This is a genomic window from Erwinia sp. JUb26, from assembly GCF_003751505.1.
Taxonomy (GTDB): domain Bacteria; phylum Pseudomonadota; class Gammaproteobacteria; order Enterobacterales; family Enterobacteriaceae; genus Erwinia.
Genome location: NZ_RJVB01000001.1, coordinates 403,701 through 460,967, shown reverse-complemented (window position 1 = coordinate 460,967; position 57,267 = coordinate 403,701). Strand labels below are relative to the sequence as shown.

The 57,267-nt window shown below is 58.1% G+C and carries 54 protein-coding genes (2 of these 54 running past the window's edge); 25 read left to right on the top strand and 29 right to left on the bottom strand.

Going from position 1 to position 57,267, the window contains the following annotated elements:
• The 3 genes from EC836_RS02130 to EC836_RS02120 form a co-directional block, all read left to right on the top strand.
• A protein-coding gene (locus EC836_RS02130) for a tyrosine-type recombinase/integrase (protein WP_123329684.1) crosses the window boundary here: on the top strand, positions 1–1,002 show its 3' portion. The gene continues 60 nt to the left of window position 1, outside the view; the window shows 1,002 of its 1,062 coding nt (coding positions 61–1,062); its start codon lies beyond the left edge, outside the window; it ends in the stop codon at positions 1,000–1,002.
• A 159-nt stretch (positions 1,003–1,161) separates the two neighbouring features.
• Positions 1,162–2,091 (top strand): tRNA 2-thiocytidine(32) synthetase TtcA, encoded by a 930-nt coding sequence (gene ttcA, locus EC836_RS02125; protein WP_123329682.1) that lies wholly within the window; start codon positions 1,162–1,164, stop codon positions 2,089–2,091.
• Between the two features lie 23 nt (positions 2,092–2,114).
• Entirely contained in the window at positions 2,115–2,810 is a 696-nt protein-coding gene (locus EC836_RS02120; RefSeq protein WP_123329680.1) for a YafY family protein, read from the top strand.
• 12 nt (positions 2,811–2,822) lie between these two features.
• On the opposite strand, the gene EC836_RS24795 is transcribed toward EC836_RS02120, so the two are convergent.
• From EC836_RS24795 to EC836_RS25060, 3 genes are all read right to left on the bottom strand, one after another.
• Positions 2,823–2,969 carry a hypothetical protein gene (locus EC836_RS24795; RefSeq protein WP_199734990.1) on the bottom strand — a complete coding sequence of 49 codons (147 nt, stop codon included), beginning with the start codon at positions 2,967–2,969 and terminating at the stop codon, positions 2,823–2,825.
• 273 nt (positions 2,970–3,242) lie between these two features.
• Positions 3,243–4,226, bottom strand: coding sequence for a zinc transporter ZntB (zntB, locus tag EC836_RS02115; RefSeq protein ID WP_123330718.1), 984 nt, complete (start codon positions 4,224–4,226; stop codon positions 3,243–3,245).
• 112 nt (positions 4,227–4,338) lie between these two features.
• Positions 4,339–4,464, bottom strand: a complete 126-nt coding sequence (locus tag EC836_RS25060; RefSeq protein WP_255416825.1) for a hypothetical protein — start codon at positions 4,462–4,464, stop codon at positions 4,339–4,341.
• Positions 4,465–4,490: 26 nt separating this feature from the next.
• Between EC836_RS25060 and EC836_RS02110 the strand changes: the two genes are divergently transcribed.
• The gene (locus EC836_RS02110) at positions 4,491–5,885 is read left to right on the top strand and encodes an amidase (RefSeq protein ID WP_123329678.1); all 1,395 of its coding nucleotides are present in this window, start codon (positions 4,491–4,493) and stop codon (positions 5,883–5,885) included.
• Between the two features lie 111 nt (positions 5,886–5,996).
• A complete protein-coding gene (locus tag EC836_RS02105) occupies positions 5,997–6,944 on the top strand; it encodes a helix-turn-helix domain-containing protein (protein WP_123330716.1) in 948 nt (315 codons plus the stop codon).
• On the opposite strand, the gene EC836_RS02100 is transcribed toward EC836_RS02105, so the two are convergent.
• The 6 genes from EC836_RS02100 to EC836_RS02075 form a co-directional block, all read right to left on the bottom strand.
• On the bottom strand, positions 6,945–7,532 hold the full coding sequence (locus EC836_RS02100) for an ANTAR domain-containing response regulator (protein WP_123329676.1): 588 nt from the start codon (positions 7,530–7,532) through the stop codon (positions 6,945–6,947).
• A 149-nt stretch (positions 7,533–7,681) separates the two neighbouring features.
• Positions 7,682–8,386, bottom strand: a complete 705-nt coding sequence (locus EC836_RS02095; RefSeq protein ID WP_123329673.1) for an ABC transporter ATP-binding protein — start codon at positions 8,384–8,386, stop codon at positions 7,682–7,684.
• Complete coding sequence (locus EC836_RS02090; protein ID WP_123329671.1) at positions 8,379–9,104, bottom strand: ATP-binding cassette domain-containing protein; 726 nt, start codon at positions 9,102–9,104, stop codon at positions 8,379–8,381. The genes EC836_RS02095 and EC836_RS02090 overlap by 8 nt, the downstream gene beginning before the upstream one ends.
• Positions 9,101–10,132 (bottom strand): branched-chain amino acid ABC transporter permease, encoded by a 1,032-nt coding sequence (locus tag EC836_RS02085; RefSeq protein ID WP_123329669.1) that lies wholly within the window; start codon positions 10,130–10,132, stop codon positions 9,101–9,103. Before EC836_RS02085 ends, EC836_RS02090 begins: the two co-directional genes overlap by 4 nt.
• On the bottom strand, positions 10,132–11,001 hold the full coding sequence (locus tag EC836_RS02080) for a branched-chain amino acid ABC transporter permease (RefSeq protein WP_123329667.1): 870 nt from the start codon (positions 10,999–11,001) through the stop codon (positions 10,132–10,134). Before EC836_RS02080 ends, EC836_RS02085 begins: the two co-directional genes overlap by 1 nt.
• An 11-nt stretch (positions 11,002–11,012) precedes the next feature.
• Entirely contained in the window at positions 11,013–12,254 is a 1,242-nt protein-coding gene (locus EC836_RS02075; protein WP_123329665.1) for an ABC transporter substrate-binding protein, read from the bottom strand.
• Positions 12,255–12,978: 724 nt separating this feature from the next.
• On the opposite strand from EC836_RS02075, the gene bglF reads away from it, so the two are divergent.
• From bglF to EC836_RS02060, 3 genes are all read left to right on the top strand, one after another.
• Positions 12,979–14,856 (top strand): PTS beta-glucoside transporter subunit IIABC, encoded by a 1,878-nt coding sequence (gene bglF, locus EC836_RS02070; protein ID WP_123329663.1) that lies wholly within the window; start codon positions 12,979–12,981, stop codon positions 14,854–14,856.
• 21 nt (positions 14,857–14,877) lie between these two features.
• Positions 14,878–16,272 carry a glycoside hydrolase family 1 protein gene (locus EC836_RS02065; protein ID WP_123329661.1) on the top strand — a complete coding sequence of 465 codons (1,395 nt, stop codon included), beginning with the start codon at positions 14,878–14,880 and terminating at the stop codon, positions 16,270–16,272.
• A gap of 179 nt (positions 16,273–16,451) precedes the next feature.
• Positions 16,452–17,759 carry a carbohydrate porin gene (locus tag EC836_RS02060; RefSeq protein ID WP_233599113.1) on the top strand — a complete coding sequence of 436 codons (1,308 nt, stop codon included), beginning with the start codon at positions 16,452–16,454 and terminating at the stop codon, positions 17,757–17,759.
• A 178-nt stretch (positions 17,760–17,937) separates the two neighbouring features.
• Here EC836_RS02060 and licT read toward each other — a convergent pair whose 3' ends face one another.
• A complete protein-coding gene (gene licT, locus EC836_RS02055) occupies positions 17,938–18,804 on the bottom strand; it encodes a BglG family transcription antiterminator LicT (protein WP_123329656.1) in 867 nt (288 codons plus the stop codon).
• Positions 18,805–19,143: 339 nt separating this feature from the next.
• Between licT and EC836_RS02050 the strand changes: the two genes are divergently transcribed.
• Complete coding sequence (locus EC836_RS02050; protein WP_123329654.1) at positions 19,144–19,401, top strand: DUF1902 domain-containing protein; 258 nt, start codon at positions 19,144–19,146, stop codon at positions 19,399–19,401.
• A gap of 3 nt (positions 19,402–19,404) precedes the next feature.
• Positions 19,405–19,632 carry a type II toxin-antitoxin system HicA family toxin gene (locus EC836_RS02045; protein WP_123329652.1) on the top strand — a complete coding sequence of 76 codons (228 nt, stop codon included), beginning with the start codon at positions 19,405–19,407 and terminating at the stop codon, positions 19,630–19,632.
• Between the two features lie 268 nt (positions 19,633–19,900).
• On the opposite strand, the gene EC836_RS02040 is transcribed toward EC836_RS02045, so the two are convergent.
• Complete coding sequence (locus EC836_RS02040) at positions 19,901–21,520, bottom strand: ABC transporter substrate-binding protein (RefSeq protein ID WP_123329648.1); 1,620 nt, start codon at positions 21,518–21,520, stop codon at positions 19,901–19,903.
• 207 nt (positions 21,521–21,727) lie between these two features.
• Between EC836_RS02040 and mpaA the strand changes: the two genes are divergently transcribed.
• On the top strand, positions 21,728–22,435 hold the full coding sequence (mpaA, locus tag EC836_RS02035) for a murein tripeptide amidase MpaA (protein WP_123329646.1): 708 nt from the start codon (positions 21,728–21,730) through the stop codon (positions 22,433–22,435).
• Here the strand turns inward: mpaA and ycjG are convergent.
• Entirely contained in the window at positions 22,415–23,398 is a 984-nt protein-coding gene (ycjG, locus tag EC836_RS02030) for an L-Ala-D/L-Glu epimerase (RefSeq protein ID WP_123329644.1), read from the bottom strand. The genes mpaA and ycjG overlap by 21 nt on opposite strands.
• Positions 23,399–23,515: 117 nt before the next feature.
• On the opposite strand from ycjG, the gene tpx reads away from it, so the two are divergent.
• Complete coding sequence (gene tpx / locus EC836_RS02025; RefSeq protein WP_105594706.1) at positions 23,516–24,019, top strand: thiol peroxidase; 504 nt, start codon at positions 23,516–23,518, stop codon at positions 24,017–24,019.
• A gap of 46 nt (positions 24,020–24,065) precedes the next feature.
• Here tpx and tyrR read toward each other — a convergent pair whose 3' ends face one another.
• From tyrR to pspA, 7 genes are all read right to left on the bottom strand, one after another.
• A complete protein-coding gene (gene tyrR / locus EC836_RS02020) occupies positions 24,066–25,631 on the bottom strand; it encodes a transcriptional regulator TyrR (RefSeq protein WP_123329642.1) in 1,566 nt (521 codons plus the stop codon).
• A gap of 113 nt (positions 25,632–25,744) precedes the next feature.
• Entirely contained in the window at positions 25,745–26,800 is a 1,056-nt protein-coding gene (locus EC836_RS02015) for a TIGR01620 family protein (RefSeq protein WP_123329640.1), read from the bottom strand.
• A complete protein-coding gene (locus EC836_RS02010; protein WP_123329638.1) occupies positions 26,797–28,194 on the bottom strand; it encodes a YcjX family protein in 1,398 nt (465 codons plus the stop codon). The genes EC836_RS02015 and EC836_RS02010 overlap by 4 nt, the downstream gene beginning before the upstream one ends.
• A 52-nt stretch (positions 28,195–28,246) precedes the next feature.
• A complete protein-coding gene (gene pspD, locus EC836_RS02005; protein ID WP_123329636.1) occupies positions 28,247–28,477 on the bottom strand; it encodes a phage shock protein PspD in 231 nt (76 codons plus the stop codon).
• Between the two features lie 27 nt (positions 28,478–28,504).
• Positions 28,505–28,855: an envelope stress response membrane protein PspC gene (pspC, locus tag EC836_RS02000; protein ID WP_123329633.1), complete on the bottom strand. Its 351-nt coding sequence runs from the start codon at positions 28,853–28,855 to the stop codon at positions 28,505–28,507.
• The gene (gene pspB / locus EC836_RS01995) at positions 28,852–29,079 is read right to left on the bottom strand and encodes an envelope stress response membrane protein PspB (RefSeq protein WP_123329631.1); all 228 of its coding nucleotides are present in this window, start codon (positions 29,077–29,079) and stop codon (positions 28,852–28,854) included. Before pspB ends, pspC begins: the two co-directional genes overlap by 4 nt.
• Before the next feature lie 35 nt (positions 29,080–29,114).
• Entirely contained in the window at positions 29,115–29,780 is a 666-nt protein-coding gene (gene pspA / locus EC836_RS01990; RefSeq protein WP_123329629.1) for a phage shock protein PspA, read from the bottom strand.
• 188 nt (positions 29,781–29,968) lie between these two features.
• Between pspA and pspF the strand changes: the two genes are divergently transcribed.
• The 7 genes from pspF to EC836_RS01955 all read left to right on the top strand — a co-directional run bounded on the left by pspF (position 29,969) and on the right by EC836_RS01955 (position 37,904).
• The gene (pspF, locus tag EC836_RS01985; RefSeq protein WP_370346327.1) at positions 29,969–30,958 is read left to right on the top strand and encodes a phage shock protein operon transcriptional activator; all 990 of its coding nucleotides are present in this window, start codon (positions 29,969–29,971) and stop codon (positions 30,956–30,958) included.
• Positions 30,959–31,263: 305 nt separating this feature from the next.
• Positions 31,264–32,892, top strand: coding sequence for an ABC transporter substrate-binding protein SapA (gene sapA, locus EC836_RS01980; protein WP_123329627.1), 1,629 nt, complete (start codon positions 31,264–31,266; stop codon positions 32,890–32,892).
• Positions 32,889–33,854: a putrescine export ABC transporter permease SapB gene (gene sapB / locus EC836_RS01975; RefSeq protein WP_123329625.1), complete on the top strand. Its 966-nt coding sequence runs from the start codon at positions 32,889–32,891 to the stop codon at positions 33,852–33,854. Before sapA ends, sapB begins: the two co-directional genes overlap by 4 nt.
• Positions 33,841–34,731: a putrescine export ABC transporter permease SapC gene (gene sapC, locus EC836_RS01970; protein WP_123329623.1), complete on the top strand. Its 891-nt coding sequence runs from the start codon at positions 33,841–33,843 to the stop codon at positions 34,729–34,731. The genes sapB and sapC overlap by 14 nt, the downstream gene beginning before the upstream one ends.
• Positions 34,731–35,723 (top strand): putrescine export ABC transporter ATP-binding protein SapD, encoded by a 993-nt coding sequence (gene sapD / locus EC836_RS01965; RefSeq protein WP_123329621.1) that lies wholly within the window; start codon positions 34,731–34,733, stop codon positions 35,721–35,723. Before sapC ends, sapD begins: the two co-directional genes overlap by 1 nt.
• Positions 35,723–36,529: a putrescine export ABC transporter ATP-binding protein SapF gene (sapF, locus tag EC836_RS01960; RefSeq protein WP_123329619.1), complete on the top strand. Its 807-nt coding sequence runs from the start codon at positions 35,723–35,725 to the stop codon at positions 36,527–36,529. The genes sapD and sapF overlap by 1 nt, the downstream gene beginning before the upstream one ends.
• A 229-nt stretch (positions 36,530–36,758) precedes the next feature.
• On the top strand, positions 36,759–37,904 hold the full coding sequence (locus EC836_RS01955; RefSeq protein WP_123329617.1) for an oxidoreductase: 1,146 nt from the start codon (positions 36,759–36,761) through the stop codon (positions 37,902–37,904).
• Positions 37,905–38,052: 148 nt separating this feature from the next.
• On the opposite strand, the gene EC836_RS01950 is transcribed toward EC836_RS01955, so the two are convergent.
• Both EC836_RS01950 and EC836_RS01945 read right to left on the bottom strand, forming a co-directional pair.
• Entirely contained in the window at positions 38,053–38,949 is an 897-nt protein-coding gene (locus EC836_RS01950) for a LysR family transcriptional regulator (RefSeq protein WP_123329615.1), read from the bottom strand.
• A 105-nt stretch (positions 38,950–39,054) separates the two neighbouring features.
• A complete protein-coding gene (locus EC836_RS01945; protein WP_123329613.1) occupies positions 39,055–40,644 on the bottom strand; it encodes a PTS transporter subunit EIIC in 1,590 nt (529 codons plus the stop codon).
• A 241-nt stretch (positions 40,645–40,885) separates the two neighbouring features.
• Between EC836_RS01945 and EC836_RS01940 the strand changes: the two genes are divergently transcribed.
• From EC836_RS01940 to pdeR, 4 genes are all read left to right on the top strand, one after another.
• Positions 40,886–43,192 (top strand): FdhF/YdeP family oxidoreductase, encoded by a 2,307-nt coding sequence (locus EC836_RS01940; RefSeq protein WP_123329611.1) that lies wholly within the window; start codon positions 40,886–40,888, stop codon positions 43,190–43,192.
• A gap of 109 nt (positions 43,193–43,301) precedes the next feature.
• Entirely contained in the window at positions 43,302–45,251 is a 1,950-nt protein-coding gene (locus EC836_RS01935; protein ID WP_123329609.1) for an exoribonuclease II, read from the top strand.
• 171 nt (positions 45,252–45,422) lie between these two features.
• The gene (locus tag EC836_RS01930) at positions 45,423–47,504 is read left to right on the top strand and encodes a carbon starvation CstA family protein (RefSeq protein WP_123329607.1); all 2,082 of its coding nucleotides are present in this window, start codon (positions 45,423–45,425) and stop codon (positions 47,502–47,504) included.
• Positions 47,505–47,757: 253 nt separating this feature from the next.
• Positions 47,758–49,743 (top strand): cyclic di-GMP phosphodiesterase, encoded by a 1,986-nt coding sequence (gene pdeR, locus EC836_RS01925; RefSeq protein ID WP_123329605.1) that lies wholly within the window; start codon positions 47,758–47,760, stop codon positions 49,741–49,743.
• Positions 49,744–49,762: 19 nt separating this feature from the next.
• On the opposite strand, the gene EC836_RS01920 is transcribed toward pdeR, so the two are convergent.
• The gene (locus tag EC836_RS01920) at positions 49,763–50,632 is read right to left on the bottom strand and encodes a crotonase/enoyl-CoA hydratase family protein (RefSeq protein ID WP_123329603.1); all 870 of its coding nucleotides are present in this window, start codon (positions 50,630–50,632) and stop codon (positions 49,763–49,765) included.
• Between the two features lie 175 nt (positions 50,633–50,807).
• Entirely contained in the window at positions 50,808–51,506 is a 699-nt protein-coding gene (gene araD, locus EC836_RS01915) for an L-ribulose-5-phosphate 4-epimerase (protein WP_123329601.1), read from the bottom strand.
• Positions 51,507–51,822: 316 nt separating this feature from the next.
• Here araD and osmB point away from each other — a divergent pair, with 316 nt between their 5' ends.
• A complete protein-coding gene (gene osmB / locus EC836_RS01910; protein ID WP_123329599.1) occupies positions 51,823–52,038 on the top strand; it encodes an osmotically-inducible lipoprotein OsmB in 216 nt (71 codons plus the stop codon).
• A gap of 153 nt (positions 52,039–52,191) precedes the next feature.
• Here osmB and yciH read toward each other — a convergent pair whose 3' ends face one another.
• The 5 genes from yciH to pgpB form a co-directional block, all read right to left on the bottom strand.
• Positions 52,192–52,518, bottom strand: a complete 327-nt coding sequence (gene yciH, locus EC836_RS01905; RefSeq protein ID WP_123329597.1) for a stress response translation initiation inhibitor YciH — start codon at positions 52,516–52,518, stop codon at positions 52,192–52,194.
• Positions 52,518–53,234 (bottom strand): orotidine-5'-phosphate decarboxylase, encoded by a 717-nt coding sequence (gene pyrF / locus EC836_RS01900; RefSeq protein WP_123329595.1) that lies wholly within the window; start codon positions 53,232–53,234, stop codon positions 52,518–52,520. Before pyrF ends, yciH begins: the two co-directional genes overlap by 1 nt.
• A 307-nt stretch (positions 53,235–53,541) precedes the next feature.
• Entirely contained in the window at positions 53,542–54,711 is a 1,170-nt protein-coding gene (gene lapB, locus EC836_RS01895; protein ID WP_123329593.1) for a lipopolysaccharide assembly protein LapB, read from the bottom strand.
• A 6-nt stretch (positions 54,712–54,717) separates the two neighbouring features.
• A complete protein-coding gene (locus EC836_RS01890; protein ID WP_123329591.1) occupies positions 54,718–55,026 on the bottom strand; it encodes a LapA family protein in 309 nt (102 codons plus the stop codon).
• 165 nt (positions 55,027–55,191) lie between these two features.
• Positions 55,192–55,959 (bottom strand): phosphatidylglycerophosphatase B, encoded by a 768-nt coding sequence (gene pgpB, locus EC836_RS01885; protein WP_123329589.1) that lies wholly within the window; start codon positions 55,957–55,959, stop codon positions 55,192–55,194.
• 229 nt (positions 55,960–56,188) lie between these two features.
• Here pgpB and ribA point away from each other — a divergent pair, with 229 nt between their 5' ends.
• The gene (ribA, locus tag EC836_RS01880; protein WP_123329587.1) at positions 56,189–56,782 is read left to right on the top strand and encodes a GTP cyclohydrolase II; all 594 of its coding nucleotides are present in this window, start codon (positions 56,189–56,191) and stop codon (positions 56,780–56,782) included.
• A 74-nt stretch (positions 56,783–56,856) separates the two neighbouring features.
• Here the strand turns inward: ribA and acnA are convergent, their stop codons facing one another.
• Positions 56,857–57,267 carry the final stretch of an aconitate hydratase AcnA gene (gene acnA, locus EC836_RS01875; protein ID WP_123329585.1) on the bottom strand. Its footprint extends 2,274 nt past the window's final position, so the window shows 411 of its 2,685 coding nt (coding positions 2,275–2,685); its start codon lies off the right edge, out of view; the stop codon is at positions 56,857–56,859.

Sequence of the window (57,267 nt, the reverse complement as noted above, 5' to 3'; positions counted from 1 at the left end):
AACGACGGTTACTACAGCTACCGGGACCCACGGACGGGTAAGGAGTACGGTCTGGGCAGAGATAAACGTTACGCCGTCACGCAGGCCATTGATGCGAATATGTCGATAGTGTCCGGGCCGATGGTTAGCCTGGTTGACAGGCTTAACGATACAGCAACAGTAACTATGGCGGACTGGTGCGCAAGATATATGGAGATTTTGACACGTAGAGGGGTGAGCCAGAGCTCTCTGAAGCAGTATGCAGGTCGCGTTGAGGCCATCCGCAAAGCCTTCAGCTCAGATGCAGTCACATCAATAACCACAAAAAATGTTGCTGAATTTCTGGAATCTTATATTTTATCAGGCAAAATAACGCGCTCAAAATTGATCAGGTCTACATTCTCTGACCTTTTCAGGGAGGCCATCGCTGAAGGGTTGGTGACAATAAACCCGGTGGATGCGACCCGTAATGCCCGCGTAGTAGTCAAAAGAAGTCGGCTGTCCGCTGACGACTTCGATACAATTTTACTCAAAGCTGGTGATGGTCAACCATGGATTGCATTAAGCGTTAAACTGGCGCTGGTAACGGCTCAGCGCGTCAGCGACATTGTGAAAATGAGATGGGATGACATCCAGGATGGAAGATTAAGAGTTGAGCAGCAAAAGACCGGAATGAAACTGGCGATCCCTTTGTCGGCTTCCATTCATGGGATCACGCTTTCATCTGTCATTGAAGAGTGTAGAAAATTACACCCAAGCTCCGCAACGCTGATCACAACGCGAATGGGCGCTCAACTGACAACCAGAAGTCTTTCCGATGCATTCGCAGCGCACAGGAACGCAACCGGGTTAACGTGGGAAGGGAATCCGCCGTCTTTTCACGAAATCAGGAGCCTCGCAGCCAGGCTGTATCAGCGTGACAAAGGTGAAAAGTATGCTCAAAACATGCTCGGTCACAAATCAGCCGAGATGACAGAGCGGTATACTGACGCACGAGGCAGCCAGTGGCTGGAAGTTGAATAGTGATGTAGTTTTGAATGATTTTGAACTGTTTTTTATAAACATATGATTTTACGAAATAAATTAAGACTGTGTGGAATCCGTACCATAGCACGCCAGTCAGTTTTCATGCCGGGCCTGCCGATGTTCTCGCCCACTTCTGCAATACGAGATAGCCAATAAATGCAACCGAATCCGGAAACCAGTAAGAAAGAGCAGTACAACCTCAACAAGCTGCAGAAGCGTCTGCGCCGTAACGTCGGCCAGGCGATTGCTGACTATAATATGATCGAAGAGGGTGACCGGATCATGGTGTGCCTCTCCGGCGGCAAAGACAGCTACACCATGCTGGAAATCCTGCGCAACCTGCAGCAGAGCGCGCCGGTCTCTTTCTCGCTGGTGGCGGTGAATCTCGATCAGAAGCAGCCGGGTTTCCCGGGGCATATTCTGCCGGAATATCTGGAAACGCAGGGCGTGGAATATAAGATTGTCGAAGAAGACACCTACGCCATCGTGAAGGACAAAATTCCGGAAGGCAAAACCACCTGCTCGCTCTGCTCGCGTCTACGTCGCGGCATTCTTTACCGGACGGCAACCGAGCTGGGCTGCACCAAGATCGCGCTGGGCCATCACCGCGACGATATCCTGCAAACCCTGTTCCTGAACATGTTCTACGGCGGGAAAATGAAAGGCATGCCGCCGAAGCTGATGAGCGACGACGGTAAGCATATTGTCATCCGCCCGCTGGCCTATTGCCGCGAGAAGGACATTGAGCGCTTCGCCATCGCCCGCGAATATCCGATTATTCCGTGCAACCTGTGCGGTTCACAGCCCAACCTGCAGCGTCAGGTGATTGCCGATATGCTGCGCGACTGGGATAAACGCTATCCGGGCCGCATTGAAACCATGTTCAGCGCCATGCAGAACGTGGTGCCATCGCATCTTGCCGACATCGAACTGTTCGACTTTAAAGGCATCGCCCACGGTGGCGAAGTGGTTGACGGTGGCGATCTGGCCTTCGATCGCGAAACGCTGCCGCTGCAGCCCGCGGGCTGGCAGCCGGAAGACGAAGACGACGCGCCCGTTCGTCTTGATGTGGTTCAGGTAGGCTAAGCTCAACGTTTCACGGAGGACGTGTGTCGCGAACGCAACGCCTGCTGGATCTGCTGCAGCTACTGCGCAATCACCGCTTCCCCATTTCCGGCACTCAGCTCGCCGGTACGCTCGGCATCAGCCTGCGCACGCTCTACCGCGATATTGCCACGCTGCAGCAGCAGGGTGCGGATATTGCCGGTGAGCCGGGTATGGGCTACGTGCTGAAACCCGGCTTCACCCTGCCCCCACTGATGTTCAGCGAAGAAGAGATTGAGGCGCTGGTGCTCGGTTCGCGCTGGGTGGCCAGCCGCACCGATACCGGCCTGAGCCAGTCGGCAAAAAGCGCGCTAAGCAAAATTGCCGCCGTGCTTCCCCCCGAACTGCGCCACAGTCTGGACAGCAACGGCCTGATGGCCGCGCCGTCCGCCAACCCGCTAATTGAAAGCGTGGATTTTGTCGCCATCCGCCGGGCCATCCGCCAGGAACTGACGGCGACCCTCGTCTATCGCGACGGCGAGGATCGCTCATCACGCCGCGTTATCTGGCCGTTTCTGCTGGGCTATTTTGACAACCTGCATATTCTCGGCGCGTGGTGTGAACTGCGCGGCGATTTCCGTCACTTCCGCACCGACCGCATTGTTTCGCTGGAATTAACCACTACCCGCTATCCCCGCCGTCGCGCCGCGCTGATCAAACAGTGGCGCGAACAGCAGTTCCCGGACAGACCGCCGCAGTAGAGTAGTCCGGACTCAGTGATGCGCGGGCGGATCGATAATCGGATCGGGGTCAACCGGCGGCGGATCGGGCAGTGGCTGCGGCGTGGGGATCGGGCCGGGAACGGGTACGGGATCGCTCAGGGGTTCAGAGCCGCGAATGGCATGAGGATAGTCAGTCATTATGCTGTCCCTTCTTGTTAAGGCATGAGCTTTAAGCGTAGGACATCTGACCGGGCTGGCAAACGGGCAAAAAAAAGCCGGCTCGGAGCCGGCGTCGTACGAATTAAATGTGCTATGCATTAATTCTAAAAATGAAGTAAGACAATTATGGAGCGCAACGCCCATCGCTTGACGTTGCATTCACCTGCGAGAGAGATTCTGCCCTTAACTTCACCACCCGTTATTGACGTTGATCAGTTTTAGGCGCCTTTATCCCACAATAATTTGCTCTCTTCACAGCCATTTACGTCGTCGTAACCACCACGCAACGCCCAGCACCAGGCCTGCTAACAGCAGACAGAAAAGGCCAAAGCCGAAGCGCCAGCTGCCTCCCGGAATACCGCCAAGGTTAACGCCGAACAGCCCGGTCAGGAAGGTGGTCGGCAGGAAAACCACCGCCATCAGCGACATAGTATAGGTGCGGCGGTTCATGGCTTCCGCCATCACCGAACTGATTTCATCGGACAGCACGCCGGTCCGCGCCACGCTGGCATCCAGATCGTCCAGCCCGCGCCCCAGGCGGTCGGCGATATCCTGCATCCGCCGACGGTCGTCATCGCTCATCCACGGCAGCCGCTCGCTGGCCAGCCGCGAAAACACGTCCCGCTGCGGGGCCATATAGCGGCGCATAATAATTAACTGTTTGCGGATCAGCGCCAGCTCGCCGCGCGGCGGCACCTGCTGGTCCACCACGGCGTCCTCCAGCTCGATGATTTTATCGTGCAGATCCTCGATAAATTCGCTGGTATGGTCGGTCAGCGAATCGCACACGTCCACCAGCCAGCTGCCACAGTTTTGCGGGCCGTTGCCGTTTTGCAGATCGGTCAGCACTTCATCAATGGCAAACACCTTGCGCCGCCGGGTCGAGACGATCAACCGGTCGTTGATGAACACGCGGATTACCACCAGCTGATCGGGCCGCGATTCACTGTTCAGATTCACGCTGCGCAGGGTGATCATTGTGCCGTCGCCCAGACGGCTGACGCGCGGCCGCATGCTGTCGCCGCCCAGTGCATCACGCACGTTGTCCGGCAGCAGCGGCGTCGTGGTCAGCCACTCGGCACTTTCGGGATGGGTGTAGTTCAGGTGCAGCCAGCACGGATGGTCGCACGTAAGCACTTCGCTGTCGGCAATCGGGATCATTCCACCGTGGCCATCCAGCTGACACGAGATAATCGCATCCGATACCTGTAAGGATTTGCCTGCAATCACGTCCACTTTCTGCCCCGCTTTCAACATAATCAATACGATACAGTCTAGCGTGCGGGCACGCAGTTGCAAAATATTGCACGCAGAGACAATGGTTAGAATTCATGACAGCGGCAATGACTTAGGCCATCCGCATTGACGTTGCGGCGATGGCACTTCTGGCACACCCTCTGTCCGCCGCAGCATAGCCCGCTTTGTCGCCCTGAATTACGTTGGTGATCGGTATATTGTCTGCTTTCGCAGGCATCCTTCCCTTCAGGAGATTAGGCCACGATGAACGACCTGCATTATAAAAGTTTGCTGGAAACAGGCCGGCTGATTCAGTCGAAAGAGATCGCTTCCGTTGCGGTCACCACCGCACTGCTGGATCGCATCGCCTCGCTGGATGCCGATTTGCACAGCTATTTTTACGTGATGCGCGACAGCGCCCTGCAGCAGGCGGCCGAGGCCGACCGGGAGATCGCGCAGGGGATCATCCGCGGCCCGCTGCACGGCGTGCCGATCGCGCTGAAGGATTTGATCTGGACGAAAGATGCGCCCACCAGTCACGGTATGCTGATCCACCAGGCACATTACCCGACGGAAGACTCCACCGTGGTAAAGCGCTTCCGCGAAGCCGGGGCGGTGATCCTCGGCAAGCTGAAGCAAACCGAAAGCGCCTTTGCCGATCATCACCCCGAGGTGGTGCGCCCGGTTAACCCGTGGGGTGCCGCGCTGTGGACCGGCGTCTCTTCCAGCGGGTCCGGCGTCGCTACCGCCGCCGGGCTGTGCTATGGCGCCATCGGCACCGACACCGGCGGTTCGATCCGCTTCCCCTCCAATGCCAACGGCCTGACCGGCATTAAGCCGACCTGGGGACGCGTGACGCGCCACGGCGCTTTCGAACTGGCGGCCTCGCTCGACCACATCGGCCCGATGGCGCGGTCCGCCGCCGACGCTGCGGCCATGCTGCAGGCGATCGCCGGTCGTGATGAGCAGGACCCCACCTCCAGCATTGAGCCGGTGGCGGACTATCTGGCGCTGATGACGCGCGGCATTGGCAAAATGCGCATCGGGCTGGATAAGAACTGGGCGCTGGAGAAGGTGGATGAGGACACGCACCGGATGCTGCAGGGGGTTATCGCTACGCTAAGCGATCTGGGCGCAACCTTCGTGGATATCACCATGCCGGACACCGAACAGGCGGCCGAGGAGTGGAGCCCGCTCTGCGCGGTGGAAACGGCCTTCGCGCATCGGCAGACGTATCCCTCGCAGAAAGAACAATACGGGCCGGGTCTGGCCGGACTGCTGGATCTCGGCCACAGCGTCACGGCGCTGGAATACCAGCGCCTGCTGCTGAACCGCGCCGCCCTGCGCGGCACGATTTCTGCCCTCTTCGGCCAGGTTGACCTGATCCTCGCACCGGCCACCGCCTATGCCGGATTAACCTGGGACACCATGACCCGCTTTGGTACCGACAAGGCACTGTTTAATGGCGTGCTGCGCTATACCAGTGCATTCGATTCCAGCGGGCATCCGACCATTACGCTGCCGGGTGGCAAAACGGCCGCCGGTGCGCCGGTCGGCTTCCAGCTGGTTGCCGCGCATTTTGATGAAGTCAGCATGATTCAGGCCGCCTGGGCCTATCAACAGGTCACCGACTGGCATCAGCAGCATCCCGCGCTGTAATCCCCACCGTTACCGCCCCTCGGTCAGGGGCGGTGCTCCGGCAGGAATGGTCTGGAGTTTGCATACTTTCTGATGATTTCACCTTTTACGCCACGTCCGGGGGATCTGACGATGAGAGAAAATTTCACCACGGAGCATCTGGAGAACCGCCACCGCTTCGATGCCTGGCGCGATGCCGTCTGTTCCCGCCTGATCAAGGCAGAGGCAAAGCAGGTGCAGGCCGGCATGTTTTCCGGGCGCTTCAGCTACGGCATGCTGGGGCAGTTCGATATCGCCAATCATGTTTCGCAGGCGTCGATGATGTGGCAGAGAACGCCCGACTGCATTCGCCGCCACCCTAACCCCGACTTTTATCTCGGCTACATCTGTGAGGGCAGCGGCAGGCTGCGGCAGAATAACAATGAAACGCAGGTCAGCGCCGGGGATATGGTGATCTACGACGCCGGTTCGCCGTTCCATTTCGCGATGGAAAACGTGTCGATGAATATTATCCATCTGCCGCGCCATCTGATTGAAAAAGAAGCTCCGGCGATTGCGGCGATGTCCGGGACCTCGCTGGACCTTTCCCGACCGGGCATGGTCGCGCTGCGGCATATGATTGATGAGGCCTTCCGTTTTAATGCGGCTGAAGAAGGCAGTTGCCTGACCGAGCAGTTCGCCAACACGCTGTTTACCGTGATCTCCGTGGGCCTGAATCTGCAAAAAAGTGACGAAGGATTAAAGCCGACTCTCTACTCACGCGTGCTGAACTACCTGCGCCAGCACTTGCAGGATCACGATCTGTCGGTCGCGCAGATCGCCAACGCCCATCATGTCTCTCCGCGCACCCTCAGCCGGGTATTTGCCGCCAACGGCACCACGCCGATGAACTGCGTCTGGCACGAACGCCTGCTGGCCTGCCATAAAGCGCTGGCGGAAGGCAAGGCGCGTAATATCACACAGGTAGCGCTCGATCACGGCTTCAGCGATATGTCCCATTTCAGCCTCGCCTTTCGCAAGGCCTTCGGCTATACGCCGAGCAGCCTGCTGCACCCGGCCAGCGGCCAGCCCGGCAGCTGATTATTTTTGCAGGCTGTTAAGCACCCGCTCTGCGGTGAATTCCAGACTGCTGCGTGTGTTCATCGCCTCTTTGCGCATAAAACCATAGGCCCCCGACTCATCCAGCCCAAAGGTTTGCATCAGCACCCCCTTCGCCTGCGCCAGCCGGTCCTGCCGTATTCTAACCTGCTGCTGCTGATGCAGCCGCTCGCTCAGCTGCTTCTGCTCGCGCGCCGCGCGCAGCACGGCGACGATCTGAATAATCAGCGAGAACGGATCGGCGTCACGCGCTGAAAGCGCTTCCGGTTCCAGCGCCAGCAGCAGCGAAAACAGCAGCCCGTCGTGGCAGTCGGCCAGGGCAATTGTCGGGGTCTGTACGCTTTTATAATGGCGGAACAACGGCGTGAGCAGCGCAGGCTGGTGGCGATCGACAGCAATAATCGCCAGGTCGGCATCGGGAGGAAGGGTCGCGGGGAGCGGCCAGTCGTGCCGCACGTGGCAGCCAAGCTGGGTCAGCGAGGTACAAAAGGCCCGCATCCCCTGGCTATAAGGATGGAAAAGATGCAGCCGAACGCCGGAAAGTGCGGCGAGTAAGGATTGCTCAATCATGAATCACCCTGTCATGTCCTGGATAGTGATGACTTCACAATAAGCAACCCGACGGGCCCGCGCTGTGTTTGCCCTGCCTGACGCTGTGTCGTTTAGGACAGGTGCCTGCTGCCGGTCAGCCAAAAGGATGGCGACCGGCAGCAGCCGGTTCAGGCATTAAAACCGAGATACTGTTCCGCCACGCGGGCGCTCGGCGTGGTTGCCGGGTCGATCTGGCGGACGATTTGCCCCTTTTCAATCACGTGAATACGGTCGGACAGCGCGTAAAGAAACTCGATGTCCTGTTCAACCAGGATAATGGAGATATCCATTTCATGGCGCAGCCGCTGGAGCGTGTCGATGATCTCTTCGCAGATATTCGGCTGGATCCCTTCTGTTGGCTCATCCAGCAGTACCAGCTGCGGCCTGCCGCACAGGCAGCGGGCCAGCGCCAGCAGCTGCTGCTCCCCTCCCGACAGCGCGCCGCCCGGCTGTGCCAGCAGCCGCTTCAGGCGCGGGAAAATATCCAGCATCTGCCCGATGATCTCCCCGGCCTGCGAGAAGTGCTTAACGCATCCCATACGCAGGTTTTCCTCTACCGTCAGCTGCGGGAAGATTTGCCGCCCCTGCGGAACGAAGCCGATGCCCGCCGCCGCCCGCTGGTGGGGATGATAGCCGGTAATATCGATGCCGTTCAGCGCGATAGTGCCCTGCCACGCGGGCAGTTCCCCCATGATGGTGCGCAGCAGCGTAGTTTTCCCCATGCCGTTGCGGCCCAACACGCCGGTGAAGGATTTGGCACCGATAAACAACTCGGAGAGATGCAGCACCGGAATTTTATTGTAGCCGGAGACCGTTTGTTTCATTTCAAGCATGTTTAATCTCCAGATTGCCAAGGTAGGCTTCTTTGACGCGCGGATCCTGAGTAACCTGGCTGAAGGTCCCCTCCGCCAGCACCTCACCCTGGTTAAACACCGTCACCTGCTGAGCGATCATGCCGATAAAATCCATATCATGCTCCACCACTACCACCGTGCTCTGCTGGTTTATGCGCTGAATTAACGCGGCGGTTTTACGCACTTCATGATGGGTCATTCCGGCGGCGGGCTCATCCAGCAGTACAAGCTGCGGGCGCGAAATCAGGATCATCCCCAGCTCCACCCACTGCCGCTGACCGTGGGCCATTTCGGAGAGAATGTCATTTTGCCGATCGCTAAGGCCGATATCCTCCAGCACCCTATCGACTTCGCCCGCGACCGCCGCTTTGTCCATTTTGTTGGCGGCGGCCAGCCACAGGTTTTCCGCCACGCTCAGCCCTTCAAACACGCTGGGGACCTGCGTTTTAATGCCGATACCCAGCCGGGCGATTTCCCACGGTCGCTTACCCGAGATCACCCGATCGCGATAGCGGCACTCCCCGCGCGTGGGGGTCACCTGGCCGCTGAGCATTTTAAAAAAGGTGCTCTTTCCCGCCCCGTTAGGGCCGATCAGGCAGCGCAGTTCGCCCTCATTCAGGGTAAAGTCCACGGCTTTCACCGCATGAACACCGCCAAAACTGACGCCCATTTGATGCGTCTGAAGTAACACGGTCATGGTTTCACCTCTTTCACCTGTACAGAGGAAGCCGGCGCGGCAGGCCGACGCTTGCGCCGCCAGATCCGCTGCAGGCCGGGCAGAATGCCGCCGGGAATTAACAGCACGAACAAGGCGAGGATCACGCCAAGGACCAGATTGACATCAACCGTTTGCTGCGCGCCCAGCCGGGTTACCATCCACTGCAGCAGCATGCAGCTGATCACCGGGCCGAGTAGCGTTCCGCGACCGCCGACGATCACCCAGATAATGATCTGCGCTGACTGGCTGATGCTGAATACGCCGGGGCTGACAAACGCCCCCCAGTTGACGTACAGACAGCCTGCCAGCCCGGCCACCGCCGCGCCGATGGCAAAGGTCACCAGCTTGTGTGCCGGGACGTTATAGCCCAGCAGGCCCGCCCGCTGTTCATTTTCGCGGATCGCCACCACCGTTTTGCCAAAGCGGCTGAGCAGAACGAACTTCAGCAGCGCGTAACACAGCGCCAGGCAGCCTGCGGTGACGATAAACAGCGCTTCCGGGGACAGAATAGCGTCCGGCTGGAACGGCGCGTTGAGCGTCGGCACCGAGGGAATGCCGTTAAAACCGCCCAGCAGCGCCTCGCCGATATGGTATTCGCTGCCGGACGTGGAGTTGACCCAGTTGAACAGCACCAGACTCACCGCCAGGGTAATGGCCCCCAGATACACGTCGCTGACGCCGCCGTAGAAAATCACGTAGCCCAGCAGCAGGGAGAACAGCGTGGGCAACAGCACCGCCATCACCACCGCCCAGGTGGAATCCCCCCAGTTGATCGCGCAGACCGCATAGGTGTAGGCTCCGATGCCGAAGAACGCCGCCTGGCCGAAGCACAGGATGCCCCCGTATCCCCAGATAAAGGCCAGGCTCAGCGACAGCAGGCCCATGACCAGAAACACGGTGAGCGACAGCAGCGTGTAGAGCTCAATCACTCCCGACAGCCAGAACGCAGCCAGCACCACGACCAGTGCGGTCGCCACGATCTGTAGCTTTTCAGTCAGCATTTTCATTACAACGATCTCCTGAAGAAACGGCCGGTGATGCCCTGCGGCAGCAGGCGCAGCAGCACGATGGCGCTGAGCAACAGCGCCACGGCACCAAACACCGGCGTGGAGAGGTAGGTGACCAGCTGCGAGATGGTGCCAAACAGCGTGGAAGAGGAGAGCGTTCCGGCAATAATCGCACTGCCGCCGCCAATCACGGTGATAAAGGCCTTGGCGATAAAGCTGACGCCGATCGTCGGGATCACCCCGGTGATTGGGGCCAGCAGCGCGCCGCCCAGGCCGGACAGCGCCGCACCCAGCCCAAACGTCAGGCTGTATATTTTGCCCGGATTGCTGCCCAGCGCGGCGGCCATTCGCGCGTTCTGCATCGTGGCACGGGCGCAAAGCCCGAGCGTGGTAAACCGCAGCAGCAGCCACAGGGCACCGACCAGGCATAGCGCGAAGAGAATGATAAACAGCGAATAGCCGCTGGTGGTGTAGCTGCCCACGCTGACCGCAGGCAGCGGCGCGCTGATCCCCAGCGTTGTGTTGCCAAACGCCATCGTCGCCGCACCAATCAGCGCCAGGCTAAGCCCCCAGGTCGCCAGCATGGTATCGATCATCCGGCCATAAAGATGGCGAATGATAATCCGCTCGATGACGATGCCAAAGATCCCCACCGTCACGGGCGCGACCACCAGCATCGACAGCCAGATGGGAACGCCAAGGTGGTTAGTCGCCAGAATCGCGCTGTAGCCACCCAGCATCATAAATTCACCGTGGGCCATGTTGACGATTTTCATCATACCAAACACCACCGCCAGCCCCAGGCTCATCACCACCAGTACGGCAATGGCATTGAGAACCTCAATGCCATAGATAATCAACAGATCCATAGCCGTTCCCCTTACAACTCAATTTGGTACTGCTTGTTATCACGCGGATTTTTCTTCAGATCGCAGACCATGGCGGTATCGACCGGTGCCTGGTGGGTGAAGGTTTCCAGAATCTTCATCTGGTGATTTTCTACCTCTGCGATATGCACATCCAGCGTGCAGTGATGGGTTGCCGGGTCGACGATCAGCTGGCCGCTCGGCGAGGTGAGTGAGATACCGGATTCCAGCGCTCCAATCACCTTCATGCGGTCGATATCCCCGGCCTTTCTCACCCCTTCCGCCCAGATCAGCATGCCCTGATAAGCGCCCATCGCCAGATCGCTGATGTAGGGCACGCTGCTGCCGAAGCGGGCCTGGAATTTTTCCACGAAGGCTTTGTTTTCCGGCGTCGGAATTTCCTGCATATAGTTGGCGCAGACCAGAATGCCGTTACTTTCCTCCGGCGACAGGATGATGTGTTCGTTGCCGCCGCCAAACACCGTGGAGGCAATCGGGATCTTGCCGCTCATGCCCGAGGCGTGCCACTGGCGATAGAAGGAGATATGCGCCCCGCCGACCAGCGCGGACCACACCATATCCGGCTTCGCGCTCTGGATTTTTGAAATAGCGGCACCGAAATCCGTCACGTCCAGCGGGAAGAACTCCACGGCGACGGTTTCCCCGTCGTTATCCTTGACGAATTTCTTCACCCAGGCCGAGACGATCTGCCCGTAGTTGTAATCCGCCGCGAGGATGTAGACTTTTTTGCCCCACTTTTTCATCGCGTAGGGCACCAGCTTCTCCACGGTTTGCGCGGGCGTCGAGGCGGAAGAGAAGTAGTTGCGGTCGCAGACGCCGCCCTCATACTGCGCGGGATAGAAGTAGAGAGAGCGGAAACGGTCCAGTACCGGACGGATCACCTCGCGGGAAGCCGAGGTAATGCCGCCGTGAACCACCGCAACTTTATCTTTTAATGCCGCCTGCTGGGCATACTGCGCATAAAGCTGCATGTTGGACTGTGCATCATAGTTAATTACCTGCACCGGTCGACCGACCAGGCCACCAGCCGCGTTAATTTCTTCGGCGGCAAGATTAATGGCATCCGACATCGGCTTGCCGTAAATATCAAGGCCGCCGGACAGGTCCAGAATACTGGCGACTTTAATCGCCTCTTTGCCGTCAGCGGCCAGGCTGAATTTTGGCGCAATTCCCGCCGCCATGCCCAATACGGATAATGCAGATCCCTGAATAAATGAACGACGACTAATAGCCATAGCACCCTCGAAGTGAAGTAACAGCGTGAAGTAAGAAGATTGACGGGTTCGGACTGAAGCAATCAGAGATACGCAGACGGCGCTGTCTGCACGGTGTTGAAAGGCGGGCCACGTCTTTGGGGCCGATCGTATCAAGCAATTATCTTGCCATCTTTTTACGAATCATGACAAACACCGTTATTTGAGCGGGGAAACACAACTCGGAAATATATTATTTAATCGTAAATTTATAACCCCGCACCAATAAAAAGCAGCCAGCACCACGCCGGTGCAATAATATTATTTATCATCATTACACCGGCTGTCCGTGATAACAAAGCGTCTGTCCTTGACAACAAAGCAATTATTATCTTCCCCCGAAAAATCTCACGAGAAAATATCGCCAGCGATGCTAACTTTCATCAACGACCGATATTACTCAATACAGTAAACAACCCGTTTTATTTATCTATGGTCACCGTCATGCACACTGACCCGCAGGAACGCGCCAGGCGTTGAAAAAGGTGAGCCCGCTCACGAAATCCAGTTTTTAGCGTTATCCCCCCTTGTCAGCCTGACGTAACTGAGGAACTATTTGCGTCAACAAATCAGGATTGCTACTGAATCTCAGGCAAAACCTAAACAGCTTTTCATGGACCGTGGTCCGTCTGAAGCTGTTTAGGTTTTTTTTTGGCCTGAATTCAGTAACGGCCCGTTGACAAGATGTCAGAACCAGGAGCATACGATGAAGTACCAGGCGTTATCAGAAGAGATCCTGCAAGGGGTGGGCGGCAAGGCAAATATCAGTGCGGTGATACACTGCGCCACCCGCCTGCGTTTTAAGCTGAAAGACAGCAGCAAAGCCGATACCGCCGGGCTGAAGAACAATCCGGGCGTGATTATGGTCGTGGAAAGCGGCGGTCAGTATCAGGTGGTGATCGGCAATCACGTGAGTGATGTTTATCAGGCGCTGCTGTCCGTGGCAGGCCTCAGCGACGGCAGCGACACCCACGGCGACGGCGAGAAAGGATCGCTGTTTGCCCGCCTGACTGACGTTATCTCCGGCATTTTCACCCCGTTCATCGGCGTGATGGCTGCCTCCGGTATCCTGAAGGGTTTACTTTCCCTGGCGCTGGCACTGAACCTGGCCAGCGAAGAGTCAGGCCTGTACAAAATCCTGTTTGCCGCCAGCGACGCGCTGTTCTACTTCCTGCCGGTGGTACTGGGCTACTGCGCGGGTAAGAAATTCGGCGGCAACGCCTTCACCACCATGGTAATCGGTGCGGCGCTGGTGCATCCAGTGATGCTGGCGGCGTTTAACGCCGAACAGGGTGGTGCCGCGCCGCTGCACGTCTTCGGCGTGCCGGTGATTCTGATTAACTACAGCTCGTCTGTGATCCCGATTATTTTTGCCGCCTGGCTTTCCTGCCGGGTGGAACGCGCCGTGCACGGTCGCCTGCCCGGGGCCATTCGTAATTTCACCACGCCGCTGCTGTGCCTGGTTATCACCATTCCGCTGACCTTTATGGTGATTGGCCCGGCGGCCACCTGGCTCAGCCACATGCTGGCCGACGGCTACCTGGCGATTTATCAGTTCAGCCCGACGTTTGCCGGTGCCTTTATGGGCGCGTTCTGGCAGGTCTGCGTGATCTTTGGCCTGCACTGGAGCCTGGTGCCGATCATGATCAACAACCTGAGCGTGATCGGTTCAGACACTCTGCTGCCGCTGCTGATGCCCGCCGTGCTCGGCCAGGCCGGTGCCACGCTCGGCGTGATGCTGCGCACTCGCGATGCCAAAACCAAAGGCATCGCCGCCTCCGCCTTCAGCGCCAGCCTGTTTGGTATTACCGAACCCGCCGTCTACGGCATCACCCTGCCAAACCGCCGTCCGTTTATCTTCGGCTGCATCGGCGGCGCGCTGGGTGCCGCGGTGCTGGGCTTCTGGCACACCACCTCTTATTCCTTCGGCATGCCGTCGATCTTCACCTTCAGTCAGGTGGTGCCGAAAACCGGTTTTGACGCCAGCGTGATGGCCTCGTTTGCCGGTGCCATCATCGCCCTGGTCTTTGCTGTCGTCGCCACCTGGCTGTTTGGCCTACCCGCCGCGAAGGCAGAAGAGGCGCCGGTTCCTGCGCCGCAGGCGGTGGTCAATCCCGATCTTCTGGCTAAAACCCAGATTGCCAGCCCGATGACCGGCGCGGTGATCGCACTGGAGCAGGTGGCGGATGAAACTTTCGCCAGCGGCCTGCTGGGCAAAGGCGTTGGCATTCAGCCCACCCTGGGCCGCGTGCTGTCACCGGTGAACGGCACCGTGGCCTCGCTGTTCCGCACCCGTCATGCGATTGGCCTTGAGGCCGATAACGGCGCTGAAGTGCTAATCCACGTCGGCATCGACACGGTAAAACTCGACGGCCTGCACTTCACCGCACATGTCAGCCAGGACGATCGGGTAAGCGTCGGCGATCTGCTGCTGGAGTTTGATATCGAGGCGATCCGCGCCGCCGGCTACGACCTGACCACGCCGGTGCTGGTCAGCAACAGCGATGACTATATCGACGTGCTGGTCGCCAGCCAGCAAAGCGAAGTAGCCGCGGGCGAACCCCTGCTGGCGCTGATTAAATAATTTTTCACAAGGAGAACCATCATGACTCAACGTTTCCCACAAGATTTCCTCTGGGGCGGCGCGGTTGCCGCTAACCAGGTTGAAGGAGCCTGGCAGACCGACGGTAAAGGCCTGTCGACTTCAGATCTTCAGCCACAGGGTATTTTCGGCGAGCGCGTGGAACGCCAGGCAGGCGACTCAGGCATTAAAGATCTGGCCATCGACTTCTACCACCGCTATCCGGAAGACATCAAGCTGTTTGCCGAGATGGGCTTTACCGTGCTGCGCACCTCGATTGCCTGGACCCGCATCTTCCCGGAAGGTGATGAATCTCAGCCGAACGAAGCCGGTCTGGCCTATTACGACCGTCTGTTTGATGAGATGGCGAAATATAACATTCAACCTATGGTGACACTGTCACACTACGAGATGCCGTATGGCCTGATCAAAAAGTACGGCGGCTGGGGCAGCCGAACCACGATTGCCTGCTTCGTGAAGTATGCGGAAACGGTATTCGAGCGCTTTAAGCATAAGGTTAAGCACTGGCTGACCTTCAACGAAATCAATATGTCGCTGCACGCGCCGTTTACCGGCGTCGGCCTGCCGGAAGAGAGCAACAAGCAGGCGGTGTATCAGGCCATCCACCATCAGCTGGTGGCCAGCGCACTGGCGGTCAAAGCCTGCCATCAGATCGTTCCCGAAGGGAAAATTGGTAATATGCTGCTGGGCGCGATGCTCTATCCATTAACGCCAAACCCTACCGACGTGATGGAAACACTGCAGCAGAACCGCGACTGGCTGTTCTTCGGTGATGTGCAGACCCGCGGCTACTACCCGGCGTATATGACCCGCTTCTTCCGGGAAAACGGCATCACGCTGGATATCACCGAGCAGGACAGAATTGACCTGCGTCAGCCTGTCGACTTTATCTCATTCAGCTACTACATGACCGGCTGCGTCACCACCGACGAAGAGCTGAACCAGAAAGAGCGTGGAAACATTCTTAATATGGTGCCGAACCCACATCTGGCGAGTTCCGAATGGGGCTGGCAGATCGACCCGGAAGGCCTGCGATATTTGCTGAACGTGCTGTACGACCGCTATCAGAAGCCGCTGTTTATCGTTGAAAACGGCCTGGGCGCCCGCGATACCGTGGAAGCCGACGGCGCGATTAACGATGACTACCGCATCGCCTACCTGAACGATCACCTGGTGCAGGTGCGCGAGGCGATCGATGACGGCGTTGAAGTGCTGGGCTACACCTGCTGGGGCCCGATCGATCTGGTCAGCGCCTCTAAAGCCGAGTTCTCCAAGCGCTATGGTTTTATCTACGTTGACCGCGATGACCAGGGTAACGGCACCCTTACCCGCACCCGTAAGAAAAGTTTCTTCTGGTATCAGGACGTGATTAAAACCCACGGTGAATCACTGAAATAAACTCTCCGGGCAGTGACGCTGCCCGATTAATTAACGCCCCCATAATGACTGTTCCGCAATAACGGGAACAGGGGGCGTTGTCGTGCCCTAACCCTTCACAATGAATATAAAAAATGAACAATATCTCTCTGTGTTTAAATAATAAGAACCGCCTTGCGCTGCTCGCACTCGCCGTGGGAATGGGGACTTCCACCGCGTACGCGCAGGCGTGGAACGGCACCGCGCTTGGCTTCCAGGCCCCGCAGGAAGGGCTACTGGGCGATATGCTGGGTGTTCGCCCGATTCTGGAAGAGAACGGCTTCCATTATAATTTAGGCTATTTAAGCCAGGTTTCTTATAACGCCGGCGGCGGATATAATCACGATAAGCATGCCGCCTATATCGACCAGTTTTCATTAACCTTCGCCCAGGATTTAGAAACGCTGACCGGTATTCCCGACGCCAGAATTGAAGGGAATATCGTGAATCGTAACCATAACGACAGCCTGACCAATAAACGATTAAAAGACGACCGGGTTAATTTCAACGATATTTCACAGGAAAGCTACGGCGGCCAGTCGATTACCCGCCTGGGCTGGCTGACCTTCTCGCGTACCTTTGACGACCGTCGCCTGCAGTGGCGCATTGGTATGATGAACAAAAACCAGGACTTCGACCAGATTATTCCCTGCGACTTCCAGCTGCTGTCGCAGTGCGGCGGTAAATCCGCTAACTCGATGACCTGGTATAACTGGAATGCCCACTACTGGGGCACCACCCTGCAATATAAGCTGACCGACGAGCTGACAATCAAGGGCGGCATTATGGAACAGAACCCGGACGCCACCTCCCGCAGCCACGCGTGGAGCTGGTCGACTAAAGGCAGCAAGGGCATGCTGCTGCCGCTGGAGCTGGAGCTGAAAACCCACGTCAACGATCTGCCGGGGATCTATAACGTCGGCGTGCTGTTTACCAACGCAAAGCAGAACGATCTGTCCGAAGGCAAATCGCAGTCGCGCGGGGCCGATGACCCGAAAGGCTACCGCAGTTACAACCGCACCTGGTTCCTTTATACCGGTTTTAACCAGCAGCTGACCCGCCACGCGGATGACGCCACGCGCGGGCTGAGTACCTCATGGAGCCTCGGCCTGAGCGACCAGCGCAGCAACTATATGCATGCCACGCTGGCCGGTTCCCTGCGCTACCACGGCCTGTTCGACGCACGCCCGGATGACTGGATTGGTTTCGGCGCCAGCTATATCAAAATGAGCGATCATTATCGCGATAATCAGCAGGCGCTGAACGATATTCAGGGCGTGGATGACTACGGCAACCCGCTGTACAGCCCGCTGCCAGGCCACTCGGTGAACGCCGAACTGTACTATCGCCTGCGCGTGACCTCATGGCTGGAGCTGCAGCCCGCGCTGCAGTACTGGCATCGTCCCGGCGGCCTGAAAGAGACTCAGGATGCATGGGTCACCGGACTGAAAACGGTGGTCACCTTCTGATTTAGCCTCTCTTTATCCGAGGCATAAAAAACGAGTGCTGGCGTAAAAGCCAGCACTCGTTTTCGTTATCTGCACAAGTCATTCGCAGTGGGATCCGTGATCCGTCGATAAAGCGGAACCCTTTGGCTGCGCCCGGCACGCCTCAGCCCGAGCGGCTTCGCTACATTCGCAACTTATATCAGGCTTCGTCGTCGCTCTCACCCAGCGCCAGCGTCTCTTTACGCACCCGTTCGATATGAATGGTCAGGAACATGCGTTCTTCACTGCCCAGCTTGTACTGGTAGTTTTTAATGATGTGGCGATCGATTTTATCCACGCACTTATACGCCTGCGGATAGCGATCGCGCACCACGTCGTGCAGCGATTCATCGTCACTGTAGACGCCCTGCTTGCCGAGCATGCGCTGGGAGAAGAACTTCAGGTGGGTGACAAAGCGGTTGTAGCTGAGGGAGTCGGTCTGGTAGTCCAGCTGCAGCTGATACTTCACGATATGCAGGATCTCCTGCATAAATTTGGTGATATGCATCACCGCCGGCATTTCGCTGTCCAGCTGCGCGTTGACCAGATGCAGGGCAATAAAACCCGCTTCATCATCGCTCATCCGCACCTTCAGGCGCTTTTCGATAATATCCAGCGCCGCCAGGCCGATGCCGTACTCCTTCGGATACAGGCTGCGGATCTCCCACTGAAGCACGTTGCGGATCGGCAGATTCTGCTGATGGCGGACCAGCGCAAAATGAATATGATCGGTCAGCGCAATCGCCACCTGTCCTTCATGCAGGGCGGTGCCCAATTGCTGGCGCGCCAGTGCGATCACGCATTCGCTGGTGATGACCACTTCAATAGGGATTTCCGACAGCAGTTCGCTTAATCGTCCGGTCAGCTCGCGGCTTTTCAGGGCGAAGGTTTTCTCCACCAGCTGTGGGTCCAGTTCGTCGTCCGCGCGTTTTTTAAACGCCAGACCGCGTCCCATCACCACCTGTTCGTTGCCGTGCTCGTCGTGAACAATCACCACGTTATTATTTAATACTTTCGCTATTTTCATTTCCCGGCCCGAAAAACAAAAAAACCCGACCGCCGGAGAATCCGACAATCAGGTTTTGCCTGTATGATTACAGTAACAATCCAATTCAGCTACGATAATGGATAGATAGCCAGTCTCAAGTCCCTGGCGACCGAATTGTGATGTAACTCCCGATTTACCGGTTCGGTATTGAATCGTAAGTGTGTTTGCACGTCAATCGGGTGAAGCTTCACCGTACTTGCGATTTGCCCATTTTTGGGTACTATTACCAGGTTAGTAACACCCTGCAGGGCGTTACTAACCGACTTCTACCCAATGTTCTTTGCAGGATCTATTCTGACAGGGCACTGGAGGTTTCAAATGAAAATTGCATCTATCATCAAATTTCCTCAATCATTCAACGTCAATGTCTCTCACGATGCAGATGAAGGCGTCTGGGTGGCAGAGTGTGAAGAACTCGGTCTGGTTACCGAGGCATCCACGTATGAAGAGTTGACCCAGCGTGTATGGGATATTGCGCCCGATCTTTATCAGATGAACGGTCTTGGCGAAAATCCTGAGCATCTCCGCCTTTCGTTCAATCATCAACAATCTTATTCGGAAAGAATCGCCCTCTGAACAATGGGAACGGGACTGTATCCAAAGCTAACGGAACTGCTGTCGGCTGCCGGGTGTTTCTTAGACCGGCAGGGCAAGGGCAAGGGCAAGGGCAAGGGCAAGGGCAAGGGTAGCCATGAAATATGGTACAGCCCTGTTACACAGAAAAAATTCTCTGTGCCGTTCACTATCGTTTCAAAACATACTGCAAATGGTATTTTGAAGCAGGCGGGAATGGAAAAAGCGTTTTGAAAATAACCCCGTCAAAGTTAAAGCCCCTGCCCGGCACCACGTATTCATCTCACCTGACATTCCGATACCAGTGATCTGTTACCCGCCGTTACAGCGACCAACCGAATGATGCCTACGGCTGTATTTAAGGCCATCCGGCAAAGTTCATATGTTGAAAAACGTTTCTTGCCCACCACGAGACAAAATCTACGAGAAAGGCCACCAGCAAATGCTGATGGCCTCTGTATTTCTTAATCGCTGCCGATCGTCTTTGAAGGCTGGTTAATCACTAGTGCTTCAGAATATACATCGTCCGGCTGTAGGCAACGTCTTCGGGGTTGGTAATCGGGTAGCCCTTCACGTACGGTTTGATCAGTCGGCCGTTGGTGTACTGATAAATCGGTGCAATCGGCGCGCGCTCCGCGATCATCTGCTCGGCGCGGTTATAGTCGTCGTTGCGCGCTTTCGTACTGGTTTCCCGGCTGGCCTGATCCATCAGCGCATCGTATTCCGGGCTTTTAAAGCGGGCGATATTGCCGCTGTGGGACGAGGTCAGCAGGCTGAGGAACGTGGACGGCTCATTATAATCCCCGACCCAGGAGGCACGGATAATATCGAAGTTGCCACTATTGCGGCTGTCGATGTAGGTTTTCCACTCCTGGTTTTGCAGCTTAACGTTGACCCCCAGATTTTTCTTCCACATCGACGCCACGGCGATAGCGATTTTCTGGTGCGTTTCCGATGAGTTATACAGCAGGGTCAGGTCCAGCGGCTTAGACGGGCCGTAACCCGCCGCCGCCAGCAGGGATTTTGCCTGCGCGTTGAGATCGGCCTGGCTGTGCTGCTGCAGGAAACTTTCCTTCGGCGTAAACCCGGCGGTCACGTCCGGCGTGAAGTGCCAGGCCGGTTTTTCCCCGGTGCCCAGCACCTTTTCGGCGATGATTTTACGATCGATGCTCCACGAAAGCGCCTGACGCACCCGCACGTCGGCCGTCGGTCCCTTCTGGGTGTTGAAGGCGTAATAGTAGGTACCGAGCTGGTCCGGGGTATACACCTCGCCCGGCAGCTGTTTTTTCAGCAGGCCGTACAGCTCTTTCGGGAAGGATTCGGTGATATCGATATCCCCGGCACGGTAGCGTTTAGTGGCGCTCGACTCTTCACTGATCGGCACAAAGGTCACTTTGTTCAGCACCGAGTGCGCGTTATCCCAGTAGTTCGGGTTGCGCACCAGCACCAGCTTTTCGTTCACCACGCGGCTTTCGAGCTGATACGCCCCGTTGCCGACCAGATTGCCGGGGCGCGTCCACTGGTCGCCAAACTGCTCGACGACTTTTTTCGGCACCGGGAACAGGCTGAAGTTGGCGGTCAGGCTGACAAAATACGGCACCGGTTTATCCAGCGTCACTTTCAGGTGGGTGGCGTCGGTTGCCGTCACCCCCAGTTTGTCCGGCGTCATCGTCCCTTTCACAATCGCTCCGGCGTTTTCAATGCCCGCCAGTTCGGCAAACCACGCGAAGGTCGAGGTGTTTTTCGGATCGACCAGACGCTGCCAGCTGTATACGAAGTCGTCGGCGGTGACCGGATCGCCGTTGGACCAGCGGGCATCCTTACGCAGGGTAAAAATCCAGGTTTTGTTATCGTTGCTTTGCCAGCCGGTGGCGACGCCGGGAATGATTTTGCCGCTGGCATCCTGATTGGTCAGCCCTTCAAACAGATCGCGGATCACCGGGATTTCCGGCAGGCCGACGGCCTTCACCGGATCCAGCGAGGCCGGTTCATCTTTGATATGGCGTACGATTTCCTGGCTGGCCGCCAGCTGGGCGCCTGGCGGCACATCGGCAGCGCGTGCGGCAGAGGAAATACACAGCGCCAGCACGGCGAGCGCGGGAACAGAAAAAGCCTTCTTCATTAAGACATCCTTAGCTGTCAGCAGCAGATGATAAGCGGCGGGTCTGAAATATTGCAGAAACTGTAGCGCAGTTTGTCGTGGAACAGGCATATTTTTCAACGGGCTGTGTTAAAAGCCTCACTTTTTTCTTTTACCGCCTGCGGCCAGCGCTCTGCTACGCTGATTTGAGTATAGTGTCTGCCTTGAGCACTTTTTCTGGAGCCGAATATGTCGTTACTTCATCCCCGCCCGCTGCGCGGCCGCCTGGACACCAACGGAAAACAGTACGGTCAGTCTCTGCTCGGCGCGCCGCTGCTGTGGTTCCCGGCTCCCGCCGCCGATGAGGAGAGCGGGTTAATCCTTGCCGGCACTCACGGCGACGAAACCGCCGCCGTGGTCACCCTTTCCTGCGCCATGCGTTCATTACAGGACCAGCACCGCCGCCATCACGTGGTGCTGGCGGTAAATCCGGACGGCTGCCAGCTGGGGCTGCGTGCCAATGCCAACGGCGTGGATCTTAACCGCAATTTCCCGGCGGCCAACTGGAAGAATGGCGATACGGTCTATCGCTGGAACAGCGCGGCGGCGGAGCGGGACGTGCTGCTTTCTACCGGCGATCGCGCCGGTTCCGAGCCGGAAACGCAGGCGCTGTGCCAGCTGATCCACCAGCTTAAGCCGCAGTGGATCGTCACCTTCCACGAACCGCTGGCCTGCATTGAAGATCCGCATGAAAGCCCGCTGGGGCACTGGCTGGCGGAGCAGACCGCACTGCCGCTGGTAACCAGCGTCGGCTACGCCACGCCAGGTTCGTTTGGCAGCTGGTGCGCCGATCTTAACCTGCCCTGCATTACCGCCGAGCTGCCGCCCATTTCAGCCGATGAAGCCACCGAACGCTATCTGGCGGCGATGGTGGCGCTACTTCGCTGGCACCCGTGACAGTTCGATGCGCCCGCAGCTGAACGGCAGCGCGGGCTCCGCATCCACCGCCAGCCACGTCGGGCCGTCGAGGTCAACAAATCGCGCTTTTGGTGCCAGCGGCAGCGCGGCACGGATAGCGCGTGAGGTGCAGAGCATACAGCCGAGCATGATTGCAAAGCCCTGCGTGCGCGCGTCCGCCGCCAGCGCCAGCGCTTCGGTCAGGCCGCCGGTTTTATCCAGCTTGATATTCACCATCTCGTAGCGGCCGCGCAGCCCCGGCAAATCTGCGCGCGTGTGGCAGCTCTCATCGGCACAGATTGGCAGCGGGTGGATAAAGTTTTCCAGCGCGGCGTCTTCCCCGGCGGGCAGCGGCTGCTCCAGCATCGCCACGCCGAGATCGGCCAGCAGCTGGCAGCGCGCCGCCAGGCCTTCGGCGTGCCAGGATTCGTTGGCATCAATAATCAGCGTCGCTTCGGGAACCGCCGCGCGGATCGCCACCAGCCTTTCGGCGATCAGATGGTTATCCAGCTTAATTTTTAACAGCTTCGCGCCGTTCTCCCACAGCGCCAGCGCGCTGCTGGCCATCATCTCCGGCACATCAATGCTGACGGTTTGCGCCATATCAATCACCGCAGGCGCCTGCTCTTCGGCCAGTTGCCAAAGACTGCGGTGGGTCAGCCGCGACTCCAGCTGCCACAGCGCGCTGTCGACAGCGTTGCGCGCCGCGCCCGCGGGCAGCACCTGCTGGAGCTGCTCGCGGCTCATGCCCTGTTCAATTTGCGGAATGATGCCGCTAATCAGCGCCAGCACCGACGCTTCACTCTCGCCGTAGCGCGCATAGGGCGAGCACTCGCCCTGCACGTTAACCCCCTGCGCTTCCAGCTCAACCACCACCACGCCCACTTCATTGCGGCTGCCGCGCGCGATGACGAACGGCGTATGCAACGGCCAGCTCTCCGGATAGACCTTAACTGCTCTCATGCTCATGTCCTTACACGCCCTGGGCTTTTAATTTGTTATCGTTTTTTACTGTCTCATCGCTTCAGCATGACATACACTGAAAGCGTTTAAACACCATTAACATTAAAAGGATAGTCTATGTCTCAGACCGTACATTTTCAGGGTAACCCGGTTTCCGTTGACGGCCAGATCCCTGGTCCTGGCCAGAGCGCGAAACCCTTTACCCTGGTCGCGAAAGACCTCGCTGATGTCTCTCTTTCGCAGTACGCAGGTAAACGTAAGGTGCTGAATATCTTCCCAAGTATTGATACCGGCGTTTGCGCGGCGTCAGTACGTAAATTCAACCAGCTGGCTAACGACCTGGACAACACCGTGGTGCTGTGCATTTCTGCCGATCTGCCGTTTGCTCAGTCGCGTTTCTGCGGTTCTGACGGCCTGAGCAACGTGGTGACCCTGTCCACCCTGCGCGGCGGCGAGTTCAAGAAAGACTACGGCGTGGCGATTGCTGAAGGTCCGCTGGCCGGTCTGACTGCCCGTGCGGTCGTGGTGCTGGATGAGCAGGACAACGTGCTGTACAGCGAGCTGGTGAATGAAATCACCACCGAGCCGAACTACGATGCGGCCCTGGCTGCACTGAAGTAATTTTGTTGCAGGCCAGCCGCCCGGCTGGCCTTCTGTCGTTCCCCGACTACTCGACGTCCGTTTTCTTCTGGCTCAGGCCATATTCACGCAGCTTATTGGCAATCGCGGTGTGCGATACGCCCAGCCTTTTCGCCAGCTTACGCGTGCTGGGATAGGAAAGATAAAGACGGGTCAGCACCGAACGCTCAAAGCGGCTGGTAATTTCATCCAGCGAGCCTTCAATCGCGTCATCGCCCAGCGGCATCTCCAGCGCATACTCGGGCAGTGCGATATCCTGCGGCCGCAGCTCATGGCCTTCCAGCTGGGCCAGGGCGCGATATAACGCGTTTTTCAACTGGCGCACATTGCCCGGCCAGGTGTAGCGCGTGAGGAACCCGTTCAGCTGCGGCGACAGTTTCGGCCTCGCCATCCCCTGCTCGTCGGCAAAGCGCGCCACGAACATTTCGGTCAGCGGCAGGATATCCTGCGGGCGATCGCGCAGCGGCGGCAGATTCAGCGTCAGCACGTTCAGCCGGTAAAACAGATCCTCACGGAATTCCCCGCGCTGCACCAGCTCCATCAGGTTACGCTGGGTCGCGCATATCACCCGCACGTCCACGTGGACCTCATGCTCTTCCCCCACCCGGCGGAAGGTACCGTCGTTGAGGAAGCGCAGCAGCTTGGTTTGCATACGCGGCGACATTTCGCCGATTTCGTCCAGCAGCACCGAGCCGCCGCTGGCCTGCTCGAAGAAGCCTTTTTTCCCTTCCAGCGCGTTCGGATAGGCGCCGGCCGCATGACCAAACAGCTCGCTTTCGGCCACATCGTCCGGCAGCGACGCGCAGTTCAGCGCCAGGAACGGCTTTTTACCGCGTGCGCTGCGCAGATGGCAGGCGCGGGCCAGCATATCCTTGCCGGTGCCGGTATCACCGACGATGAGCAGCGGCGCGTCCAGCATCGCCAGCTTGCGAGCCTGATCGACGACCGAACGCATTTTGCTGCTGACGGCCACGATGTGCTGGAAATCGCTGTCATCGTTGACCGCCAGGTTTTGCAGCTGCTGGCCCATGCGGGCGGTGGATTTCAGCAGCACCACCGCACCGGCAGGCGTGGTGGCGTTATTCTCTTCGTCGCGTGCATAGATCGGCGTCACTTCCATCAGGAAGTCTCGCCCCTGCAGCACCACGTGGTGCGCCTGCGGTTCAATGCGATCGCTTTCCAGCCAGCGCTGGAAATTAAATCCGGGGATCAGCGCGCCCGCGCTGTAGTTGCGCATTTTCTCTTCATTGAGGTCGAATAACGACTGCGCCGCCGGGTTCGCGAGTTCAACTTTGCTTTTTAAATCTATGGAGAATACCGGCTCCGGGAGGGCTACAAGCAGCGCACTGAGTGCGCGATGCTCACGTTCGGACGGCAGAAAGGTGACCGTACGCACGTCGGTCACGCCGGGAATACGGCGAATTTCCGCCATCAGCTGACTGAACTGTTCAAAGCTGATGGTGGAAAAATTCAGGTAGATGCGGCCGATGGCGGCAATTTCGATACCACGCAGATCGATGCTGCGTTCTACCAGCAGATCCAGCAGTTCACGGGTCAGACCAATTCGGTCCTGGCAAAATACTTCGAGACGCATGGATGTTAACCCTTATTGTTGCGGTGTCCGGCACTGTCACAATAATACGCTATCCCACGGCATCTCAGAAGTATTCTGTCAGGAAAAGTTGACAGCAACTGTAATCAGACGTGTTATTTTTCACGCTCGGGAGAGCGTTTCAGGCTGTCTTTCAGCTGGCCTATCAGCTCGCGGCGGAAATCTCCCAGACGCGGCTTATCATCTTCCAGCCACGGCAGCGGGCGGCAAAGTTCCATCGCCTTGATCCCCAGGCGGGCGGTCAGCAGCCCGGCACCAATGCCCTGTGCGGCACGCGCCGACAGGCGAGCGGCCAGATCCTGCGACATCCAGTCCATGCCCACTTCCCGCACCAGTTCCGATGCCCCGGCAAACGCAATATTCAGCAGCACCAGCCTGAACAGGCGCAGGCGGCTAAAGTAGCCCAGTTCAATGCCGTACAGCTGGGCAATGCGATTGACCAGCCGCAGATTGCGCCAGGCGATAAAGGCCATATCCACCAGCGCCAGCGGGCTGACGGCGATCATCAGCGTCGATTCGGCGGCGCAGCGGCTGATCTCACGCCGCGCCTGACGATCCAGCTGAGGCTGCACCAGTCGGGCATAGAGCGCCACCACCTCGCTGTCGTTGTGGGTTTCGTGCAGGGAGGCCTGCCAGCGCTGTAACGCCGGGTTGCCAGTGTCCAGCCCGGCCTGCTGCGCCAGCTTCTCGCAGAAGCCGCGGCCTTTGCCCATTCCGTGGCTATGCAGCAACTCGCGGCCGATATCGCGCTCGGTTGCCCGCTCGCGCAGGCGGTAGAGCCTACGCCATTCCACGATCAGTGAACCGGCACCGGCGGCGACGATCAGCCCGCCGGCCACGCCGCCGGACAGGGCGATCCAGTCCTGGGCGATCCACGCGTGATGGGTCCACTGCACGCCCTGCGCCACCACGCTGATGCCAAACAGGCCCAGCCCGGCGGTGACCATTTTGCGCCACAGGCTGCGTTTCGGCCGCAGTGCGGCTTCCACCGCCAGCTCACCGGCGCTCTCTTCCTGCACCTCAACGTCCTGTTCGACGGCGACGAACCGGTCCTGCTGTTCGCCAAATTCCTGCTGCTGCCGCAGGATCGTCGCCTGCTCTTTAGCCAGCGGCTCGGCAAAATCCACGCGCGGTTTAATCGGTGTGGTCATCGCAGTTTATCTCCCAGTAAAAATTCCAGCGCGGCATCCATACGGATATGCGGCAGCGGCCTGTCGATATCCAGCGCCTGCGGGCGGAACTGCTCAAAATGGAATCCCTGCTGCTGCCAGAAGGCACTGCCGGGCAAACGGGGCGGCACTTCGCCTGGATAGACGGTTAGCGGAACGCCGTCGGCCAGCCGGTGACCGCGTAACGCCGGAATGCTCTCCCCCTGATGCTCAACGTAACCGCTCTGCGTGGCCTGCACCGAGGCCAGGCCAACGCAGTCCATTGTGATGCCTTCAAACGCGGCGTTTTGCCAGGCGTCCTGCACCAGCTGTTGCAGCAGTGACACCAGGTTAGCGTGCTGATCGGCAGTGACGTGATCGGATTTGGTGGCGGCAAACAGCAGCTTATCAATCACCGGAGAAAACATCCGGCGGAACAGCGTGCGCTGGCCGTAGGAGAAGCTCTGCATCAGCTGGGTCAGCGCCAGCCGCATATCGTTAAACGCCTGCGGCCCGCTGTTAAGCGGCTGTAAACAGTCAACCAGCACAATCTGACGGTCAAAGCGCAGGAAGTGATTTTTGTAGAAATCCTTCACCACGTGCTGGCAGTAGTACTGGTAGCGCGCGCGCAGCATGCCGATATTGCTGCCCGCATCCGCCTGCGCCAGCCGGGTTTCACCGCCCTCCGCCACCTCCGGCCAGGGGAAAAACTGCAGCGCGGGGGCACCGGCCATTTCACCGGGCAGCACAAAGCGGCCGGGCTGAATAAAGTGCAACCCTTCCTGCTTGCAGCGCTGAAGGTATTCAGTCCACGCGGCGGCGATCTCCGCCAGCCGGTTTTCATCTGCCGGGGCCAGTGGATCCAAGCCAGCGCAAAGCTGCTGCCACTTCTGCGACCATTCGGCGCGATCGCCCTGCAGCAGCCCCGTCATCTGCCGCGACCAGCTGAGATAATCCTGCGCCAGCATCGGTAGATCCAGCAGCCATTCGCCGGGATAGTCGACGATTTCGAGGTACAGCGTGGAGGCATCGGTAAAGTGGCGCAGCAGAGAATCTCGCGAGCGGTAGCGCAGGGCCAGCCGCATTTCGCTGACGCCGCGCGTCGGCGTCGGCCAGTCCGGCGGCGTGCCGTGCAGCTGCGCCAGACCTTCATCATAGGTAAAGCGGGGGATGCCAAGATCGCGCTGCGGCACACGCTTCACGCCCAGCAGTCGCTGCTCGCGCACGGCGCTAAACAGCGGCAGTCTGGCATCGGTATTTACATTCAGAAGCTGGTTAACCAGCGAGGTGATAAAGGCGGTTTTACCGCTGCGGCTCAGGCCGGTGACGGCGAGGCGCAGATGGCGATCCACGCCGCGGTTCACCAGCGACATCAATTCATTTTGCAGTCGTTTCATCAGGAGCCAGCTACCTCAGGTGTTTGATTATCCCTAGCTTAACACACTGGCGCTAGCGGGCCGGTTTCACCCATTTTGATACTGCTCCGCGCATCACGCGGCGGATCAGCGGTTCCAGCGCCCACGCCAGTAAAATTTTCAGCGGTTTACGCGCCACGGATTTCACCGCCCAGCCGCTCAGGCCCGCCGGGCCATAAGTGATGGCGCTAATCAGTATAAATTTTCCCGCCTTGATCAGCGCGGGAGCTGCCTGATTACGCAGGGTCGGTTTACCGTGACGCATAATTTTCTCCACGTGGTGAGAACATGATTAAAGCTGGCTGAAGCGGCTGCGCACGGTGAAAGTTTCCGACGTGACGTAGCGCTCCACCTCGCGCAGCTGCTGTTCGCCGCCGCGCAGTTCATCGCTGAGATCGTCCAGAAGCTGTCTCGCATTGAGCGGCGGCTGATTATCCAGTTCGCTCTGCGGCATTTCGTCCAGAACCAGGGCCAGCGCCGCATAGGCGACCAGGGTAAAGACAAACAGCCCGAAGAACATCGACAGCACTACAATCACCCGCACCAGCCGCACCGGAATATCCAGATAGTTGGCAATCCCGGCGCAGACGCCCTTCAGTTTACCCTGCTGCGGAATACGGTAAAGCTTATGGCGGTGATTCATGGCTGCCTCCAGTTCGGATGCTCGGCGTCGAGAATCGCTTCCAGCGCCTGAATGCGTTCACGCATTTTTTTCGCATCGCCGGTCAGCTGCTGCAGTCGTTGCAGATCGCCCTGCGACAGCTCGCTGCCGCGATTTTGCCGGTTGCTGTAGTGCAGCCAAAGCCAGATTGGCGCAACGAACAGCACGAAAATAGTTAACGGTATGGCAAGAAATAACGCGCTCATTGATTCTCCTTAATACAGGCCCGTTGACGGTTAGCTTACTCGCTGCGGTTCATTTTAGCTTTCAGGGCCGCCAGCTGCTGGCTGATTTCATCGTCCGCCTGCAGTTCAGCAAACTGCTGGTCGAGGGTTTTCTTTTTGCCAAAGCTGTGGCTTTCGGCTTCCGCTTCCATATGGTCGATGCGGCGTTCAAACGACTCAAAGCGCGCCATCGCTTCATCAATTTTATCGCTGTCCAGCTGGCGGCGAACGTCACGTGAAGAAGAAGCCGCCTGATGACGAAGCGTCAGCGCCTGCTGGCGAGCACGGGTTTCGTTCAGTTTATTTTCCAATTCACCAATCTCGCCTTTCATGCGCGTCAGGCTCTCTTCCACCTGGCCGGATTCCTGCTGCAGCACGGCGATCAGATCGGTAAGCTTTTGTTTTTCAATCAGCGCGGCGCGGGCCAGATCGTCTTTCTCTTTGCTCAGCGCCAGTTCGGCCTTGTCCTGCCATTCCGCCTGCTGGGTTTCCGCCTGGTCAATGCGGCGCAGCAGTTGTTTCTTTTCGGCCAGCGCACGAGCGGAGGTGGTACGCACTTCCACCAGCGTATCTTCCATTTCCTGAATCATCAGACGCACCAGCTTCTGTGGATCTTCCGCTTTTTCCAGCAGGGCGTTGATGTTGGCATTCACGATGTCGGCGAAACGAGAAAAAATTCCCATAATAAAATCCTCTTTAATGAACAGGTTCCGGCGTCTGCCGTTTTAAACACGATGTGTGCTGTACGGGATGATACTATTCAAAAGGCGTGCCAGTTTTTATCTTATTGATTTTAAAGAACAGGCATATTTACAGCCGCTGGACTAAACTTTAGAGTGGTTAATCTCGCTAAATCCTGGTGAATTTCATTATGAGCGATCGTTCCGATACCCTGCTGGGTGAATCAAACAACTTTCTGGAAGTGCTGGAGCAGGTTTCCCGACTCGCGCCGTTGAATAAGCCGGTGCTGGTGGTGGGTGAGCGCGGGACGGGGAAAGAGCTGATCGCCAGCCGCCTGCACTACCTGTCCGGGCGCTGGCAGGGGCCGTTTATTTCGCTGAACTGCGCGGCGCTGAATGAAAATCTACTGGATTCCGAATTGTTCGGCCACGAAGCCGGGGCGTTTACCGGCGCTCAGAAGCGCCATCTCGGCCGCTTTGAGCGCGCGGACGGCGGCACGCTGTTCCTGGATGAGCTGGCCACCGCACCGATGCTGGTGCAGGAAAAGCTGCTGCGTGTGATTGAGTACGGCCATCTTGAGCGCGTCGGTGGCAGCCAGCCGCTGCAGGTCAGCGTGCGGCTGGTGTGTGCGACCAATGACGACCTGCCGCTGCTGGCGCGCGAGGGGAAATTCCGCGCCGACCTGCTCGACCGGCTGGCGTTTGACGTGGTGCAACTGCCGCCGCTGCGCGAGCGCCGCAGCGATATTCTGGTGATGGCACAGCACTTCGCCATGCAGATGTGCCGCGAGCTCGGCCTGCCGCTGTTCCCCGGCTTCTCCTCCGCCGCGCAGCAGGAGTTGCTGGCTTACGGCTGGCCTGGCAACGTGCGCGAGCTGAAAAACGTAGTGGAGCGTTCGGTCTATCGCCATGCGGACAGCGAACACCTGCTGGATACCATCATCATCAATCCGTTCAGTCCATCCGCCCCCGCCGCGCGGGCAGCCGAACCCGAAGGCGACGCCCTGCCCGACCTGCCTTTTGACCTGCGCCACTGGCAGCTGCAACAGGAGCGCGCGATGGTGGAAAAGAGCCTTGCTCAGGCGCGCTTTAATCAGCGCCGGGCGGCGGAGCTGCTGGGCGTCAGCTACCATCAGCTCCGCGCGATGCTAAAAAAGCATGCCATCAGCGGGGACGAATAGCGGGCAAAAAAAAGCCCACTCAAGGTGGGCTGAAAAATACTGGAAGCAATGTGAGCAATGTCGTGCTCTTCTCCGGTAGAGCCACCGGTGAAGCGCAAGGCAATAATAATCATTCTCACTTCTTTGTGTAAAGTACTTTGTTGAGAATTTTTCTCATTACCGTAGTGATATTGGGTGTATTTTGAACACCCCTCATAACAGTATGCTCTTTTGCTGGCGAATTAGCGGTCAGTTATCCTGCCGGGCTGTAGCCATACGCTGAGAGTGCGGTACACTCTGGTTATGCCTTAAATATCAGACCAATTATGCGCAAATTATTTTCCACCTTGTTACTCAGTCTCGGCGTTTTCAGCGCCCAGGCATGGTCGGCGACGCCCGGCGATATCCGCCAGAGCGGGTTTGTCTACTGCGTGAACGGCGTCATGAACACTTTTAATCCGCAGATGGCCAGCGGCGGGCTGGTCGTGGATACCCTTGCGGCGCAGTTCTACGACCGCCTGCTGGACGTTGACCCCTACACCTATCGGCTGATCCCCGAGCTGGCCGAAAGCTGGGAAGTACTGGATAACGGTGCTACCTACCGCTTCCATCTGCGCCAGAAGGTCGCTTTCCAGAAAACCGCGTGGTTTACGCCAACCCGCCCGATGAACGCCGATGATGTGGTGTTCAGCTTCGAGCGCGTCTTTAATCGCCAGCATCCCTGGCATAACGTCAACGGCGGCAGCTACCCCTATTTCGACAGCCTGCAGTTCTCCGATGCGGTGCAAAGCGTTAAAAAACTCGATAAAAATACCGTTGAGATCCGCCTGAACAGCCCGGATGCCTCGTTCCTCTGGCATCTGGCCACCCACTACGCCCCCGTTCTGTCGGCGGAGTACGCCGATAAGCTGACCCAAAGCGATCGTCAGGAGCAGCTGGACCGCGAGCCGATTGGCACCGGGCCGTTTATGCTCAGCGAGTATCGCGCCGGGCAGTATATTCGCCTGCAGCGTAATGAGAACTACTGGAAAGGCACGCCGCGCATGTCGCAGGTGGTGATCGATCTCGGCGCGGGCGGCACCGGGCGCTTGTCCAAACTGCTGACCGGCGAGTGCGATGTGCTGGCCTATCCCGCAGCCAGCCAGCTGTCTATTCTGCGCGACGATCCGCGCCTGCGCCTGACGCTGCGCCCGGGGATGAATACTGCCTATCTGGCGTTTAATACCCGCAAACCGCCGCTGGATCGGCCGGAAGTGCGCCAGGCACTGGCGCTGGGCATTAATAATGAACGCCTGATGGAGTCGATTTTTTACGGCACGGCTGAAACCGCGGCCTCGATTTTGCCCCGCGCGTCCTGGGCCTATGACACCGATGCACGCGTTACGCCTTACGATCCGCAGAAAGCCCGTGACGCGCTGAAAGCGCTGGGGATCGAAAATCTGCATCTTACTCTGTGGGTGCCTTCCGCCTCCCAGGCGTGGAACCCCAGCCCGATGAAAACCGCGGAGCTGCTGCAGGCCGACCTGGCGCAGATCGGCGTGCGGGTCACTATTGTGCAGGTGGATGGCCGTTTCCAGGAGGCGCGCCTGATGGAGATGAATCACGATCTGACCCTGACCGGCTGGTCTACAGACAGTAACGATCCCGACAGCTTCTTCCGCCCGCTGTTGAGCTGCGCGGCGATTGCTTCACAGACCAACTATGCTCACTGGTGTAATCCTGAGTTCGACGATCTGGTGCACCGCGCGCTGCTTTCCCAGCAGCTGGCCACCCGCATCGACTATTACGATCGCGCTCAGGCGCTGCTGGCAAAAGAGCTACCGGTGCTGCCGCTGGCCTATTCACTGCGTCTGCAGGCGTATCGTCATGATATTAAAGGCCTGGTCCTCAGTCCATTTGGTAATGCGTCGTTTGCCGGAGTCCATCGCGACAACGGTGAGGAGACTTCACCGTGATTATTTATACGCTGCGCCGACTGGTGCTGTTTGTCGTGACCCTGTTTATGCTGACGCTGATCGGCTTCTGCCTGAGCTATTTTACGCCGCACGCTCCGCTACAGGGCGCATCGCTGTTCGATGCCTGGACGTTCTGGTTTAAAGGCATTCTGCATCTGGATTTTGGCGTATCCAGTATTAACGGCCAGTCGATTAATCAGCAGCTGCGCGAGGTGTTTCCCGCCACGCTGGAACTGTGCTTTATGGCCTTTGCGCTGGCGATGCTGGTGGGGATCCCGCTGGGAATTGTCGCCGGGGTGATGCGCAACAAATGGCAGGATAAGCTGCTGAGCGCCATCGCGCTGCTGGGCTTCTCGCTGCCGGTGTTCTGGCTGGCGCTGCTGCTGACGCTGTTTTTCTCGCTTAATCTCGGCTGGCTGCCGGTGTCCGGGCGCTTTGACCTGCTCTATCCGGTGAAAAATATTACTGGCTTCGCGCTGATTGATGCGTTTCTTTCCGACTCGCCGTGGCGGCATGAAATGATCGTCAGCGCGCTGCGCCATATGATCCTGCCGGTTGCCGCGCTGTCGGTTGCACCCACCACCGAGGTGATCCGCCTGCTGCGCATCAGTACCCGCGACGTGATGGAACAGAACTACGTTAAGGCGGCCGCCACGCGCGGGCTGTCGCTGTTCACCATTATTCGCCGCCACGTGCTGCATAACGCCGTGCCGCCGGTGATCCCGCGCCTCGGGCTACAGTTTTCCACCATGCTGACGCTGGCGATGATCACCGAGATGGTCTTCAGCTGGCCGGGGCTGGGCCGCTGGCTGATTAACGCCATCCGCCAGCAGGATTATGCGGCGATTTCCGCCGGGGTGATGGTAGTCGGCGCGCTGGTAATCGCCGTAAACGTACTGGCCGATATCCTCGGGGCAATGACCAACCCGCTGAAGCATAAGGAATGGTATGCCCTCAGATAATATTTACGCAGAGAAGCGCCCCCCCAGCCCGCTAAGCCATACGTGGCGGCTTTTCTATCACGACACCACGGCGATGATTGGCCTGTACAGCTTTGGTGCCGTGCTGCTGCTGTGCATCTTTGGCAATCTGATTGCGCCTTACGGCATCGATCAGCAGTTCCTCGGCTATCAGCTGCTGCCGCCCTCGTGGTCGCGCTACGGTGATGTTTCCTTCTTCCTCGGCACCGACGATCTCGGCCGTGATTTACTCAGCCGCCTGCTGAGCGGCGCCGCGCCCACCGTCGGGTCGGCGATTGTCATTACTCTGGCCGCCGCCATCTGCGCCATGCTGCTAGGCGTGCTGGCAGGCTTGACCCACGGCCTGCGTTCGGCGGTGATGAACCACGTGCTGGATACCCTGCTTTCTATTCCTTCTCTGCTGCTGGCGATTATCGTCGTCGCGTTTATGGGCCCGCGCCTTGAAAATGCCATGCTGGCGGTATTTCTGGCGATCCTGCCGAGGCTGGTTCGCGCCATTTACAGCGCGGTGCACGATGAGCTGGAAAAAGAGTACGTGGTGGCCTCCAGGCTCGACGGTGCCAGCAACCTGGATATTCTGTGGCATGCGATTTTACCGAATATTGTCGCGCTTCTGGTGAGCGAGTTTACCCGCGCGCTGTCGATGGCCATTCTGGATATTGCCGCGCTCGGTTTCCTCGATCTTGGCGCGCAGCTGCCCTCGCCAGAATGGGGGGCGATGCTGGGCGACTCGCTGGAATTGATCTATGTTGCGCCCTGGACAGTGATGTTACCCGGCGCAGCGATTATGCTTTGTGTACTGACCGTCAACCTGTTGGGTGACGGCGTGCGCCGGGCCATCGTTGCGGGAGTCGAATAATGCCGCTGCTCGATATTCGAAATCTGACCATTGAATTTATGACCGCCGACGGGCCGGTGAAAGCGGTCGATCGCGTCAGCATTACGCTGACCGAAGGCGAAATTCGCGGGCTGGTGGGTGAATCCGGCTCGGGGAAAAGCCTGATCGCCAAGGCGATCTGCGGTGTGACCAAGGACAACTGGCGCATCACCGCTGACCGCATGCGCTTCGATGATATCGATCTGCTGCACCTCTCCCCGCGCGAGCGGCGCAAAATCGTCGGCCAGAACGTGTCGATGATTTTTCAGGAACCGCAGTCCTGCCTCGATCCGTCCGAGAGCATTGGCACCCAGCTTAAGCAGGCCATTCCCGGTTCAACGTGGAAAGGGCGCTGGTATCAGCGTTTCCGCTGGCGTCACTATCGCGCGATTGAGCTGCTGCACCGGGTCGGCATTAAAGATCACAAAGATATTATGCGCAGCTTCCCCTATGAGCTGACCGACGGCGAGTGCCAGAAGGTAATGATCGCCATCGCGCTGGCGAACCAGCCGCGCCTGCTGATTGCCGACGAACCCACCAACGCCATGGAGCCGACGACCCAGGCGCAGATTTTCCGCCTACTCTCCAGGCTTAATCAGAACAACAACACCACTATTCTGCTGATCAGCCATGACCTGCAGATGCTGAGCCACTGGGCCGATAAGATTAATGTGATGTACTGCGGTCAGACGGTGGAAACGGCGGTCAGCGAAGAGCTGATTAGCGCGCCGCACCATCCTTACACCCAGGCGCTGATCCGCGCGATGCCGGACTTTGGCCGCTCGCTGCCGCATAAAAGCCGCCTGAATACGCTGCCGGGTGCCATTCCGTCGCTGGAGCATTTGCCGATTGGCTGTCGCCTGGGGCCGCGCTGCCCTTACGCGCAGCGCACCTGCATTGAAACGCCGCGGCTGAGCGGCTCGAAGAGTCACCTGTACGCCTGTCACTTCCCGCTGAATACGGAGCAACAGTAATGGACGAAACGCTGCTGGAAGTGCGCAACCTCAGTAAAACCTACCGCTACCGCACCGGGCTGTTTCGCCGGCAGCACGTTGAAGCGGTGAAAGACGTCAGCTTCACCCTGCGAGAGGGCCAGACGCTGGCGGTGATTGGTGAAAACGGCTCGGGTAAGTCAACGCTGGCGAAAATGCTCAGCGGGATGATCGCGCCCTCCGCCGGTGAGATGATGATTGACGATCACGCGCTGGAATACGGCGACTACGGCTATCGCAGCCAGCGTATCCGCATGATTTTCCAGGATCCGTCCAACTCGCTCAATCCCCGCCAGCGCATCAGTCAGATTCTGGATCTGCCCCTGCGTTTGAATACCGAACTCAGTGCCGGGGAGCGCGAAAAACGCATTATCGCCACCCTGCGCCAGGTCGGACTGCTGCGCGATCACGCCGCCTACTACCCGCATATGCTGGCACCGGGCCAGAAACAGCGTATCGGCCTGGCCCGCGCGTTAATTCTTCAGCCCCGGGTGATTATTGCCGATGAGGCGCTGGCCTCGCTGGATATGTCGATGCGTTCGCAGCTGATCAATCTGATGCTGGAGCTGCAGGAGCGGCATCGCATCGCCTACATCTATGTGACCCAGCATCTGGGGATGATGAAGCATATCAGCGATCAGGTATTGGTGATGCATCAGGGCGAGGTGGTTGAGCGCGGCAGCACCGCAGATGTGCTGGCCTGTCCGCTGCACGAACTGACGAAGCGTCTGATTACCAGCCATTTCGGCGAACCGCTCACCGCCGACGCCTGGCGCAAAGATCGTTAATTTCCCCCCTTCGCCTGATAAAAACCTTCCCGAATGCGCGCGGTGATACTGCCGCGTCGCGTCGAAATCCCTGCCGTTCCTAAGCCCTTATATCTTCCAGCTATTTAATAGCACCGATCATTATTTTGCTCGCCACAGCGCTTACGTCAGGATATTCATGCCATTCAGATCGGCGGTGCCTTTAACGTTAACGGCATCCGTCGGTCAGTTAACTTGAAAAGGAATGACCATGGAACAACGCCGTTTTCCCGGCAACAGCCACTGGTATCATGAAACCCAGACCAGTCTGCCCGCTCAGCGTAGCGCGCTGGTGCCTGAGGCCGCCGATATTACAGACCGCTTTTTACTTGGTCTGACGCAGCAGGCGGAAGGAGAATTAAAAGCTAGTGTACAGCGCGCTCAGCCGCTGCATCTGGCGTCGCGCGATTTGTATCAGCTGCTGTTTCCCAGCCAGCTGTCCACCAGCCTGACGCATACCCTGACGCTGTATGACCGCATCAGCACCGCGCTGACCGTGGCGCAGGTCACCGGCGTTCAGCGCCTGTGCAATCACTACGCGGCGCGCCTGAATCCCCTGCCGGGGCCGGATTCGTCCCGCGAAAGCAATCGCCGTTTAACGCAGATCACCGAATACGCGCGACAGCTTGCCGGGCAGCCGACGCTGATTGATTCAGCGGCGCTGCAGCGGCTGGATGAAGTGGGGCTAACCGCGCCCGATATTATCACCTTCAGCCAGATTATCGGCTTCGTCAGCTATCAGGCGCGAGTGGTGGCGGGTATTCACGCGCTGATGGCCCTGCCGGTGCGCTGGATGCCAGGCGTCAGCGTGCCGCCCGATGCGGCCGTCCTGCCTGCCGGAGAATGGCAGCCCGCGCTGGCACCGCTGGAGCCGCGCTATGCCGCCGCCGATCAGCTGGAGGCGCTGACCTTCTGTCTGCCGCTGATTCAGCCTGAAAGCTTCGTCTGGCTGCTGGCTCAGGATGGCGACGTGCTGAACGGCTGGGGGCATCTGCTGTCGGCGTTGGAAAAACAGCACGCGTCAGACGATACCGCGCTGGCCACCGCGGTCGCAGCACGAATTAACGGCAGCAGCCTGTGCTTCGCGCACTATCCAGCGGGTGAACTGAGTGAAGCGCTGCGGGAAAGTGTCGAGCAGGGCTTAAGCATCGCCAGCGAGCGGCAGAAAGCCATTATCCTGCTGGCCTCCCAGCTGACGCGGGTTCCCGATCGCTTCAGCGCGGCGCATACACAGCCGCTGCGCGAGGTCGGTTTATCCACCGCCGGGATTTTCGATGTGATCCTCAGCGTGGCCGCCGCCGGCTGGTCAAACCGCCTGATGCAGAGTCTGGGGACGGTCAGTGTTGAAAATCATTAATATCTCAGAGGATTGATGCAGGTCTGATGGCGATCGTCGTGTTCAACCGCAGATGCCGCAGACCTGAGATCCGTACCGAAGCTCAGCAGGAGACATTTCCGGGCTGATAGCACGCTGAAATCCAGTAAGAGATGTTACCGGCCTGCGATCAGCTGACCAGCACGTGACGAACTTCATCAAAGAAATGCTGCGCCAGCGGCGTGGCGCGCCCCGGTTCAGCGATCACCACCGCACCGTGGCGCGACATCGGCGGCATCAGCAGCGGGCGGCGACACAGTTCACCGAGCGTCTCCGGGATCAGATGCCCGACGGGAGAAATCAGACAGCCCAGCCCCACCTGCACGCCCTGAATCAGCTGAAATACGGAGGGGGTTTCCAGCACCACGCGCAGAGTATGGCCCCCGTCGAGAAAATGGCTGTCGAGATAGCGGCGGAAGTAACGCGTGCGGTCGGCCAGGCACAGCGGCAGAGAAACCACATCTGCCAGCCCCAGCGGCGTATCTCCCTCCAGCTGCGGGAAGTGCTGCGGATGCCAGATTACTTCAACGCCGCGATCGTCCAGCATCTCCGCCTGGAAGTGCAGTTCACGCAGCGTGGCCAGCTCAAAGAAGCCGATGCCGACATCCACCGTGTGGCTGTTCAGTGCTTCCAGTAGCTGGTCGGCGCTGAGTACCGCGATGCGGTAATCCAGCTGCGGATAACGATCGGACACCGCCTTGAGCAGCATGGGCAGCGAAATACTGCACTGTGGCACCACGCCGATGCGCAGCGTGCCGCTGACGCCGTGCTTCAGCGATTCGACCTCCAGCTTCAGCCCCTGATAAACCGAAACGATCTCCCGCGCCCATGACAGCACGCGCTCGCCCTCCGGCGTGAAGCCGTCGAAGTTATTGCTGCGGTTGATCAGCGAAAGCCCCAGCTCGCGCTCCAGATTTTTCAGGCGCATTGAGAGGGTCGGCTGGCTGACAAAACTGGCCTCTGCGGCGCGGCCAAAGTGGCGCTCGCGCTCCAGATTGCACAAATAAATGAGCTGCTTAATGTCTATTTTCTTTATATTCCATAAAGATACAAAACTTACTGTTATCTGAAATTATAGCGATGTACTTATCCGTGTACAAACATAACCTTTCCGGTTAATCCTGCCGTCTCTTCAGGCGATGCCCAGCGCGCTTTTCACCTCGCCGGCGATTTTCTCCACCTGCGGACCATAGATCACCTGTACATCCGTATCGCTGACGCGGTTCACGCCGTTGGCCCCGGTGCTCATCAGCGTGGCATCCACCACCTCTTTCATCTCCTTCACCCGCACGCGCAGGCGGGTAAAGCAGCAGTCCACATCCTCGATATTTTCCGCGCCGCCCAGCCCGCTGATAATCACTTTGATCCGCTCTGCCGCTTCCACCTGCGGCGTCGTTTCGGCCTCTTCCGTTTCACGCCCTGGGGTTTCGACCCGCATGCGTCGGATAATAAAGCGGAAGCTGTAGTAATAGACCGGCACGTAAATCAGCCCGAGCGCGATGCTCCACCACCAGGCGGTTTTTTCCCCGCCCAGAATGCCGAAGACCACCAGGTCGATTGCCCCACCCTGCACGTTACCAATCATCAGATGGAACAGCGACATCAGCATAAACGACAGTCCGCTGAGCAGCGCATGCAGGATATAGAGCACCGGTGAAACGAAGATAAAACAGAACTCCAGCGGCTCGGTGATGCCGGTGGTAAAGGAAGTCAGCGCGGCGGCCAGCATCAGCGCCTTGACGCGCTGCTTGTGTTCGGGACGGGCGGAATGGTAAATCGCCAGCGCGGCGGCGGGCAGGCCAAACATCATCACCGGAATTTTACCCTGGGCCAGAAAACGTGTGGCTTCACGCACCGTTTCATCGGGCACGCTGCCGGGATGGGTCAGCGAGGCGTTGAAGATGTTCAGCGCCCCCACCAGCGTCTGACCGTCAACGGTGGCGATGCCGCCGATGGGCGTGAAGCGCACGGTTTCGTTCAGGATGTGGTGCAGCCCGGTGGGGATCAGCAGTCGCTCGCTGGTACCGTAAAGAAATGCGCCGTACTGGCCGCTTTTGCCAATCAGTTCGCCGATCCAGGCAATACCGAGGCCAATGGTGGGCCAGATCGCCGCCAGCAGCACGCCCACCAGCGGCAGTACCAGCACGGTGACGATCGGCACGAAGCGCCGCCCACCGAAGAAGCTGATGGCCGTTGGCAGCTGCACGCGGTAGCAGCGGTTATGGATCACGGCGGTCAGCAGTCCGGCAATCACCCCGCCCAGCACGCTCATGTTGTAGGTGAAAATGCCCAGCATCTGGATATATTCCGCCGCCGTCATCATCGCCTGGGTCTGATCCATCCCCTGCGCCTGCAGCGCCTGAGCGGTCGTGGTGGTGGCGGTCAGCCCCTTTGCGGCCAGCGTGGCGCTGACGCCCACGTGCATAACGATAAAGCCGATCGCCGCCGCGAACGCTGCGGTAGGCTTTTCCGCTTTTGCCAGCCCGATGGCGCTGGCAACGGCAAACAGCAGCGGCAGGTTGGCGAACAGCGCGCCCGCAACCTTACGAATGAAACCGATGATCAGCTGCGGCACCTGCATCGCGGCAAATGCCTCGCCGGTAATCGCCGGATTCTGCATCGCCGCCGCCACGCCAAGAAAGATCCCGGCGGCGGCAATCACCGAAATCGGCATCATTAGCGCCTTACCGAATGCATGAACGCTGCTGGCAAATTTTTTCATCTGGCCTCTCCCGCCGTGCTTCGTGAACGCTAAGTATTAGACGACAGCGGGCGGATCGCCGTAGATGTGGGAAAAAGCGGCGGTTAATCTTTGAACATCATCACAGTTTTAACAATTTCGCGATAAATACTAACTATCGCTCCATCGCTGCAATCAATTAGACAATTCCCACACTGGCTATCACACTTACCCAAAAGGAGTCATAACTTCTTAACATCATTCCAACATAAGCCTGCATATCATGAAATTTAAAGAAGCGATTAAACCCTACCAGGCCGCGGCCGGTGGTTGGGGTTCTCTGGAAGCCACCACCCGTTTTGTCTTCGACAGCAAACAAGTGTTAAAAAATATGCGCAACCTGATGCGCATGAACAAGGCAAAAGGCTTCGACTGCCCCGGCTGTGCCTGGGGCGATGACAATAAAAGTACCTTCAGCTTCTGTGAAAACGGTGCCAAAGCGGTCACCTGGGAAGCGACCCGCCGCAATATCGGTGCCGATTTCTTCGCGCAGTACAGCGTGACCTCGCTGTATCAGCAGAGCGACTACTTCCTGGAGTATCAGGGCCGCCTGACCGAGCCCCTGCGCTACAACCGCCAGACCGACCGCTATGAGCCAATCAGTTGGGACGATGCGTTTGCCCTGATCGCCCGCCACATTAAGGCGATGGATAATCCGCATCAGATGGAGCTGTACACATCAGGCCGCGCCAGCAATGAGGCCTCCTGGCTGTATCAGCTGTTTGGCCGCCTGAACGGCAGCAATAACTTCCCCGACTGTTCCAATATGTGCCACGAGGCCAGCGGCAGCGGCCTGAAGCGCAGTATCGGCGTCGGTAAAGGCACCATTCGTCTGGATGATTTCGACCATGCGGATGCGATTTTCGTCTTCGGCCAGAATCCGGGCACCAACCATCCGCGCATGCTGCACAGCCTGCGTCATGCCGCCGATCACGGCGCGAAAATCGTCACCTTTAATACCCTGCGCGAGCGTGGCCTGGAGCGTTTTGCCGATCCGCAGAAGCCGCTGGAAGTGGTCACCAGCATGGCCGGTCAGATCAGCTCCACCTACTATCAGCCAAACCTCGGCGGTGATATGGCCGCCGTTCGCGGCATGGTCAAAGTGCTGGCGGAAAATCACCGTGCGCTGGTCGCCGCCGGTGAAAAGGGCCTGTTTGACGAAGCCTTTATCAACGCCAAAACCGAAGGTATGGACGCCTATCTGGCCGCGGTGGATGCCACCGAATGGCCGCAGATCGTCCAGCAGTCCGGTCTTAGCGAGCTGCAGATCCGCGAAGCGGCAGCGATTTATCAGAGCGCCGACCGCGTGATCTGTACCTGGGCGATGGGCATCACCCAGCACAAACACTCCGTCGATACGGTGCGTGAAATCGTTAATCTGCAGCTGCTGTTCGGCCAGTTAGGCAAAAAAGGTGCGGGACTGTGCCCGGTGCGCGGTCACAGTAACGTGCAGGGCAACCGCACCATGGGCATCGATGAGAAGCCGCCGAAAGCCTTCCTCGACAGCCTGGGCCAGCATTTTGGCTTCGAGCCGCCGCGTGAACACGGCCACAATACCGTTGAAGCGCTGGAAGCGATGCTGCGCGATGAAATCAAGGTACTGATCGCTCTGGGCGGTAACCTCGCTGCCGCCGCGCCGGACAGCCCGCGTACCGAAGAAGCCCTGCGCCGCTGTGGCCTGACAGTACAGATCAGCACCAAGCTGAACCGCAGCCACCTGTGCCCGGGCGCGGTTGATGCGCTGATCCTGCCTACGATTGGCCGTACCGAGCAGGACATTCAGGCAACCGGCCCGCAGTTTATCACCGTGGAAGACTCGTTCAGCATGGTGCATGCCTCGGAAGGCGTGGGCAAGCCGATTGCCGATACGCAGCGTTCTGAAACCTGGATTGTCGCCGGTATCGCCAACGTGGTGCTGGGCAATGAGAAAGTCGACTGGCTGGGACTGGCGGCGGATTACAACCTGATCCGCGACCATATCGCCGCGACAATCCCGGGTTTCGCGGACTTCAATGCGAAATGCGATATTAAGGGCGGTTTCTATCTCGGAAACGCCGCCGCAGAGCTGCGGTTTAATACGCTGCATGAGAAGGCTCAGTTCAGCAACGCGGCGCTGCCGGTTTCCCTGTTCCCACCGCTGGATGCCGACGTGCCGTTCACGCTGCAAACCCTGCGTTCGCACGATCAGTACAACACCACCATTTACGGTCTGGACGACCGCTATCGCGGCGTTTACGGCCAGCGTGAAGTGCTGTTTATCAACGCGCAGGACATGGAAAAGCTGGGCTTCGCCGACGGGGATAATGTCGATATTGAAACCGTGTGGAACGACGGTATTACCCGTAAAGTTCATGGCTTCAAGCTGGTGCCGTACAATATTCCTGCCGGAAATCTGGCCGCCTACTATCCGGAAACCAACCCGCTGGTGCCGCTGTCCAGCTTTGGCGATATCAGCGGAACGCCGACGTCGAAGTCGGTGCCGGTGAAAATTTCTCTGTCGCCGATTAAGCACGAACTGCGAATTGCGTAAGCCTGTGGGCGGCCTAAAAATGGCCGCCCTTTTTATGTCAGACTTGCCGCGAGGCGGTTAATCGCGTAAAACTGTCTGCCGCTCTTAGGCCACGAAAACTGTTGAAATTATGTTCCAGGATAACCCGCTGCTCGCGCAGCTCAAAGAGAAACTCCACTCCCAGACACCTCGCGTTGAGGGTGTGGTAAAAGGCACGGAAAAAGGCTTTGGCTTCCTGGAAGTCGACGCTCAGAAAAGCTACTTTATCCCGCCGCCGTTCATGAAAAAAGTCATGCACGGCGACCGCGTTTCTGCGGTACTGCAAACCGATAAAGATCGTGAAGTGGCCGATCCGGAAACGCTGATTGAGCCGTTCCTCACCCGCTTTGTTGGCCGGGTTCAGCGCAAGGACAAAGACGAACGTCTGTCCATCATTCCCGATCATCCTCTGCTCAAGGATGCTATCCAGTGCCGCGCCGATCGTGGCGTGAAGCATGATTTCCAGAACGGCGACTGGGCCGTGGCCGAGATGCGCCGCCACCCGCTGAAGGGTGACCGCACGTTCTACGCCGAACTGACCGAATTTATCACTACCGGTGATGACCATCTGGCGCCGTGGTGGGTGACACTGTCACGCCATAATCTGGAGCGTGAAGCGCCGGATGTCGCCACGCCGGAAGAGATGCTCGATGAGAATCTGGAACGTGAAGATCTCACCGCACTGAATTTCGTTACCATTGACAGCGCCAGCACCGAAGATATGGATGATGCGCTGTACGTGGAAGAAACGGCGGAAGGCGAACTGCTGCTGACCATCGCCATTGCTGACCCGACGGCCTATGTGCTGCCGGGCAGCAAGCTGGATAAGATCGCCGCCGAGCGTTCGTTCACCAACTATTTGCCGGGCTTTAATATTCCGATGCTGCCGCGCCAGCTGTCGGATAATATCTGTTCGCTTCGCCCGAACGAACGCCGTCCGGTGCTGGCCTGCCGGGTGAAAATCGCCGCCGATGGTACGCCGGGCAGCGACATTCAGTTCTTCGCCGCCTGGATCGAATCGAAAGCCAAGCTGGCTTACGATAACGTTTCCGACTGGCTGGAAAATGACGGTGCCGGTGAATGGCAGCCGCAAAGCGACGCTATCGCCCAGCAGATCCGTCTGCTGCATCGCCTGTGCCTGGCGCGCAGCGAGTGGCGTAAAAGTCATGCGCTGGTGTTCAAGGATCGCCCGGACTTCCGCTTCCTGCTGGGAGAAAAAGGCGAAGTGCTGGATATCATCGCGGAACATCGCCGTATCGCTAACCGCATCGTTGAAGAGTCGATGATTCTTGCCAATATCTGCGCCGCCACCGTGCTGCGCGATAATCTGGGCTTCGGCGTGTATAACGTGCACCTCGGCTTCGATCTGGTGAACGCCGAGCAGGCTGCCGCCGTGCTGGCAAACCACGGTATCACCGCCGACCCGGCGGCGATTGCCACGCTGGAAGGCTTCCGCGATCTGCGCCGCGAACTGGATGCCCTGCCGACTCAGTTCCTCGACAGCCGCATCCGCCGCTTCCAGTCGTTTGCCGAAGTCAGCATTGAACCCGGCCCGCACTTTGGCCTGGGTCTTGAGGCGTATGCTACCTGGACCTCACCGATTCGTAAGTTCGGCGATATGATCAACCATCGCCTGCTGAAAGCGATTATCAAAGGTGAAGCCGCTGAACGCCCTGCCGATGAGCTGACGGTGAAAATGGCCGAGCGACGTCGCCAGAACCGTATGGCGGAGCGCGACGTGGGCGACTGGCTCTATTCCCGCTTCCTGCAAAAGGCCGCCGGTACCGACCAGCGCTTCAGCGCCGAGATCATTGACGTGTCGCGCGGCGGCATGCGCGTTCGCCTGCAGGACAACGGTGCGGTAGCGTTTATTCCGGCTCCGTTCATCCACGCGGTGCGCGATGAGATGGTGTGCAGCAACGAAAACGGCTCCGTCACGATCAAAGGCGAAGTGGTCTACCGCGTTACCGACGTTATTGAGGTCACCATCGCCGAAGTGCGTATGGAAACCCGTAGCGTCGTGGCGCGCCCGGCCGCATAAGCCCGACTGCGGGATAACCTCGTTATCCCGCATTATTTCCCGACTTTCCTGCGTAAAAAATCCCCGACAGTTCACACTTCCTGATTGATAACCTTTCTTTTACATTTCATTACACTATTTTTAACTTGCTGATTCCTTCTCCCCTTTGCGGTTCTTACAAGGAGTAATGTGATGAAAAACGTCAAGGCAAGTTTGATCTGGATTGCCGTGGCCATCGTCGGTGCCTGCGCGTTTGCGATGCTGGCACTGAATCGAGGTGAACCGGTTAACGCCCTGTGGCTGGTGGTGGCTGCCGTTGCCTGCTACAGCATTGCTTATCGATTCTACAGTCTGTTTATTGCCCGCAATATTTTCGAGCTGGACGATCGTCGCATGACGCCCGCCGAGCGTAAGAACGATGGCCTGGATTACGTTCCCACCAATAAATGGGTGCTGTTCGGCCATCACTTCGCCGCTATCGCCGGGGCCGGGCCACTGGTCGGGCCGATCCTTGCCGCGCAGATGGGCTTCCTGCCCGGCACGCTGTGGATCCTGATCGGCGTGATGCTGGCCGGCGCAGTACAGGACTTCCTGATCCTGTTTATCTCTACCCGCCGCGACGGGCGCTCACTGGGGGAAATGGCCCGCCAGGAACTGGGTGCCTTCGCCGGGGTGATCACTATGCTCGGCGCGCTGGGCGTGATGATTATTATCCTTTCCGCGCTGGCGCTGGTGGTGGTGAAAGCGCTGACCAACAGTCCGTGGGGCATGTTCTCCATCGCCGCCACCCTGCCGATTGCCCTGTTTATGGGTATCTATATGCGTTTCATCCGTCCCGGCCATATCGCCGAGATGTCGCTGATCGGCTTCGTGCTGATGATGGCGGCGATTATCTACGGCGGCGATATTGCCCTGCATCCGTTCTGGGGACCGTTCTTTACCCTGAAAGGCACTACCCTGACGCTGGTGCTGGTGATATACGGCTTTGTTGCTTCGGTGCTGCCGGTGTGGCTGCTGCTGGCGCCGCGCGACTATCTCTCCACCTTCCTGAAAATCGGGGTGATCGTCGGCCTGGCGGTGGGGATTGTCTTTGCCATGCCGGAAATGAAAATGCCGGCCGTCACGCGCTTTATTGACGGCAGCGGACCGGTGTTCTCCGGCGGTCTGTTCCCGTTCCTGTTTATCACCATCGCCTGCGGCGCCATCTCCGGCTTCCACGCGCTGGTTTCCAGCGGGACCACGCCGAAACTGGTCGAGCGCGAAAGCCATATTCGCATGCTGGGCTACGGCGCGATGCTGATGGAATCTTTCGTCGCCATTATGGCGCTGATCTGCGCGTCGGTGCTGGATCCGGGTATTTACTTTGCGATGAATGCCCCGGCGGCGCTGATTGGCACCACGGTGGAAAGCGCCGCGCAGGCGATCAACGGCTGGGGCTTTGTGATCACGCCGGAGGTGCTGACTGCCATAGCCCGCGACGTGGGGGAAACCTCCATTCTGTCCCGTGCAGGTGGCGCGCCGACCTTTGCCGTTGGCATGGCGCATATCATTACCGAAGTGTTCAACAGCCGGGCGATGATGGCCTTCTGGTATCACTTTGCCATTCTGTTTGAGGCGCTGTTTATCCTCACGGCGGTGGATGCCGGTACCCGCGCCTGCCGGTTTATGGTGCAGGACCTGGCGGGCACCGCCATCCCGGCGCTGGCTAATAACCGTTCCTGGTTCGGTAATATTATCGGCACGGCGGTGGCCGTTTCCGGCTGGGGCTTCTTCGTCTATCAGGGCGTGATCGACCCCCTGGGCGGCATTAATACCCTGTGGCCGCTGTTCGGCATCGGCAACCAGATGCTGGCTTCGATGGCGCTGATTCTGGGCACCGTGGTGCTGTTTAAGATGAAGAAACAGCGCTATGCCTGGGTAACGATTCTGCCGACCGCCTGGCTGTTCGTGACCTCGATGACCGCCGGATGGCAGAAAATCTTCCACGAAAAACCGTCGATTGGCTTCCTCGCCCAGGCGAAGAAATTCTCCACCGGTATCGATCAGGGCGTGGTGATTGCCCCGGCGAAAAGCATCGCGGATATGCAGACCATCGTGATGAGTAACCAGATTAACGCGGCGCTGTGCGGCTTCTTTATGCTGGTTGCCGTGACGATGCTGATTTCGTCGTTCTTCGTGATCCGCCGCGCCCTGCAAAGCAGCCAGCCAACGACGCATGAGAGCGAGATTGTTCTGCGCAGCGAGGCGGCGCAAAGCACGGCGAATCGGCTCTGACTTCGCCGACCGATCGCTGTCCGTGCCCGGCAGCGGTTGTATTATTTTTCTGAGGGCATGTTACACAATCCGACAATTGCGTTATTGTTAATGTTGAGTCTCCCCGATCGCACGGTCGGGGAGATTTTTTATTTATCCTGATTTAATCAGCCTGGATTAATTGCTATTGTGTCTCGGGATTCTGCAACCGGCTAATAGTGTTGCTAAAATAAGAAGATACCACCTGCACAGCATCACCAAGGAGAAAGACTAAATGACCGATGAACAGGGGCAAACGCTGCTTTATGCCTGGTTTGGCACCAGTAGCCCTTATTGGCATTTACGCTCCGACAGCGATGCGCTGCACTTCGCCCAGGAAGAGCATGGTGCAGTCAATATTGCCGTGCCGCTGAATGCGGCGCAGGCCAGCCTGATCCGCGAAATGACGGTGGTCACCTCCAGCGTTAACCTGACGCTGTCTCTGTACGGCACTCCGCTTTCCATGCATCTGGTTGGTCGTAAAGTCAGCCTGTCCCAGTGGGCGGGCACCGCTTCGGCCTGGGGAGATACCTCAGCGGTCGCGCGCGATCTGGCGCTGGGACTGTCCTTCGCCGAGCAGGTGGTGTCCGAAGCCAACTCGGTGATCGTTATTCTCGATCAGCACGGTAATATTCAGCGCTTTAACCGCCTGAGCGAAGAGTATACCGGCCTGAAAGAGCAGGAAGTGATCGGCCGCAACGTGTTCCAGCTGTTTATGACCCGTCAGGAAGCGGCGTCATCCCGCCGCAATGTCAGCACCTTTTTCCGCGAAGGCAGCTCCTATGAAGTCGAGCGCTGGATCAAGACGAAGATGGGCCAGCGTTTATTCCTGTTCCGCAATAAGTTCGTCCACAGTGGTAGCAGCAAAAATGAAATTTACCTGATCTGTTCGGGGACGGATATTACCGAAGAGCGCCGGGCGCAGGAGCGTCTGCGGGTGCTGGCGAATACCGATACCATTACCGGCCTGCCCAACCGTACGGCGATCAACGACCGCATTACCGATGTGCTGGAAAACCGGGCTAACGAACAGGTGGGCGTGGTTTATCTGGACCTGGATAATTTTAAGAAAGTTAACGACGTTTACGGTCATATGTTTGGCGACCAGCTGCTGCAGGCGGTGTCGCTGGCGATCCTGAGCTGCCTGGAGAAGAATCAGACCCTGGCGCGCCTCGGCGGCGATGAGTTTATCGTGCTGGCGGAAGATACCACGCAGGCGGCGCTGGAGGCGATGGCGTCACGCATTATCGACCGGCTGAAGCAGACCTTCCGCATCGGTCTGATCGAAGTGTATTCCGGCTGTTCAATCGGTATTGCCATTGCGCCGCAGCACGGCGAGGATCGCGACAGCCTGATCCGCAACGCCGATACGGCGATGTATACCGCAAAAGAGAACGGCCGCGGGCAGTTCAGCGTGTTCTCTACCGAGATGAATCAGCGGGTGTTTGAATACCTGTGGCTGGACACCAACCTGCGCAAGGCGCTGGAGCTCAGCCAGCTGGTGATCCACTATCAGCCGAAGCTGGATGCCGACGGCACGGTCAGCAGCGTTGAGGCGCTGGTTCGCTGGCTGTCTCCTGAACGTGGCCTGGTTCGCCCCGATCGCTTTATCTCCTACGCCGAGGAGTCGGGGCTGATCGTGCCGCTGGGCCGTTGGGTGATGCTGACGGTGCTGGAGCAGATCCTTGAATGGCGCAAGCAGGGCATTTTCCTGCGCGTGGCGGTCAACGTTTCCCCCCGACAGCTGATCGACCAGAGCATTTATACCGACCTCAAACTGGCACTGGATGAGGCCGGTCTGGAGAGCTGCCCGATTGATATTGAGCTGACCGAAAGCTGTCTGATGGAGAATGAAAGCCAGGCGCTGGTGCTGATGGCTGAATTTCAGCAGCTGGGCGCATCGGTGCATCTTGATGACTTCGGCACCGGCTATTCGTCGCTGTCGCAGCTGGCGCGCGTGCCGATTAACGCCATCAAGCTCGACCAGAGCTTTATCCGCGATGTGAACGAAAAATCCGTTTCACAGTCGCTGGTGCGGGCGATTGTTGCCGTTGCCCGCGCGCTGGATTTGCAGGTGATTGCCGAAGGGATTGAAACTGAAGAAGAAGAGGCGTTCGCGCTGGCCTGCGGCGTTGACGTGCGTCAGGGCTATCTGTACGCGAAGCCAATGCCCGTCGATGAGCTTGAGCACTGGCTTGCGCAATACCATGTTAAAGCTTAACGATTACCGGACGGCCTGTTTAACCCGCTTTCAGCAACGTCTGGGCACTGTGGCGGTTTTGTAAGTTAACCAGACGCTCCATATAGGCGATATCCTTCGGTTCCAGGCTGAAGGCAAAATCAACCCAGTCCTCGGTGATATCCATCAGCTCGGCGCGGGTCAGCTGGAGCACGCGCTGGCGTGCCTTCAGCATGGCCCGCACGCCGTTGAGTTTCGGCCGCAGCGTATCGATGAAGGTACGCGTGCTGTGGTACGCCTCATCGGGCTGGAACAGTCGGTCAACCAGCCCGCGCGTTTCAAACCACTCGGCGGTGTGCGATTCCCCTTCACAAATCAGTTCCTCCGCCAGCTTCATCCCCGCCCGGCGGGCGACCAGCGAATAGCCGCCCATTCCGGGGAACAGGTTAAAGGCAATTTCAGGGAAGCCCATCCGAGCGGTGTTCTGCGCCAGGATAAAGTGATGCGCCAGCGCCGCTTCAAATCCGCCACCCAGCGCGCTGCCTTCCACCATTGCGATGGTCACCGCGCCGGTATCAAATCCCCTTGCTGCCGCATGAATGCAGTCAACGCAGGCACGGGCATAGGCCCGCAGCGCCTCGCGGCGGCCGTTTTTGATTGACTCCACAAAAAAGCTGAGATCGCCCCCGGCGTTAAACATGCCGGGGACCAGTGAACCAGTGACCCAAAAATCAATCGTCAGACCCGAGCGCTGCGCCGCATAGCTGAGATTCATAATCTCCTCTATCAGCTGGTGGTTGAAGCTCGGGCGCGGCTGCGCACGCAGCAGCATCCACATGGTCCGGCGCTCTTCCTCATAGTAGGCAGAGAGCTGGGTCATCTGTCCGGCTTCACTAAACAGTCTGCAGGTAGTCTGGTTTACAACGGTCATATTATTATCCTCGATTAGTCATGCGTTAAGTACGCAGCTCCAGCCTAATCGACAGGATGTTTACACTAAATGGCTGTTTGATTATTAAAGCAAATTAGTAAATTTTCAGACAAAAAAAGACAATAAACCCCCAGTTAAAACGCCTCCAGTTGCCGGAAATTGTGGCGGGTCAAAATCACTTCTGCCCGTAGTAGGCTCCGGCACCGTGTTTACGCAGGTAGTGTTTATCCAGCAGGGTTTGCTGCATCACCGGCAGCTCGGGCGCGAGCTGCTGGCTGAAGATCCCCATGTAGGCCACTTCCTCCAGCACCACCGCACTGTGAACCGCATCATCGGCGCATTTTCCCCAGCAGAACGGGCCGTGGGAGTTAACCAGTACGGCAGGGATCGCCAGCGGGTCGATATCACGATCGCGCAGGGTTTCAATAATCACCTGCCCGGTTTGCCACTCGTAGCGCTCTTTGATTTCGCCGTCGGTCATCTTGCGCGTGCAGGGCACGGCCCCGTAGAAGTCATCGGCATGCGTTGTGCCCCAGGCGGGAATATCCCGCCCCGCCTGCGCCCAGATAGTGGCATGACGGGAGTGGGTATGGACAATACCCCCGATCTCCGGCCACGCCAGATACAGCGCGCGGTGAGTATCGGTGTCCGATGACGGGCGTTTACTACCCTCAACCACCCTGCCGCTTTCCAGCTCAACCACCACCATATCGTCGCGCTGCATCTGCTCGTAGCTCACCCCGGAAGGTTTGATCACCACCAGGCCCTGCTGGCGGTCGATGGCGCTGACGTTGCCCCAGGTGAACGTCACCAGCCCGTAACGCGGCAGCGCGAGGTTGGCTTCCAGTACCTGTTGTTTCAGTTGTTCAAGCATCGTTGACTCTCCGATTGGGTGCATACGTCATTGTCAACGCAGCCAGGGAGAGCGGGTATGGAGGTAATCGCTGGATAAAGGCAGTTTCCGGCTGACCACCGCGTTCTGCGGCCCCGATCGGGGGGATTATTCGGAATTTTTACCTGGGCATTACAGCGGCAGCTTCTAAAATTAAAGCAGGTAGTTAACTATCGCGATAGTCAGCTGACTAACGATTAGTTGAAGTGCTGTAAAAATCGACAGCACCAGGCCAAAAATCCGGCTATCCACTATACTTGATCGGGTAATCAGTCGCTGCAATTAAGGAGTATTCACTATGACAAACACTGCAAAACGCATTACCGCTGCGATGCTGGCGGCAACACTGGTTCTTTCCCTCAGTGCCTGTTCAAACTGGTCTAAGCGTGACCGCAACACGGCGATTGGTGCCGGTGCGGGCGCGATTGGCGGCTCAATTCTGACTAACGGTAGCGGACTGGGCACCGTTGGTGGTGCTGCGGTTGGGGGGATTATCGGGCATCAGGTCGATTAATAAGATTTTACCTACGGTATCTCTGGTTGCCGCAGCGAAAACAGGAAATAGTTGAGGCCGCTTTTGCGGCCTCGTGTTTATTGATTAAGTATGGTTGCGGAGGAAACGCGACGGGTAATGCCTGCGGACGTTTCGGCCTGCCATACTGCACGATCAGCCGCCGGCGAGTTTAACCTTGAAGTTTTTCGCTTCCAGCAGGGTTTTTAACAAATCGCGCTTGTCGCCCTGAATTTCAATCACTCCGTCCTTCACCGCGCCGCCGCAGCCGCATTTTTTCTTCAGCTCGGCCGCCAGTTTTTCCAGCTCGGCATCCTCAACATCAATTCCCGAGATCAGGCACACGCCCTTCCCCTTACGGCCGCTGGTCTGCCGCTGGATGCGCACAATACCGTCGCCTTTAGGTCGCTGTGGTTTCTCTTTGACTTCGTCAATGCGGCCGCTGGCGGTGGAATAGACCAGCCTGCTGTTGTCGTCTGCCATCATGCCTCCTGGATTGAGGTGAGAATTTCCTGCAACGTCGCCGCCGGGTTAGACGACTGGGTAATCGGACGCCCGATCACCATATAATCAACCCCGGCCTGCACCGCCTGCTGCGGGGTCATAATCCGGCGCTGATCGCCCGCATCGCTGCCCGCCGGGCGGATACCCGGGGTAATCAGCTTAAAGTCCTGGCCGATAACCTGCTTAAAGCGGCTGGCTTCATGTGCTGAACACACCACGCCATCCAGCCCGCACTGCTGGGTCAGCCGCGCCAGGCGCTCCGCCTGCTCTGCCGGGGACAGTTCAATGCCCAGACCGCGCAGGTCGTCCGCGTCCATGCTGGTCAGCACGGTAACGGCGATCAGCAGAGGCGCATCGTTGCCAAACGGCAGCAGTGCTTCGCGGGCTGCATTCATCATGCGTGCGCCGCCGCTGGCGTGGACGTTGACCATCCACACGCCCAGATCGGCCGCCGCCGCCACCGCATGCGCCGTGGTATTCGGGATATCGTGGAACTTGAGGTCAAGGAAGACATCGAAGCCGCGCTGTTGCAGATCGCGCACCAGCTGTGGGCCAAAGAGAGTGAACATCTCTTTTCCCACCTTCAGGCGGCAGCTGCCGGGTTCAATTTGATCGACAAAGGCCAGGGCAAGGTCGCGATCGGCATAATCTAACGCTACCACAATCGGTGAGCCGGTAAGCTGAGGTGAATGCATCAATAAACCCTCTTTAAGTGGAGCACCGCATGGCGCAAACAGAATAGTTACACGAATTCAGCCAACCGCCGAAGGGCGTTCGCTAAACTCGGAAAGCGGAAACGGCAGGCATTTTACCTGCGGATGGTGCAAATTCACAGTTAAGCCGTTGAGAATTGTTGGCGGCGAGCGGCGTATTGCCCTGTGCGTCCTGCAAGACTTTGCGGCTGTGTTGCTGCTGGCATGGGCCTCAAGGATGCAATCAGAGTATGTTGTAACTAAGTCGCTATTCGAAAGAAGGACAATCACCCAGCGCAGAGCGCCAGGATTATTGTCCATCCAGCCCGCGAATCGGCTTCACGGAGGACCAGGCCCGGCACGACGGGCAGTGCCAGTAAAGCGCATGTGCGGTAAAACCACATTTGTGGCAGCGGTAGCGCGGCTTGGTGCGGATTTGTTCGCCGACCATATCGCGCAGCACCATCAGGCTCTCTTTTGCCCTGCCGTCTTCCGCTTCCTGCAGGTTAAAGTCCATCAGGCGGTGGAACACGCGCATCGTCGGATGGCGCTGCAGCTGACGGGTAATGTAGGTCTGCGCCACGTCTGCCCCTTCATCCCGATCGAGGATGCCGGCAAGGTAAAGTTCGGCGGCCGCGCCGGTGTTTTCCTCTACGCAGCGCTTCAGATAATCGCTCCAGGCCTTTGGCTGGTTCAGATGTTCGAAGCAGGTTTCCAGCATTTCCAGCGTCTCGCTGACCAGCTCACGATCCTGTTCAATAACCCGCTGCAGGTGAATCACGGCTTTGGCGTAATCGCCTTTCGCCATAAAGATCCGCCCCATCATAATCGAGATGCGCGCGCTGTTGCGGTCGGCCGCTTCGCCCTTTTTCAGCAGGTTCATGGCGCGTTCGAGATCGTCACTGCCCATCGCCTGCAGTGCCAGCTCGCAGTAGAAATGGGCAATTTCCATTTTCTTCTGCTCTTTGCCCAGCTTGACCAGACGTTCCGCCACCTCAATCGCATTTGGCCAGTCGCTGGTCGACTGATGAATAATCAGCAGCTGTTGCAGCGCGCCAATGCGGAAATCGGTTTCTTCAACCAGCTGGCCAAACATCTGTTCGGCACGATCGTACAGCCCGGCCACCATGTAATCACGGCCAAGCTGCTGAATAGCGAGCAGGCGCTGATCGTAGGTCAGGGAAGCACTTTCCATCAGGGCCTGGTGAATGCGGATGGCGCGATCGACCTCGCCGCGCGAGCGGAACAGGTTGCCCAGCGTCAGGTGGGCCTCTACCGTGCCGCTGTCTTCCTTGAGCATGTCAAGGAACAGGTCGACGGCTTTGTCCTGTTGATTTGAAAGCAGGAAGTTGACCCCGGTCACGTAGTCGCGTGACAGGCGGCTTGCCTCCTGTTGCTTATCCTGTTGCGCACTTCTGCGCCCCATATACCAGCCGTAGGCGGCGGCTACGGGGAGTAACAGAAACAGCAGTTCCAACATAAATGATTATTCCTTGACGGCTGGCGTGCGTGACGCCGTCCCGGCAGCGTCCGTCTGCCCGATCTGTTGCTGCAGTCGTTTTAGTTTACGCTGGCTGTTGGCCAGCGCCACGCGCACGCGTAGCCAGAACAGACCGCATATTGCCCATCCCAGCAGGAAGCCCACGGCAAACAGCGAAGCCAGCAGTGTAGAGATACGGAATTCACCCTGCGCCAGCAGATAATTAAAGGTCACGACCTGGTCGTTGTGCGCGCCCAAAGTGACTGAAATGACAAAGATCGCCAGAACCACTAAAAAAATCAGCAAATATTTCACAGTTCATCCCGTAATCTGATGTTAATCAGATGAATTATGCCAAAAAAAACGCCCCGATGCTTGTGTTGATACTCTCAGATTTCAGGCATCGCACTCATTCCCTGCCCGCATCACGCCGTTGGGCAAACCAGCTGATAGTAATGGGGGCAAAAATTCGATTTACAATCATCGTGACTCATTTTCTCGCTGGCTGATTTCCTGCTGTTCCTGCGGCAGCACGCTAAGCGGCCCGCAGAATCGCTGGGCAAGCCAGGTCGCCAGCGTGATAAACAGCCAGCTGAACAGCGTTGAGACGATCAGATCCTGCGGCCAGTGCATGCCCAGCATAAGGCGACTGCCCATCACCAGCGAGGCCCAGCTCAGCAGCAACACGATGGTGACATAGCGCCGACGCGGCCACAGCAATCCTACACCAAGCAGCGCCCAGCTGGCAGCGAACATGGTGTGTCCGGAAGGGAATGAAAAGCCGGTTTCAAATGCCCAGTGCCGCTTCAGCCAGCCGGGCAACTGGGTGTTATCCGCCACCGCCTCGGCGACCAGATGGCTGCGCTGTTTGCGTTTCAGCTCGTAGAAATATTCATTGCTGACGCCTTCGGCTTGCTCCAGCCACAGCACGTAGGGACGCGGCTCCTGTACCCGGTCTTTAATCAGGCTTTTGGTGTACTGACCGACCAGAATAGTGCCGATCAGGATCGCCAGCAGAAACACCGCCGGTTTAAAACGAAAGCGCAGGCACCAGAGAAACCAGCCGCACAGCAGCGTGCTGGTAACCACGCCCCACGGGCGGGTGACCGTCTCGGTAAACCAGAACAGGATCAAATACCCCCAGCCCATTTCGCCGGGCTGCCATTCCCAGCCGGAAAGCGCCACCAGCACGGGCATCATCAACAGGAGAAGCATCCCGATCGTGGTTCGTCTGAGGATTTCAGGCATCTTTCTTCCTTAAAAAGTTCGGTTATTTCTCTGGATTGATATAACAATAGTAATAAAAATAATAACATATACATTGCGATGGTGATAATTGTGCGTTATCACTGGATAGCTCAAACATGCTAACCTTCGCGTCGCGGGTTATGGCAAAATAGCACGCATTGTAAGCCGTCAGGCAACTGACACTGCGCCATCTGATGATAGCGTACACCTGAAGTTTCTGGAGAGTCACATGCAGCTTAAACGGGTGGCAGAAGCCAACCTGCCCACGCCCTGGGGCGATTTCCTCATGGTCGGTTTTGAAGAACTGGCGACCGGGCACGATCATGTTGCGCTGGTTTATGGCGATGTTTCCGATAGCGAGCCGGTTCTGGCACGCGTTCATTCCGAATGTCTTACCGGTGATGCGCTGTTCAGTCTGCGCTGCGACTGCGGTTTTCAGCTGGAAGCCGCGCTGACGCATATTGCCGAGCAGGGTCGCGGCATTCTGCTTTATCACCGTCAGGAAGGACGCGGTATTGGGCTGCTGAATAAAATTCGCGCCTACGCGTTGCAGGATAAAGGTTACGACACGGTCGAAGCCAACCACCAGCTGGGATTTGCCGCCGACGAGCGCGACTTCACCCTGTGTGCGGACATGTTCAAGCTGCTCGGCGTTGATGAAGTGCGTTTGCTGACCAACAACCCGCGCAAAGTCGAGATCCTGTCGGAAGCCGGGATTAATATCGTTGAGCGCGTGCCGCTGATCGTGGGACGTAATCCAAAGAATGCACACTACCTTGACACCAAAGCCGCCAAAATGGGCCATCTGCTGTCGAAGTCGTAGTTGAGTGTGGAGCGGGTTGCTCCTAATGAGTGATGAAAAGCCGCTATGACTCGCATAGCGGCTTTTTTTTACGGTTAATCCCGCAGCATATTGCGGATCACGTAGTGCAGGATGCCGTCGTTCTGGTAGTAGGTCAGCTCGTTGCCGGTATCAATACGACAGCGCGTTTCCAGAATTTCCTGACTCCCATCCGCACGCGTCAACGTAACGTTCACCGTGGTGCCCGGCTGTAGCTGCTGAAGATCGGCAACGTCAATCACCTCATCGCCGGTCAGCTTCAGCGTCTTACGCGTCATGCCCTGTGGGAATTCCAGCGGCAGGATCCCCATGCCAATTAGATTCGAGCGGTGGATGCGCTCGAACGATTCGGCAATCACCACGCGCACGCCCTGCAGGCGTGGCCCCTTCGCCGCCCAGTCACGGCTGGAGCCGGAGCCGTATTCTTTCCCGGCAATAATTGCCAGCGGAATGCCCTCTTCCCGATA

Bases quoted from the DNA above. Each gene is read 5' to 3' on its own strand.
- ycjG (WP_123329644.1), bottom strand. From the start codon at position 23,398: ATGAGAGCAGTTAAGGTCTATCCGGAGAGCTGGCCGTTGCATACGCCG.
- sapF (WP_123329619.1), top strand. From the start codon at position 35,723: ATGGACGAAACGCTGCTGGAAGTGCGCAACCTCAGTAAAACCTACCGC.
- EC836_RS02090 (WP_123329671.1), bottom strand. From the start codon at position 9,104: ATGACCGTGTTACTTCAGACGCATCAAATGGGCGTCAGTTTTGGCGGT.
- ribA (WP_123329587.1), top strand. From the start codon at position 56,189: ATGCAGCTTAAACGGGTGGCAGAAGCCAACCTGCCCACGCCCTGGGGC.
- pspD (WP_123329636.1), bottom strand. From the start codon at position 28,477: ATGCGTCACGGTAAACCGACCCTGCGTAATCAGGCAGCTCCCGCGCTG.
- EC836_RS01940 (WP_123329611.1), top strand. From the start codon at position 40,886: ATGAAATTTAAAGAAGCGATTAAACCCTACCAGGCCGCGGCCGGTGGT.
- pdeR (WP_123329605.1), top strand. From the start codon at position 47,758: ATGACCGATGAACAGGGGCAAACGCTGCTTTATGCCTGGTTTGGCACC.
- EC836_RS01935 (WP_123329609.1), top strand. From the start codon at position 43,302: ATGTTCCAGGATAACCCGCTGCTCGCGCAGCTCAAAGAGAAACTCCAC.
- EC836_RS02100 (WP_123329676.1), bottom strand. From the start codon at position 7,532: ATGATTGAGCAATCCTTACTCGCCGCACTTTCCGGCGTTCGGCTGCAT.
- tpx (WP_105594706.1), top strand. From the start codon at position 23,516: ATGTCTCAGACCGTACATTTTCAGGGTAACCCGGTTTCCGTTGACGGC.
- EC836_RS25060 (WP_255416825.1), bottom strand. From the start codon at position 4,464: ATGCCTGCGAAAGCAGACAATATACCGATCACCAACGTAATTCAGGGC.
- EC836_RS02105 (WP_123330716.1), top strand. From the start codon at position 5,997: ATGAGAGAAAATTTCACCACGGAGCATCTGGAGAACCGCCACCGCTTC.
- EC836_RS02110 (WP_123329678.1), top strand. From the start codon at position 4,491: ATGAACGACCTGCATTATAAAAGTTTGCTGGAAACAGGCCGGCTGATT.
- osmB (WP_123329599.1), top strand. From the start codon at position 51,823: ATGACAAACACTGCAAAACGCATTACCGCTGCGATGCTGGCGGCAACA.
- araD (WP_123329601.1), bottom strand. From the start codon at position 51,506: ATGCTTGAACAACTGAAACAACAGGTACTGGAAGCCAACCTCGCGCTG.
- EC836_RS02095 (WP_123329673.1), bottom strand. From the start codon at position 8,386: ATGCTTGAAATGAAACAAACGGTCTCCGGCTACAATAAAATTCCGGTG.
- EC836_RS02065 (WP_123329661.1), top strand. From the start codon at position 14,878: ATGACTCAACGTTTCCCACAAGATTTCCTCTGGGGCGGCGCGGTTGCC.
- pspB (WP_123329631.1), bottom strand. From the start codon at position 29,079: ATGAGCGCGTTATTTCTTGCCATACCGTTAACTATTTTCGTGCTGTTC.
- EC836_RS02045 (WP_123329652.1), top strand. From the start codon at position 19,405: ATGGGAACGGGACTGTATCCAAAGCTAACGGAACTGCTGTCGGCTGCC.
- yciH (WP_123329597.1), bottom strand. From the start codon at position 52,518: ATGGCAGACGACAACAGCAGGCTGGTCTATTCCACCGCCAGCGGCCGC.
- sapD (WP_123329621.1), top strand. From the start codon at position 34,731: ATGCCGCTGCTCGATATTCGAAATCTGACCATTGAATTTATGACCGCC.
- EC836_RS02080 (WP_123329667.1), bottom strand. From the start codon at position 11,001: ATGGATCTGTTGATTATCTATGGCATTGAGGTTCTCAATGCCATTGCC.
- tyrR (WP_123329642.1), bottom strand. From the start codon at position 25,631: ATGCGTCTCGAAGTATTTTGCCAGGACCGAATTGGTCTGACCCGTGAA.
- sapC (WP_123329623.1), top strand. From the start codon at position 33,841: ATGCCCTCAGATAATATTTACGCAGAGAAGCGCCCCCCCAGCCCGCTA.
- EC836_RS01920 (WP_123329603.1), bottom strand. From the start codon at position 50,632: ATGACCGTTGTAAACCAGACTACCTGCAGACTGTTTAGTGAAGCCGGA.
- pspC (WP_123329633.1), bottom strand. From the start codon at position 28,855: ATGAATCACCGCCATAAGCTTTACCGTATTCCGCAGCAGGGTAAACTG.
- lapB (WP_123329593.1), bottom strand. From the start codon at position 54,711: ATGTTGGAACTGCTGTTTCTGTTACTCCCCGTAGCCGCCGCCTACGGC.
- EC836_RS02050 (WP_123329654.1), top strand. From the start codon at position 19,144: ATGAAAATTGCATCTATCATCAAATTTCCTCAATCATTCAACGTCAAT.
- EC836_RS02015 (WP_123329640.1), bottom strand. From the start codon at position 26,800: ATGACCACACCGATTAAACCGCGCGTGGATTTTGCCGAGCCGCTGGCT.
- mpaA (WP_123329646.1), top strand. From the start codon at position 21,728: ATGTCGTTACTTCATCCCCGCCCGCTGCGCGGCCGCCTGGACACCAAC.
- EC836_RS24795 (WP_199734990.1), bottom strand. From the start codon at position 2,969: ATGACTGACTATCCTCATGCCATTCGCGGCTCTGAACCCCTGAGCGAT.
- EC836_RS01955 (WP_123329617.1), top strand. From the start codon at position 36,759: ATGGAACAACGCCGTTTTCCCGGCAACAGCCACTGGTATCATGAAACC.
- bglF (WP_123329663.1), top strand. From the start codon at position 12,979: ATGAAGTACCAGGCGTTATCAGAAGAGATCCTGCAAGGGGTGGGCGGC.
- EC836_RS02060 (WP_233599113.1), top strand. From the start codon at position 16,452: ATGGGGACTTCCACCGCGTACGCGCAGGCGTGGAACGGCACCGCGCTT.
- pspA (WP_123329629.1), bottom strand. From the start codon at position 29,780: ATGGGAATTTTTTCTCGTTTCGCCGACATCGTGAATGCCAACATCAAC.
- EC836_RS01945 (WP_123329613.1), bottom strand. From the start codon at position 40,644: ATGAAAAAATTTGCCAGCAGCGTTCATGCATTCGGTAAGGCGCTAATG.
- pspF (WP_370346327.1), top strand. From the start codon at position 29,969: ATGAGCGATCGTTCCGATACCCTGCTGGGTGAATCAAACAACTTTCTG.
- EC836_RS01930 (WP_123329607.1), top strand. From the start codon at position 45,423: ATGAAAAACGTCAAGGCAAGTTTGATCTGGATTGCCGTGGCCATCGTC.
- EC836_RS02085 (WP_123329669.1), bottom strand. From the start codon at position 10,132: ATGAAAATGCTGACTGAAAAGCTACAGATCGTGGCGACCGCACTGGTC.
- EC836_RS02075 (WP_123329665.1), bottom strand. From the start codon at position 12,254: ATGGCTATTAGTCGTCGTTCATTTATTCAGGGATCTGCATTATCCGTA.
- EC836_RS02040 (WP_123329648.1), bottom strand. From the start codon at position 21,520: ATGAAGAAGGCTTTTTCTGTTCCCGCGCTCGCCGTGCTGGCGCTGTGT.
- EC836_RS02010 (WP_123329638.1), bottom strand. From the start codon at position 28,194: ATGAAACGACTGCAAAATGAATTGATGTCGCTGGTGAACCGCGGCGTG.
- sapA (WP_123329627.1), top strand. From the start codon at position 31,264: ATGCGCAAATTATTTTCCACCTTGTTACTCAGTCTCGGCGTTTTCAGC.
- licT (WP_123329656.1), bottom strand. From the start codon at position 18,804: ATGAAAATAGCGAAAGTATTAAATAATAACGTGGTGATTGTTCACGAC.
- pyrF (WP_123329595.1), bottom strand. From the start codon at position 53,234: ATGCATTCACCTCAGCTTACCGGCTCACCGATTGTGGTAGCGTTAGAT.
- pgpB (WP_123329589.1), bottom strand. From the start codon at position 55,959: ATGCCTGAAATCCTCAGACGAACCACGATCGGGATGCTTCTCCTGTTG.
- ttcA (WP_123329682.1), top strand. From the start codon at position 1,162: ATGCAACCGAATCCGGAAACCAGTAAGAAAGAGCAGTACAACCTCAAC.